This window comes from Mesorhizobium qingshengii, assembly GCF_027563465.1.
Taxonomy (GTDB): Bacteria; Pseudomonadota; Alphaproteobacteria; order Rhizobiales; family Rhizobiaceae; genus Mesorhizobium; species Mesorhizobium qingshengii_A.
The window spans coordinates 281,665-336,387 of the sequence record NZ_JAPFQA010000004.1; the positions used below are offsets into that span (position 1 = coordinate 281,665).

65 protein-coding genes, 2 tRNA genes and 1 pseudogene (2 of these 68 cut by a window edge) are annotated in these 54,723 nt (G+C 63.6%); 57 read left to right on the forward strand and 11 right to left on the reverse strand.

Translation table 11 applies throughout. The features are described 5' to 3' along the window. The 13 genes and pseudogenes from OOJ09_RS12580 to OOJ09_RS12640 all read left to right on the forward strand — a co-directional run. On the forward strand, positions 1-25 hold the 3' end of the coding sequence (locus OOJ09_RS12580; RefSeq protein WP_269905518.1) for a transglutaminase family protein. It extends 770 nt beyond the left edge of the window; the window shows 25 of its 795 coding nt (coding positions 771-795); its start codon lies off the left edge, out of view; it ends in the stop codon at positions 23-25. A gap of 30 nt (positions 26-55) precedes the next feature. Then, a complete protein-coding gene (locus OOJ09_RS12585; RefSeq protein WP_269905519.1) occupies positions 56-787 on the forward strand; it encodes a peptidase in 732 nt (243 codons plus the stop codon). Between the two features lie 97 nt (positions 788-884). Further along, positions 885-2,297, forward strand: coding sequence for a pyridoxal phosphate-dependent decarboxylase family protein (locus OOJ09_RS12590; RefSeq protein ID WP_269905520.1), 1,413 nt, complete (start codon positions 885-887; stop codon positions 2,295-2,297). A 128-nt stretch (positions 2,298-2,425) separates the two neighbouring features. Continuing rightward, positions 2,426-3,193 carry a DeoR/GlpR family DNA-binding transcription regulator gene (locus OOJ09_RS12595; protein WP_269905521.1) on the forward strand — a complete coding sequence of 256 codons (768 nt, stop codon included), beginning with the start codon at positions 2,426-2,428 and terminating at the stop codon, positions 3,191-3,193. 137 nt (positions 3,194-3,330) lie between these two features. Further along, on the forward strand, positions 3,331-4,857 hold the full coding sequence (glpD, locus tag OOJ09_RS12600) for a glycerol-3-phosphate dehydrogenase (RefSeq protein WP_269905522.1): 1,527 nt from the start codon (positions 3,331-3,333) through the stop codon (positions 4,855-4,857). A 42-nt stretch (positions 4,858-4,899) separates the two neighbouring features. Further along, complete coding sequence (locus tag OOJ09_RS12605; RefSeq protein ID WP_269905523.1) at positions 4,900-5,979, forward strand: ABC transporter ATP-binding protein; 1,080 nt, start codon at positions 4,900-4,902, stop codon at positions 5,977-5,979. A gap of 9 nt (positions 5,980-5,988) precedes the next feature. Beyond that, a complete protein-coding gene (locus OOJ09_RS12610) occupies positions 5,989-7,056 on the forward strand; it encodes an ABC transporter ATP-binding protein (protein ID WP_269905524.1) in 1,068 nt (355 codons plus the stop codon). Beyond that, positions 7,057-7,923, forward strand: a complete 867-nt coding sequence (locus OOJ09_RS12615) for a carbohydrate ABC transporter permease (RefSeq protein WP_269905525.1) — start codon at positions 7,057-7,059, stop codon at positions 7,921-7,923. A 103-nt stretch (positions 7,924-8,026) separates the two neighbouring features. Beyond that, positions 8,027-8,845, forward strand: a complete 819-nt coding sequence (locus tag OOJ09_RS12620) for a carbohydrate ABC transporter permease (protein ID WP_420107510.1) — start codon at positions 8,027-8,029, stop codon at positions 8,843-8,845. A 67-nt stretch (positions 8,846-8,912) separates the two neighbouring features. After that, the gene (locus tag OOJ09_RS12625) at positions 8,913-9,200 is read left to right on the forward strand and encodes a DUF2160 domain-containing protein (protein ID WP_420107508.1); all 288 of its coding nucleotides are present in this window, start codon (positions 8,913-8,915) and stop codon (positions 9,198-9,200) included. Positions 9,201-9,279: 79 nt separating this feature from the next. After that, positions 9,280-11,007: an ABC transporter substrate-binding protein gene (locus OOJ09_RS12630; RefSeq protein WP_269905528.1), complete on the forward strand. Its 1,728-nt coding sequence runs from the start codon at positions 9,280-9,282 to the stop codon at positions 11,005-11,007. A gap of 92 nt (positions 11,008-11,099) precedes the next feature. Continuing rightward, positions 11,100-12,593: a glycerol kinase GlpK gene (glpK, locus tag OOJ09_RS12635; RefSeq protein ID WP_269905529.1), complete on the forward strand. Its 1,494-nt coding sequence runs from the start codon at positions 11,100-11,102 to the stop codon at positions 12,591-12,593. A gap of 85 nt (positions 12,594-12,678) precedes the next feature. Then, positions 12,679-12,980 (forward strand): annotated as a pseudogene (locus OOJ09_RS12640) (DUF6882 domain-containing protein). 129 nt (positions 12,981-13,109) lie between these two features. On the opposite strand, the gene OOJ09_RS12645 reads toward OOJ09_RS12640, so the two are convergent. Continuing rightward, entirely contained in the window at positions 13,110-13,607 is a 498-nt protein-coding gene (locus tag OOJ09_RS12645) for a BA14K family protein (RefSeq protein WP_269905531.1), read from the reverse strand. 302 nt (positions 13,608-13,909) lie between these two features. Here OOJ09_RS12645 and OOJ09_RS12650 point away from each other — a divergent pair. Further along, positions 13,910-13,985, forward strand: a tRNA-Lys gene (locus OOJ09_RS12650). Positions 13,986-14,103: 118 nt separating this feature from the next. Here OOJ09_RS12650 and OOJ09_RS12655 read toward each other — a convergent pair. Further along, a complete protein-coding gene (locus OOJ09_RS12655; RefSeq protein ID WP_269905532.1) occupies positions 14,104-14,310 on the reverse strand; it encodes a hypothetical protein in 207 nt (68 codons plus the stop codon). Positions 14,311-14,538: 228 nt separating this feature from the next. On the opposite strand from OOJ09_RS12655, the gene OOJ09_RS12660 reads away from it, so the two are divergent. After that, entirely contained in the window at positions 14,539-14,745 is a 207-nt protein-coding gene (locus OOJ09_RS12660; protein ID WP_269905533.1) for a FitA-like ribbon-helix-helix domain-containing protein, read from the forward strand. Positions 14,746-14,755: 10 nt separating this feature from the next. On the opposite strand, the gene OOJ09_RS12665 is transcribed toward OOJ09_RS12660, so the two are convergent. From OOJ09_RS12665 to OOJ09_RS12690, 6 genes are all read right to left on the reverse strand, one after another. Continuing rightward, complete coding sequence (locus tag OOJ09_RS12665; protein ID WP_269905534.1) at positions 14,756-14,923, reverse strand: hypothetical protein; 168 nt, start codon at positions 14,921-14,923, stop codon at positions 14,756-14,758. Next, positions 14,920-16,308 (reverse strand): hypothetical protein, encoded by a 1,389-nt coding sequence (locus tag OOJ09_RS12670; protein WP_269905535.1) that lies wholly within the window; start codon positions 16,306-16,308, stop codon positions 14,920-14,922. Before OOJ09_RS12670 ends, OOJ09_RS12665 begins: the two co-directional genes overlap by 4 nt. Positions 16,309-16,366: 58 nt before the next feature. After that, entirely contained in the window at positions 16,367-16,633 is a 267-nt protein-coding gene (locus OOJ09_RS12675) for a hypothetical protein (protein WP_269905536.1), read from the reverse strand. 350 nt (positions 16,634-16,983) lie between these two features. Continuing rightward, a complete protein-coding gene (locus OOJ09_RS12680; protein ID WP_269905537.1) occupies positions 16,984-17,118 on the reverse strand; it encodes a hypothetical protein in 135 nt (44 codons plus the stop codon). After that, positions 17,115-17,405, reverse strand: a complete 291-nt coding sequence (locus OOJ09_RS12685; RefSeq protein ID WP_269905538.1) for a hypothetical protein — start codon at positions 17,403-17,405, stop codon at positions 17,115-17,117. Before OOJ09_RS12685 ends, OOJ09_RS12680 begins: the two co-directional genes overlap by 4 nt. Next, positions 17,402-17,683, reverse strand: coding sequence for a hypothetical protein (locus tag OOJ09_RS12690; RefSeq protein ID WP_269905539.1), 282 nt, complete (start codon positions 17,681-17,683; stop codon positions 17,402-17,404). Before OOJ09_RS12690 ends, OOJ09_RS12685 begins: the two co-directional genes overlap by 4 nt. A 95-nt stretch (positions 17,684-17,778) precedes the next feature. Between OOJ09_RS12690 and OOJ09_RS12695 the strand changes: the two genes are divergently transcribed. Continuing rightward, positions 17,779-18,096: a hypothetical protein gene (locus OOJ09_RS12695; protein ID WP_269905540.1), complete on the forward strand. Its 318-nt coding sequence runs from the start codon at positions 17,779-17,781 to the stop codon at positions 18,094-18,096. Positions 18,097-18,225: 129 nt separating this feature from the next. On the opposite strand, the gene OOJ09_RS12700 is transcribed toward OOJ09_RS12695, so the two are convergent. Further along, positions 18,226-18,843, reverse strand: coding sequence for a hypothetical protein (locus OOJ09_RS12700; RefSeq protein WP_269905541.1), 618 nt, complete (start codon positions 18,841-18,843; stop codon positions 18,226-18,228). A 114-nt stretch (positions 18,844-18,957) separates the two neighbouring features. Between OOJ09_RS12700 and OOJ09_RS12705 the strand changes: the two genes are divergently transcribed. The 33 genes from OOJ09_RS12705 to OOJ09_RS12865 all read left to right on the forward strand — a co-directional run bounded on the left by OOJ09_RS12705 (position 18,958) and on the right by OOJ09_RS12865 (position 50,036). After that, entirely contained in the window at positions 18,958-19,158 is a 201-nt protein-coding gene (locus OOJ09_RS12705; protein WP_269905542.1) for a helix-turn-helix domain-containing protein, read from the forward strand. After that, positions 19,151-19,408, forward strand: coding sequence for a hypothetical protein (locus OOJ09_RS12710; RefSeq protein WP_269905543.1), 258 nt, complete (start codon positions 19,151-19,153; stop codon positions 19,406-19,408). The genes OOJ09_RS12705 and OOJ09_RS12710 overlap by 8 nt, the downstream gene beginning before the upstream one ends. A gap of 8 nt (positions 19,409-19,416) precedes the next feature. Beyond that, positions 19,417-19,794, forward strand: a complete 378-nt coding sequence (locus OOJ09_RS12715; RefSeq protein ID WP_269905544.1) for a hypothetical protein — start codon at positions 19,417-19,419, stop codon at positions 19,792-19,794. Then, positions 19,727-20,248, forward strand: a complete 522-nt coding sequence (locus OOJ09_RS12720; protein WP_269905545.1) for a hypothetical protein — start codon at positions 19,727-19,729, stop codon at positions 20,246-20,248. Before OOJ09_RS12715 ends, OOJ09_RS12720 begins: the two co-directional genes overlap by 68 nt. After that, positions 20,245-20,406 (forward strand): hypothetical protein, encoded by a 162-nt coding sequence (locus OOJ09_RS12725; protein ID WP_269905546.1) that lies wholly within the window; start codon positions 20,245-20,247, stop codon positions 20,404-20,406. Before OOJ09_RS12720 ends, OOJ09_RS12725 begins: the two co-directional genes overlap by 4 nt. Continuing rightward, positions 20,403-20,675 carry a DUF2312 domain-containing protein gene (locus OOJ09_RS12730; RefSeq protein WP_269905547.1) on the forward strand — a complete coding sequence of 91 codons (273 nt, stop codon included), beginning with the start codon at positions 20,403-20,405 and terminating at the stop codon, positions 20,673-20,675. Before OOJ09_RS12725 ends, OOJ09_RS12730 begins: the two co-directional genes overlap by 4 nt. Beyond that, positions 20,675-20,938, forward strand: a complete 264-nt coding sequence (locus tag OOJ09_RS12735; RefSeq protein WP_269905548.1) for a hypothetical protein — start codon at positions 20,675-20,677, stop codon at positions 20,936-20,938. Before OOJ09_RS12730 ends, OOJ09_RS12735 begins: the two co-directional genes overlap by 1 nt. Beyond that, the gene (locus OOJ09_RS12740) at positions 20,938-21,123 is read left to right on the forward strand and encodes a hypothetical protein (protein ID WP_269905549.1); all 186 of its coding nucleotides are present in this window, start codon (positions 20,938-20,940) and stop codon (positions 21,121-21,123) included. Before OOJ09_RS12735 ends, OOJ09_RS12740 begins: the two co-directional genes overlap by 1 nt. Continuing rightward, on the forward strand, positions 21,120-21,959 hold the full coding sequence (locus OOJ09_RS12745) for a hypothetical protein (protein ID WP_269905550.1): 840 nt from the start codon (positions 21,120-21,122) through the stop codon (positions 21,957-21,959). The genes OOJ09_RS12740 and OOJ09_RS12745 overlap by 4 nt, the downstream gene beginning before the upstream one ends. Beyond that, a complete protein-coding gene (locus OOJ09_RS12750) occupies positions 21,956-22,618 on the forward strand; it encodes a hypothetical protein (protein ID WP_269905551.1) in 663 nt (220 codons plus the stop codon). Before OOJ09_RS12745 ends, OOJ09_RS12750 begins: the two co-directional genes overlap by 4 nt. Beyond that, a complete protein-coding gene (locus OOJ09_RS12755; protein WP_269905552.1) occupies positions 22,615-23,781 on the forward strand; it encodes a DUF7146 domain-containing protein in 1,167 nt (388 codons plus the stop codon). Before OOJ09_RS12750 ends, OOJ09_RS12755 begins: the two co-directional genes overlap by 4 nt. Continuing rightward, a complete protein-coding gene (locus OOJ09_RS12760) occupies positions 23,781-24,110 on the forward strand; it encodes a Gp49 family protein (protein WP_269905553.1) in 330 nt (109 codons plus the stop codon). The genes OOJ09_RS12755 and OOJ09_RS12760 overlap by 1 nt, the downstream gene beginning before the upstream one ends. Positions 24,111-24,237: 127 nt before the next feature. Then, positions 24,238-25,089: a hypothetical protein gene (locus tag OOJ09_RS12765; protein WP_269905554.1), complete on the forward strand. Its 852-nt coding sequence runs from the start codon at positions 24,238-24,240 to the stop codon at positions 25,087-25,089. Between the two features lie 96 nt (positions 25,090-25,185). Next, positions 25,186-27,048: a hypothetical protein gene (locus OOJ09_RS12770; RefSeq protein ID WP_269905555.1), complete on the forward strand. Its 1,863-nt coding sequence runs from the start codon at positions 25,186-25,188 to the stop codon at positions 27,046-27,048. Further along, on the forward strand, positions 27,045-27,290 hold the full coding sequence (locus tag OOJ09_RS12775) for a hypothetical protein (RefSeq protein WP_269905556.1): 246 nt from the start codon (positions 27,045-27,047) through the stop codon (positions 27,288-27,290). The genes OOJ09_RS12770 and OOJ09_RS12775 overlap by 4 nt, the downstream gene beginning before the upstream one ends. A gap of 61 nt (positions 27,291-27,351) precedes the next feature. Further along, positions 27,352-27,555, forward strand: coding sequence for a hypothetical protein (locus OOJ09_RS12780; protein ID WP_269905557.1), 204 nt, complete (start codon positions 27,352-27,354; stop codon positions 27,553-27,555). A gap of 686 nt (positions 27,556-28,241) precedes the next feature. After that, entirely contained in the window at positions 28,242-28,868 is a 627-nt protein-coding gene (locus OOJ09_RS12785) for a hypothetical protein (RefSeq protein ID WP_269905558.1), read from the forward strand. 301 nt (positions 28,869-29,169) lie between these two features. Further along, the gene (locus tag OOJ09_RS12790) at positions 29,170-30,780 is read left to right on the forward strand and encodes a hypothetical protein (protein ID WP_269905559.1); all 1,611 of its coding nucleotides are present in this window, start codon (positions 29,170-29,172) and stop codon (positions 30,778-30,780) included. Positions 30,781-30,808: 28 nt separating this feature from the next. Then, the gene (locus OOJ09_RS12795) at positions 30,809-31,249 is read left to right on the forward strand and encodes a hypothetical protein (protein WP_269905560.1); all 441 of its coding nucleotides are present in this window, start codon (positions 30,809-30,811) and stop codon (positions 31,247-31,249) included. Next, complete coding sequence (locus OOJ09_RS12800; protein WP_269905561.1) at positions 31,239-31,364, forward strand: hypothetical protein; 126 nt, start codon at positions 31,239-31,241, stop codon at positions 31,362-31,364. Before OOJ09_RS12795 ends, OOJ09_RS12800 begins: the two co-directional genes overlap by 11 nt. Continuing rightward, positions 31,364-32,971, forward strand: a complete 1,608-nt coding sequence (locus OOJ09_RS12805) for a portal protein (RefSeq protein ID WP_269905562.1) — start codon at positions 31,364-31,366, stop codon at positions 32,969-32,971. Before OOJ09_RS12800 ends, OOJ09_RS12805 begins: the two co-directional genes overlap by 1 nt. Before the next feature lie 134 nt (positions 32,972-33,105). Next, positions 33,106-33,345 carry a hypothetical protein gene (locus OOJ09_RS12810; RefSeq protein WP_269905563.1) on the forward strand — a complete coding sequence of 80 codons (240 nt, stop codon included), beginning with the start codon at positions 33,106-33,108 and terminating at the stop codon, positions 33,343-33,345. Continuing rightward, the gene (locus OOJ09_RS12815; protein WP_269905564.1) at positions 33,329-34,264 is read left to right on the forward strand and encodes a hypothetical protein; all 936 of its coding nucleotides are present in this window, start codon (positions 33,329-33,331) and stop codon (positions 34,262-34,264) included. Before OOJ09_RS12810 ends, OOJ09_RS12815 begins: the two co-directional genes overlap by 17 nt. A 156-nt stretch (positions 34,265-34,420) precedes the next feature. Beyond that, positions 34,421-35,305 carry a phage capsid protein gene (locus tag OOJ09_RS12820; protein WP_269905565.1) on the forward strand — a complete coding sequence of 295 codons (885 nt, stop codon included), beginning with the start codon at positions 34,421-34,423 and terminating at the stop codon, positions 35,303-35,305. 73 nt (positions 35,306-35,378) lie between these two features. After that, positions 35,379-35,663 carry a hypothetical protein gene (locus tag OOJ09_RS12825; protein ID WP_269905566.1) on the forward strand — a complete coding sequence of 95 codons (285 nt, stop codon included), beginning with the start codon at positions 35,379-35,381 and terminating at the stop codon, positions 35,661-35,663. 26 nt (positions 35,664-35,689) lie between these two features. Further along, positions 35,690-36,334: a hypothetical protein gene (locus tag OOJ09_RS12830; RefSeq protein ID WP_269905567.1), complete on the forward strand. Its 645-nt coding sequence runs from the start codon at positions 35,690-35,692 to the stop codon at positions 36,332-36,334. Next, positions 36,335-38,824, forward strand: a complete 2,490-nt coding sequence (locus tag OOJ09_RS12835) for a hypothetical protein (protein WP_269905568.1) — start codon at positions 36,335-36,337, stop codon at positions 38,822-38,824. Further along, positions 38,824-39,381: a hypothetical protein gene (locus tag OOJ09_RS12840; protein WP_269905569.1), complete on the forward strand. Its 558-nt coding sequence runs from the start codon at positions 38,824-38,826 to the stop codon at positions 39,379-39,381. Before OOJ09_RS12835 ends, OOJ09_RS12840 begins: the two co-directional genes overlap by 1 nt. Beyond that, a complete protein-coding gene (locus OOJ09_RS12845) occupies positions 39,381-42,506 on the forward strand; it encodes a phage tail tip lysozyme (RefSeq protein WP_269905570.1) in 3,126 nt (1,041 codons plus the stop codon). The genes OOJ09_RS12840 and OOJ09_RS12845 overlap by 1 nt, the downstream gene beginning before the upstream one ends. Positions 42,507-42,522: 16 nt before the next feature. Continuing rightward, positions 42,523-44,745 carry a hypothetical protein gene (locus tag OOJ09_RS12850; protein WP_269905571.1) on the forward strand — a complete coding sequence of 741 codons (2,223 nt, stop codon included), beginning with the start codon at positions 42,523-42,525 and terminating at the stop codon, positions 44,743-44,745. Positions 44,746-44,749: 4 nt separating this feature from the next. Then, complete coding sequence (locus OOJ09_RS12855; protein WP_269905572.1) at positions 44,750-45,031, forward strand: hypothetical protein; 282 nt, start codon at positions 44,750-44,752, stop codon at positions 45,029-45,031. Further along, positions 45,031-47,604, forward strand: coding sequence for a hypothetical protein (locus OOJ09_RS12860; RefSeq protein ID WP_269905573.1), 2,574 nt, complete (start codon positions 45,031-45,033; stop codon positions 47,602-47,604). The genes OOJ09_RS12855 and OOJ09_RS12860 overlap by 1 nt, the downstream gene beginning before the upstream one ends. 62 nt (positions 47,605-47,666) lie before the next feature. Next, the gene (locus OOJ09_RS12865) at positions 47,667-50,036 is read left to right on the forward strand and encodes a hypothetical protein (protein WP_269905574.1); all 2,370 of its coding nucleotides are present in this window, start codon (positions 47,667-47,669) and stop codon (positions 50,034-50,036) included. Here OOJ09_RS12865 and OOJ09_RS12870 read toward each other — a convergent pair. Both OOJ09_RS12870 and OOJ09_RS12875 read right to left on the reverse strand, forming a co-directional pair. Next, positions 50,033-50,227 carry a hypothetical protein gene (locus tag OOJ09_RS12870; protein WP_269905575.1) on the reverse strand — a complete coding sequence of 65 codons (195 nt, stop codon included), beginning with the start codon at positions 50,225-50,227 and terminating at the stop codon, positions 50,033-50,035. The two genes, OOJ09_RS12865 and OOJ09_RS12870, sit on opposite strands and share 4 nt — an antisense overlap. Further along, the gene (locus tag OOJ09_RS12875; RefSeq protein ID WP_269905576.1) at positions 50,224-50,916 is read right to left on the reverse strand and encodes a hypothetical protein; all 693 of its coding nucleotides are present in this window, start codon (positions 50,914-50,916) and stop codon (positions 50,224-50,226) included. Before OOJ09_RS12875 ends, OOJ09_RS12870 begins: the two co-directional genes overlap by 4 nt. A gap of 118 nt (positions 50,917-51,034) precedes the next feature. On the opposite strand from OOJ09_RS12875, the gene OOJ09_RS12880 reads away from it, so the two are divergent. From OOJ09_RS12880 to OOJ09_RS12915, 8 genes are all read left to right on the forward strand, one after another. Beyond that, on the forward strand, positions 51,035-51,808 hold the full coding sequence (locus tag OOJ09_RS12880) for a phage tail tip lysozyme (RefSeq protein WP_269905577.1): 774 nt from the start codon (positions 51,035-51,037) through the stop codon (positions 51,806-51,808). After that, complete coding sequence (locus OOJ09_RS12885) at positions 51,805-52,008, forward strand: hypothetical protein (protein WP_269905578.1); 204 nt, start codon at positions 51,805-51,807, stop codon at positions 52,006-52,008. Before OOJ09_RS12880 ends, OOJ09_RS12885 begins: the two co-directional genes overlap by 4 nt. Position 52,009: 1 nt before the next feature. Next, entirely contained in the window at positions 52,010-52,252 is a 243-nt protein-coding gene (locus OOJ09_RS12890; protein ID WP_269905579.1) for an ABC transporter permease, read from the forward strand. Then, positions 52,234-52,431 (forward strand): hypothetical protein, encoded by a 198-nt coding sequence (locus OOJ09_RS12895; protein WP_269905580.1) that lies wholly within the window; start codon positions 52,234-52,236, stop codon positions 52,429-52,431. The genes OOJ09_RS12890 and OOJ09_RS12895 overlap by 19 nt, the downstream gene beginning before the upstream one ends. Then, a complete protein-coding gene (locus tag OOJ09_RS12900; RefSeq protein WP_269905581.1) occupies positions 52,431-52,757 on the forward strand; it encodes a hypothetical protein in 327 nt (108 codons plus the stop codon). Before OOJ09_RS12895 ends, OOJ09_RS12900 begins: the two co-directional genes overlap by 1 nt. A gap of 22 nt (positions 52,758-52,779) precedes the next feature. Next, positions 52,780-52,868, forward strand: a tRNA-OTHER gene (locus OOJ09_RS12905). An 834-nt stretch (positions 52,869-53,702) separates the two neighbouring features. Further along, positions 53,703-53,921: a hypothetical protein gene (locus tag OOJ09_RS12910; protein ID WP_269905582.1), complete on the forward strand. Its 219-nt coding sequence runs from the start codon at positions 53,703-53,705 to the stop codon at positions 53,919-53,921. Between the two features lie 674 nt (positions 53,922-54,595). After that, positions 54,596-54,723 carry the beginning of an outer membrane protein gene (locus OOJ09_RS12915; protein ID WP_269905583.1) on the forward strand. The gene runs 553 nt beyond the window's last position, so only the first 128 of its 681 coding nucleotides appear in the window; its start codon is at positions 54,596-54,598; its stop codon lies off the right edge, out of view.

The window sequence follows — 54,723 nt, forward strand, 5'->3', positions numbered from 1 at the left end:
GGTCACCGTCACGGTGGAGCAGTAATCCCCCAGGATTGCAGCTAGAAGAGAATCCATGACCTATTGCGTCGGCCTGAAGATCGATCGTGGGCTCGTGTTCATGTCGGACACCCGCACCAATGCCGGCATGGATTCGATCTCCACCTTCAAGAAGATGCATGTCTGGGAAGAGCCCGGCGAGCGCGTCATCGTCTTGATGTCGGCCGGCAACCTGGCGACGACGCAGGCGGTGGTCAGCCTGCTCGACGAGCGCACCAAGGCTATCTCCGAGCGACACTCCACTTTGCTGGAAACGCCGTCCATGTACCAGACGGTGCGGATGGTCGGCGATACCGTCAAGGAGGTGATCGCCGGTTCGTCACCGGCCGGCGAAAAGGCGGATTCCTACTTCAATGCTTCCTTCATTCTCGGCGGTCAGATCAAGGGCAGCGAGCCGCGGCTTTTCATGATCTATCCCGAGGGCAATTTCATCGAATCGACCGACGACACGCCTTTCTTCCAGATTGGCGAGACCAAATACGGCAAGCCGATCATCATCCGCGCCTATGAAAAGACGATGAGCCTTGCCGAGACGGTGAAGCTGCTTCTGGTGTCGTTCGATTCGACGCTGAAGTCGAATTTGTCCGTCGGCCTGCCGCTCGACATGCTTTTCCTGGAAAAGGATGCTTTCAAGGTCGGGTTGAAGAGGCGGATCGGCCAGGACGACCAGTATTACCGCACCATCTCGGACGGCTGGTCCAACGCATTGAAGACGGCCTTTGCCAGCCTGCCGGATTTCCCTGGCTAGGGGCGCCTGGCTGGCGGTTGCTTGTATTTCAAATGTATTGATCTTGAAGAAGCCAACCGCGACGGATGGCGGCGAGGGATCATGTCGGGAGGACAAGATGAACAACGATGAATTCCGGCATTGGTCGCTGCGCGCCGCTGACTGGGGCGCCGACTACCGCAACACACTGCGCGAGCGGCCGGTGCGGCCGCTGGTCAAGCCCGGTGACATTTTCAGAAGCATCGAAGCTTCGCCGCCTGAAGACGCGGAGCCGATGGACAGGATCTTCGCGGACTTCGAGGAGAAGGTTCTGCCGGGGATGACGCATTGGCAGCATCCACGCTTTTTCGCCTATTTCCCTGCGAATGCCGCGCCGGTCTCGGTGGTGGCGGAGTATCTGGTGTCGGCGATGGCCGCCCAATGCATGTTGTGGCAGACCTCGCCGGCGGCGACCGAACTCGAAACGCGCACCGTCGACTGGATGCGCCAGGCGCTCGGCCTGCCGGAAGGCTTCTCGGGGGTGATCCAGGATTCGGCCTCGTCGGCGACACTGGCAGCGGTATTGACCATGCGCGAGCGGGCGCTCGACTGGCAAGGCAACAAAAGGGGACTGGCCGGGCAGGCGAGATTGCGCATCTATTCGTCGGACCAGGTGCACACCTCGATCGACCGGGCAATCTGGGTATCGGGCATCGGCGAGGACAATCTCGCACGAATCCCGGTCGCCGGCCGTTTTCGCGCCATGGATACCGCGGCTCTCGAAGCGGCAATCGTTGCCGACCGGCAAGCCGGAATGCAGCCCGCGGGCATCATCGCCTGCGTTGGCGGTACCAGCACAGGCGGCACCGACGACATTGCCGCGATGGCAGAGGTGGCGAAACGGCACGGGCTCTATCTTCACGTCGATGCGGCATGGGCGGGATCGGCGATGATCTGCCCGGAGTACCGGCATTTCTGGGCCGGCGTCGAAGGCGCCGATTCGATCGTCTTCAATCCACACAAATGGCTGGGCGCGCAGTTCGACTGTTCGATCCAGTTCCTGCGCGATCCCGAAAGCCATGTCAGGACGCTGGCCATCAAGCCGGACTATCTGAAGACCCACGGCCATGACGGCATCATCAACTATTCCGAATGGTCGGTACCGCTGGGCCGGCGCTTCCGCGCGCTCAAATTGTGGTTCCTGCTGCGTGCGCACGGGCTGGAAAACCTGCGGACGATGATCCGCAATCATGTGGCGTGGAGCGAGGGTGTTGCCGAGCGGCTGGCAAGGGAGGCGGACTTCGAGATCGTCAGCGAACCCATGCTGTCGTTGTTTTCGTTCCGGCACAAAGCTGCAACCAGCGCCGACGCAGACGAACACAATCTGCGATTGGTCAATGCGATCAACGATGATGGTCGCATCTATCTGACACAAACGAGGGTCGACGGAAGGGTGGCGATCCGGTTCCAGGTCGGCCAGTTCGAAGCGACCGCCGCCGACGTCGACGAGGCTTACGTCGTCATCACCGAAATCGCGCGCGGCATGACTTGATCGGGCCTGGTCGGGATTGCGTTGGCGTTTGCCTTTGCAATCATGTGATTTTCATTAGCCGGCTTATGCCTTTTCATCTATTTCGTTTTCGACTATAGACAAGAAAAACGAAAACGGGAGCTTGCCTTATGTATCTGTCGCCACGTCATGCCGAAATCATCCAGATGGCCAAGGACCACGGTCGCGTGCTGGTCGATGATCTGGCCAGCCATTTCAACGTGACGCCGCAGACCATACGCAAGGATCTCAACGACCTGTGCGACCAGCGGCTGCTTTCCCGCATCCATGGCGGCGCGTTGTTTCCATCCGGCATAGAGAACATGGAGTATGAGGCCAGGCGCAAGATCGCCGCCGAGGAGAAGGAGGCGATCGGCCGCGCGGCCGCAAGGCTGATTCCCGACAACGCCTCTCTGTTCATCAACATCGGCACGACGACGGAGGCGGTCAGCAAGGCGCTGCTGGATCACAGCGGCCTGATGGTCATCACAAATAATATCAATGTTGCCAATAGGATGCGCATATACCCTTCGATCGAGGTGGTGATCGCCGGCGGGGTAGTGCGCGGCTCCGATGGTGGCGTTGTCGGCGAAGCGGCGGTCGATTTCATCAGGCAGTTCAAGGTCGACTATGCCGTGATCGGCGCGTCGGCGATCGACCATGACGGCGCCTTGCTCGATTTCGACTTTCGCGAGGTCAAGGTGGCGCAAGCGATCATCGCCAATGCAAGGCACGTCATTCTGGTTTCCGACCAGACCAAGTTCGAGCGCACGGCGCCGGTGCGCATTGGCCATCTGTCGCAGGTCAACACTTTCATTACCGACCGTTGCGATATCCCGTCGGTGCGCAAGATCTGTCAGGAAGCGGAGGTTCAGCTCATCGAGACGTCGGTCGATTAGCGGCTTTCAGGGCGCCATCACGAGCCTCTCACGTGCTTGTGATATTTCGTTTGACATTCGTTCTCATTTCGAAATAATTCCGCCACGGTTTCGTAAAAAGCCAAAAATGGTGCAATGCGAAATCGTTGGAGGAACTTGTGGACGCATCTCCGATCCGTGACATTTTCGTCATAGGTGGCGGCATCAATGGTTGCGGCATCGCCCGCGATGCCGCCGGACGTGGCTTTTCCGTCTTTCTCGCCGAGATGAATGACCTGGCCAGCGGAACCTCCTCGGGCTCGACCAAGCTGATCCATGGCGGCCTGCGCTATCTTGAGTTCTATGAGTTTCGTTTGGTGCGTGAGGCGCTGATGGAACGCGAGGTTCTGTGGAAGAACGCTCCCCATATCATCTGGCCGATGCGTTTCGTGCTGCCCTATGCCAAGGGCCTCCGGCCCGCCTGGCTGATCAGGCTCGGTCTCTTTCTCTACGACCACATTGGCGGCCGCAAACTGCTGCCGGCGACCAGGACGCTGGATATGGCCAGGGACCCGGCCGGCAAACCGTTGAAACCGCTTTTCAAGAAGGCCTTTGAGTATTCGGATGGCTGGGTCAACGATGCGCGCCTGGTGGCGCTCAATGCCCGGGATGCCGCCGATCGTGGCGCAACGATCCGAACCCGCACGAAGGTGGTTGGAGCGCGCCGCGAAGGCGGCGTGTGGACAATCAAGATCGAGAACCTGCAGAACGGGGAGATCGAAGAGATCAAAGCACGGCTGCTGGTCAATGCCGCCGGACCATGGGTCGATCATGTGCTTTCCGGCGTCGTCGGCCTGAACGATGTGCACAATGTCCGCCTCGTGCAGGGCAGCCACATCGTCATCGCTAAGAAGTTCGACGATCCGCGCGCCTATTTCTTCCAGAACAAGGATGGCCGCATCATCTTCGCCATTCCTTACGAGGACGAATTCACGCTGATCGGCACCACCGACCAAGACTACCCCGGCGATCCGCACGACGTGAAGATCAGCGAGACCGAGATCGATTATCTGTGTGCCGCGGCGAGCGAGTATTTCGCGCAGCCGGTCAAGCGTTCGGACATCGTCTGGACCTATTCCGCCGTCCGTCCGCTTTACGACGACGGCGCCTCCAAGGCGCAGGAGGCAACGCGCGATTACGTGCTGAAGGCCGATGGCGGCGAGGGCACGGCCCCGATCGTCAACGCCTTCGGTGGCAAGATCACCACCTATCGCCGGCTGTCGGAATCGATGCTTGAGAAGATCGAGGGTTTCCTCGGCAAGCGTGGCAAGCCATGGACGGCAAATGCACCGCTGCCGGGCGGCGATTTTCCGGCGACCGGTTTTGACGCCGAAGTGGCGAAACTGAAGTCGGCCTACCCGTTCCTCGACGCGCGCTTGGCCCGCCGGCTGACCCGGCTTTACGGGACACGCGCCCGGACACTGCTCGGCCTTGCCAGGTCGAATGCCGATCTCGGCCGCTGCTTCGGCGCCGATCTCTACGAAGCCGAGGTGCGTTATCTCGTTGAAAACGAATGGGCCGTCACGGCCGAGGACGTGCTGTGGCGCAGGACCAAGCACGGCCTGCATCTGGGCCGCGAGCAGGCGGCGGCACTTGACGAATTCATGCGAGGAATAAGCCGGCGGCATGTCGCGGCCGCCGAATGAAGCGAGCTTGGAGCTGATGCATAAAGCCTGGGAGGAGGCGTCATGCTGGAACTGAGAAACGTCACCAAGACGGTCGGTGCGGCGGAGCAGATCCGCGATGTGTCGCTGACGCTTCAGCATGGCTCGCTCAACGTTCTGCTCGGACCCACGCTTTCCGGCAAGACCAGCCTGATGCGGCTGATGGCGGGTCTTGATGTGCCGACCTCCGGTTCGGTCTGGTTCGACGGCCAGAATGTCACCGGCGTGCCGGTGCAGAAGCGCAAGATCGCCATGGTCTACCAGCAGTTCATCAACTATCCGGCGATGACCGTCTACGAGAACATCGCCTCGCCGCTGAGGGTGGCTGGCGTCGAGCAGGCCAGGATCGACAGCCAGGTGCGGGAGGCTGCAGCGCTGCTCAAGCTGACGCCCTATCTCGACCGCACGCCGCTGAACCTGTCGGGTGGCCAGCAGCAGCGCACCGCGCTGGCGCGCGCCATCGTCAAGAATGCCAGCCTGGTGCTGCTCGACGAGCCGCTGGCCAATCTCGACTACAAATTGCGCGAGGAACTGCGCGCGGAGCTGCCGAGGATTTTCGCCGCCGCCGGCACCATCTTCGTCTACGCCACGACCGAGCCGCACGAGGCGCTGCTGCTCGGCGGCAACACGGCAACATTGTCCGAAGGCCGCATCACCCAGTTCGGACCGACCATCGACGTGTTCCGCAGGCCGATCGATCTGGTGACGGCCAGGACCTTCGCCGATCCGCCGCTCAACACCATCGTGCTGGCCAAGAAGAGCGCCGACTTCCTGCTGGAAGGTGGCGTCAAACTGCCGGTGCCCGCTGAGCTCGTCGGCATTGCCGATGGCAACTATACGGTCGGCTTCCAGCCGCATCATCTTTCGCTTGAACGGCCCAATGCCTCGGCGGTGCCGGTGCGGGCGAAGGTGACGATCACCGAGATCACCGGGTCGGAAAGTTTCATCCATCTCGACTTCGCCGACGTGCGCTGGGTTATGCTGACCCACGGCATTCGCGATTTCGAGACCGATGAGGTGGTCGACGTGTTCATCGATCCGCGCCACATCATGGTGTTCGACGAGCACGGTCGCGCCGTGACCGCACCCAAGCTGGCGGCATAGGAGGGCGATATGGCGCGCATCGACGTCAATCACATCCGCCATTCCTATCTGCCGAATCCGCGGAAGGATGCCGATTTCGCCTTGCGGGAAGTGCATCATACGTTCGAGGACGGCGGCGCTTATGCGCTGCTTGGGCCTTCCGGCTGCGGCAAGACCACGCTGCTCAACATCATTTCGGGCCTGCTTCATCCCTCGCACGGCCAGTTGCTGTTCAACGGCAGGGATGTGACCAGTCTGTCGACGCAGGAGCGCAACATCGCGCAGGTGTTCCAGTTCCCCGTCATCTACGACACCATGACCGTCTATGACAATCTGGCGTTCCCGCTGCGCAACCGCGGGGTTCCGGAAGCAGACGTAGACCGCAAGGTGCGCGAGACGCTGGAGATGATCGACCTGGCGTCCTGGGCGAAGAAGAAGGCGAGGGGCCTGACCGCCGACCAGAAGCAGAAGATATCGCTCGGCCGCGGTCTGGTGCGCTCCGACGTCAACGCCATCCTGTTCGACGAACCGCTGACCGTTATCGACCCGCACATGAAGTGGGTGCTGCGCTCGCAGTTGAAGCAGCTTCATCGCCGGTTCGGCTACACCATGGTCTATGTCACCCACGACCAGACCGAGGCGCTGACCTTCGCTGACCAGGTCGTGGTGATGTATGATGGCGGCATCGTCCAGATCGGCACGCCGGCGGAACTGTTCGAGCGGCCGCGCCACACCTTTGTCGGCTATTTCATCGGCTCTCCCGGCATGAACGTCATGCCGGTGGCGATCGACGGCAGGACGGCGACCCTCGGCTCGCAACGGATCGAGTTGCCGGGCGTGCCGAAAGCAGGCGGCGGTGCTGTCGAGCTTGGCATCCGTCCCGAATATGTGCGGCTCGGCCGCGAGGGCATGTCCGTATCCATCAGCAAGGTTGAGGATCTCGGCCGCCACAAGGTCGTGCGCGCCAGGCTGGAAGGCCGCGAAATCGCGGCGGTCATCGGCGAGGACGAGACGTTACCCGCCCATCCGAAGGTGCGGTTCGACCCTGCGGGCATCAACATCTATGCCGATTCCTGGCGTGTCGAGATGGGGGCATAGATGGACAAGACCTGGAACAACAAGGCTTGGTTCCTGGTGTTGCCGGTGCTGGTGCTGGTGGCATTCTCGGCCGTCATACCGCTGATGACCGTCGTCAACTATTCGGTGCAGGACACGTTCGGCAACAACGTCTTCTTCTGGGCAGGTACGGAGTGGTTCGAGGAACTGCTGTCGTCGCGCCGCTTCTGGGAGGCGATGGCCCGCAACCTGATTTTCTCATTCATCATCCTCGCCATCGAAGTGCCGCTCGGCATCTTCATCGCGCTCAACATGCCGAAGAAGGGCTGGGGCGTACCGGTCTGCCTGGTGCTTATGGCCTTGCCGCTGCTGATCCCGTGGAACGTCGTCGGCACCATCTGGCAGGTGTTCGGGCGCAACGACATCGGCCTGCTGGGCTACTACGTCAACGCGCTGGGCATCGACTTCAACTATGTGCAGGACCCGTTCGACGCCTGGGTCATCATCATCGTCATGGATGTCTGGCACTGGACCAGCCTCGTCGTGCTGCTTTGCTACGCCGGCCTGGTCTCCATCCCCGACGCCTTCTATCAGGCGGCCAAGATCGACGGTGCCTCGCGCTGGGCGGTGTTCCGCTACATCCAATTGCCCAAGATGCAGCGCGTTCTCCTGATCGCCGTGCTGCTGCGCTTCATGGACAGTTTCATGATCTACACCGAGCCTTTCGTCGTAACCGGCGGCGGTCCGGGCAATTCGACGACGTTCCTGTCGATCGACCTCGTCAAGACGGCGCTTGGCCAGTTCGACCTCGGTCCGGCCGCGGCCATGTCGCTTGTCTACTTCCTCATCATCCTCCTGTTGTCGTGGGTGTTCTACACCGTGATGACCAACTACGACGCGGAGCGCTGAGATGAGCGGCGCCAATGAACGGACCGAGCGGAATGCGATGAATGGATCCGCCGCCACGGAAGGTCTCGCCAGTTCGCTGTCGCATAGCGATCTCGACAGGCGCATGCGCCGGCGCGGCGAGGAATCGCGCTGGTGGTGGATCGTGCCAACGCTCTACATCATCCTGCTTTTGGTGCCGATCTACTGGCTCATCAACATGAGCTTCAAGACCAATGCGGAGATCGTCTCGTCGCTGACGCTCTACCCGCACGCGCCGACGATCGCCAACTACGTCACCATCTTCACCGATGCGTCCTGGTATTCGGGCTACATCAACTCGATCACCTATGTGGTGATGAACATGGTGATCTCGGTGGCCGCGGCATTGCCGGCCGCCTACGCTTTCTCGCGCTACCGCTTCCTTGGCGACAAGCATTTGTTCTTCTGGCTGCTGACCAACCGCATGGCGCCGCCGGCGGTGTTCGCGCTGCCGTTCTTCCAGCTCTACTCGGCCTTTGGCCTGATCGACACGCATATCGCTGTAGCGCTGGCGCACTGCCTGTTCAACGTGCCGCTGGCAGTGTGGATCCTCGAGGGCTTCATGTCGGGCGTGCCAAAGGAAATCGACGAGACCGCCTATATCGACGGCTATTCATTCCCGCGCTTCTTCGTCAGGATCTTCATGCCGCTGATCGCGAGCGGCATCGGCGTCGCCTGCTTCTTCTGCTTCATGTTCTCGTGGGTCGAATTGCTGATCGCGCGCACACTGACGACCACCTATGCCAAGCCGATCGCCGCCACAATGACGCGTACGGTTTCGGCCGCCGGCATGGATTGGGGCCTTCTCGCCGCCGCCGGTGTGCTGACGCTGATCCCCGGCGCGCTGGTCATCTGGTTCGTGCGCAACTACATCGCCAAGGGCTTCGCCCTGGGGAGGGTGTGATGAAACAAACGCATGAGTTCATCCGCAACACCATCGCCAAGGGCTTCGCCCTGGGGAGGGTATGATCATGAATTTCGACCTCACCTGGATGGCGTGGACGTGGCCGACGGCGGCCTTCTTCACAACCATCCTGCTGTTGCTGTGCGGCATGGCGGTGTGGGAATACGCCTCGCCGGGCGGCAATCCGCGCGTCGGCATCCTGCGCTTCGAGACGACGCGCGGCGACCGTCTTTTCCTCTCGCTGCTTGGCAGCGCCTTTATCCATCTCGCTTGGCTGGGTCTTGTCGGATCCAACCTGTGGTGGGCTCTCGCTCTCTCCGTAGTCTACGCCATTGGCGTGTTCCGCTACGTATAGAGGGGGAAACTGTTGGAGCGACAGCGTGCCGGCCGCCGCTCCAGATCGCACTTGAAACCTGAAACAGTGGAGGAAACACATGCGACGGCAATTTTTAACATCAACGACTGCCCTTGTCCTATTGCTGGGCGCGGGCAATGCCTACGCGGGGATGGACGAAGCAAAAGCCTTTCTGGACAAGGAGATAGGCCCGCTTTCGACGCTTTCGCGCGCCGACCAGGAAGCCGAAATGCAGTGGTTTATTGACGCAGCCAAGCCGTTCGCCGGCATGGACATCAAGGTCGTCTCCGAAACCATCGCCACGCATCAGTATGAATCGCAGGTGCTGGCGCCGGCCTTTACCGCCATCACCGGCATCAAGATCACGCATGACGTCATCCAGGAAGGCGACGTCGTCGAGAAGATCCAGACCCAGATGCAGACCGGCCAGAATCTCTATGACGGCTGGGTCAACGATTCCGACCTGATCGGCACCCACTGGCGCTACCAGCAGGTGCGCAATCTGACCGACTGGATGGCGGGCGACGGCAAGGATGTTACCAATCCGAACCTCGACCTGAAGGATTTTATCGGCACCTCCTTCACGACGGCTCCGGACAAGAAGCTCTACCAGCTTCCCGACCAGCAGTTCGCGAACCTCTACTGGTTCCGTTACGACTGGTTCAACGACGAGAAGAACAAGGCGGACTTCAAGGCCAAGTACGGCTACGACCTCGGCGTTCCGGTCAACTGGTCTGCCTATGAGGATATCGCCGAGTTCTTCACCGGCCGCGAGATCGACGGCAAGAAGGTCTATGGCCACATGGACTACGGCAAGAAGGACCCGTCGCTTGGCTGGCGGTTCACCGATGCCTGGCTGTCCATGGCCGGCAATGGCGACAAGGGCATCCCGAACGGCCTGCCTGTCGACGAATGGGGCATCAAGGTCGACGAGAATTCACGACCGGTCGGCTCCTGCACGGCACGCGGCGGCGACACCAATGGTCCGGCTGCCGTCTACTCGATCCAGAAATACCTCGACTGGCTGAAGGCCTACGCTCCGGCGGAAGCCCAGGGCATGACCTTCTCGGAATCGGGACCGGTCCCGGCGCAGGGCGCGGTTGCCCAGCAGATCTTCTGGTACACAGCCTTCACCGCCTCGATGGTCGACGCGGGCGCCAAGGCGGTGCTGAACGACGACGGCACGCCGAAATGGCGCATGGCACCGTCGCCGCACGGTGTCTACTGGAAGGACGGCATGAAGCTCGGCTACCAGGACGTCGGTTCCTGGACGCTGATGAAGTCGACGCCGACGGACCGCGCCAAGGCCGCCTGGCTCTACGCGCAGTTCGTAACCTCGAAGACCGTGGACGTGAAGAAGAGCCATGTCGGCCTCACCTTCATCCGCGAGAGCACGATCCACGACAAGAGCTTCACCGAACGTGCGCCCAAGCTCGGCGGTCTGATCGAGTTCTACCGCTCGCCGGCCCGTGTGCAGTGGTCGCCGACCGGCACCAACGTGCCGGACTATCCGAAGCTGGCACAGCTCTGGTGGCAGGCGATCGGCGATGCATCGTCGGGTGCCAAGACGGCGCAGGAAGCGATGGACTCGCTGTGCGGCGAGCAGGAAAAGGTCATGAGCCGTATCGAGAAGTCGGGCGTCCAGGGCGATATCGGCCCGAAGATGGCCGAAGAGCATGATCTCGCCTACTGGAACGCCGACGCGGTCAAGAAAGGCAATCTCGCGCCTCAGCTGAAGATCGAGAACGAGAAGGAAAAGCCGATCACCATCAATTATGATGAGCTGGTGAAGAGCTGGCAGAAGTAAGACTGTCCTATGCGGGCGCTCGCGCCCGTGTGAAATTGGGGAGGCGGCTTGTTGCCGTCTCCCTTCTTTGTATGAAGGCGGAGAACGTTGGAATGAGCGGTTTTGTGCTGGCAATCGACCAGGGAACGACATCGACCCGGGCGATCCTGTTCGACGACCAGATGAAAGTCGCTGGCAGTGGGCAGAAGGAATTCACCCAGCACTATCCGGCCTCCGGCTGGGTCGAGCACGATCCGGAAGAGATCTGGGCAAGCGTCGTGGCGACGGTCAAGGCTGCGCTGAAGGCCGCTGGGCGTGCGGCATCGGATGTCGCGGCCATCGGCATCACCAATCAGCGCGAGACCGTCGTCATCTGGGATAGGGCGACCGGCAAGCCGATCCACAATGCCATCGTCTGGCAGGACCGGCGCACCGCGCCGCTGTGCCAAAAGCTCAAGAAACAGGGTCTGGAAAAGACTTTCACGAAAAAGACCGGCCTGCTGCTCGATCCCTATTTCTCCGGCACCAAGATCGCGTGGATGCTGGACAAGGTGAAGGGTGCGAGAAAACGCGCCGAGAAGGGCGAACTGCTGGCCGGCACCATCGACAGCTTTTTGATCTGGCGGCTGACCGGCGGCAAGGTCCACGCCACGGACGCCACCAACGCCTCGCGCACGCTGGTCTACAACATCGCAGAGAATGCCTGGGACGACGAGCTGCTGGCCATCCTCAACATCCCCGCCAAAATGCTGCCGGAGGTCAAAGACTGTGCCGATGATTATGGAAATACGGAGAAAAATCTCTTTGGTGCCGAAATAAGAATCCTCGGTGTCGCCGGCGACCAGCATGCGGCGACCATTGGCCAGGCCTGCTTTGAGCCGGGCATGATGAAGTCCACCTATGGCACCGGCTGTTTTGCGCTGCTCAACACCGGTGCCGATCTGGTGCGTTCGAAGAACCGGCTGCTGACGACCATCGCTTACCGGCTGAACGGCAAGACGACCTATGCGCTGGAGGGCTCGATCTTCATCGCCGGTGCTGCCGTGCAGTGGTTGCGCGACGGCATCAAGGTGATCGGCAAGGCAGAGCAGAGCGGCAAGTTGGCGGCCGAGGCCGATCCGACGCAAAACGTCTATCTGGTGCCGGCCTTTGTCGGGCTCGGTGCACCGCACTGGGACGCCGAAGCCCGCGGCGCCATTTTTGGGCTGACCCGCAATTCCGGACCGGCGGAGTTTGCTCGCGCCGCCCTGGAAGCCGTGGCCTACCAGACGCGCGACCTGCTCGACGCCATGCGCAAGGACTGGAAGGAGGCCTCGGCCAAGACCGTGCTTCGGGTCGACGGCGGCATGGTGGCATCGGACTGGACCATGCAGCGACTGGCCGACATCCTCGATGCGCCGGTCGACCGCCCGACCATTCTGGAGACGACGGCGCTCGGTGCCGCCTGGCTGGCAGGGTCGAAGGCCGGGGTGTGGCCGAAGGCCCGGGAATTCGCCAAGAGCTGGGCGCTCGAGCGACGGTTCCTGCCGGACATGGATTCAGCCGTTCGATCGGCCAAGCTGGCGGGATGGCGCGACGCCGTGCGCAGGACGTTGAGCACACAGTAAGCGCCCATCAGATAGTGATTATGCGGCTAAGGGAATTAAGTTGGACTGGTATCCCGTTTGTCGCGATCTGACGGCCGGAACGCCTTTGTTCTCGCAGGACAGGGCCGTCAGGGTCGTCGCCGGGATCCAGATTGCCGGTTCCACGAGTCTCAAGGCGAGCAACTGGCTCTGGGCTTGGGCAAATTCAAATTGCCCAGCAAGCTGCTTGGCAATGCGAAGCAGGTTCGATCCTTCGGACAGATAAATGGCGCTGACGAACTGGCCCAGCCCTATGTGACGGATGCGGACAATCAGCTGGAAGTACCTGGTTGGGAACTCAGTGCGGTAATGTCTCGAATCTGCAAAGATTGGAGTGCTCCAGCAGCGAAGGTGGAGGCTTCTATCTGATGCTCAAGAGCATCAACTGGGCAAGCTGACGGCAAACAGTTCGTCTTCTGAACAGTCGATCAGAAGCCCGCGCCGTCGCCGGCGCGGGCTTCTATCAAACTCTCGTCAGCATCAATGCCTATTCCTGGATCAATAGGGGGAGCGGCATTCCCGGCGAGGGCCGTAGTTCGGCTGGAAGGTGTTGTCCGAAGAGCGGTAGCTGCGATAGTGATCGTAGCACCACTGGACATGCGCGTTGCCTTCATAGACGCGGTTGTTCTCGTTGTTGATGATCGCGCCGCTGATCAGTGCGCCAGCTGCAAAGGCAGCCAGCGGGAACCAGTAGTCGCCGTGGCGACGGTAGCCGCGATGGTATTCGCGATAGCCGCGATGGCCATTCCAGTAGGCGCCGCCATCATTGTTCCGGGTAAAGTTCCGATTGCCGCTGAAATTGCGATTGAAGTGGCGGCGCTCTCCATTACGTTTCTTCCATTGGAGATCCCCGTTTCGGGCTTCGACGTTCTGGATATTTGACGAGGCATCCGGTGCCTGCGGCAAGAACATCTGCGTCGCATTGGCCGGCATGGCTGCCGCCGCGAACGAAATTGACAGGGAGGTCGCCAGTATACCCGATACGATCTTGTTCATTGTCTTCTCCTTCGAAAGGGTGATTGACGTCCCTTGTGTCGAGACAACGGGCGATGCGGGGGAAGGTTCCTCGCCAAATGCCAAGTTGCTGATTTGTAACGTTTCTCCAGCCCGTGCGCAGCGCCGGGGAGAGGCGTACAATGACTTGGCCAGGGTCGTTTCCCTCTTGATTGAAACGGCCGGTTAGGCACGATGATAGGGCTGGGAAAGCCCGGCTTGCCAGTGCTCTTTTTCCGGTTGACCGGTCGAGGCACTCTCCCTATGTTCCGCGCAATTTCGAGGGCAGCCTTTCGCGCCCACGGGAGCGCGTAGCTCAGCCGGTAGAGCAACTGACTTTTAATCAGTAGGTCATGGGTTCGAATCCCATCGCGCTCACCAAAGTTTCACGTGGAACATCAATACGTTAGCGGTTTTGCCAAAAGAACAGAGGCGGAACCTGTGCGACTTTTGCGACCCGTGCGACTTCGAAAGTCGCACGGGCCGTTCGCGACCTGTTCTAGGCGGCTAGTCTCAGCAGCAGGCTGACATCGCGGTTGGCGGCCGCGATCTTGTCATGCGCGATATAGCAAAGGCTGGTTGCCGAGTGGCGCATCAGCTCGTGCTGGTGATCCTCTACGTTTTCGGAGATGAAGATCAGGGCATTCAGCAGATGGTCGATCTCGGCCAACTGCTGGTCTATGCGATGCAAAGGGTCTTGCTCCATGGTCGGTCGTTTTCCCGTGTGTTGCCTGTCGTGACGATCGGCCGTCTTGGGAGCGGCCTGCCTTTAATTCACGACCGCGTGATGGCAGGGTCAACGCGGCGGGCGGCTTTAGATAATATCGCTGTGGACGATGGTGGATACCGTGCAAAAGGTGGGACACGTTGTGGGATATTTTACCCATTCGCTGGGGCGATTTCCCCAGCCGGCGGACTCGGCCATAAGATCGTCATGCCGAAGACAGACCGCCTCACGTCCCACATCCGATTATCGTCCGCGCTCAAGCGCAGGCTCAAGGTTGCAGCCGCCGAAAATGGCCGTAGCCTTAACGAGGAAGTGGTGCTGCGGCTGGAAGGATCGTTCGAGATCGACGCCAGTCAGCGCGAACGGCTCAAGCTGTTGCTGGCGAACGCACAGGCCGTGCTGGACGGTGGCTAGCTGGCGATCGTCAAGAGCCCTGGCTGATGGCGAGGAAACGCGCAAGGTCGGCCTCCTTGCCGTTCAGCTTGCGGGCCTTGCCGTCCTTGACGAGGTAGACGGTGTGCCAGTTGTCGGTGGAGTAGTAGACCCGGCCGTCAACCATTTCGACTTTCTCGGCGCCGGCCGGGATCTTCATATCCCGAACTCCGTTTCGCCGCCGGCGTCGTACCAGGCGACCATCTTCCGGATGGCGGTATCGGCCATTTCCGGGTGCACCGCCAGATAGTGTTTCAGCACGCGCGTCGCGCTGGTCAAGCTGTGTCCAGTGATGGCGCAAATTTCGGGAATGGTGCAGCCGGCCAGCGCCAGCCAGGTCACCGCCGTGTCGCGCAGATCGGGCTCCTGAAAATCGGCCAGCGTCTTGCAGGGCTTGATGATCCAGTCGACGCCGTTTTCAGCGCGGATGCCCTTCACGCCGATGTCGCGCACCTTGGCAAAAACATGGCTGTAGGTCTGGCCCTCGAACGGCCGCCAGAAGCATTTGTTGAAGCGCCTGTCGAGGTGCTCGTTGAGGATGACGCGCTTGAAACGGCGCTCGATCGCCGGCCGGTCCTCGGCCTCGGCGCCGAGCAGTGCCTCAGCCTTGGCGGCGCGCCGGCGCTCGGCCGACGCCGCAAGCCGGCGTTCGAGCTCGGGCGCTTCCAGCACGGCGACGATGGCGCCGGTCTTGGCCTGGCGGAAATGGCGGCGGCCCTTGATCAGGCCAAAATCCTCAAGCGCCAGCCGGTCGCCCTGGCGCTGGCCGCTCCACACGCCCAACATAGTCATGTCGCCGCATTCGGGGACGCCGATGTGATCGGCGACCGCGATCAGCGTATCGATCTCGGTGCGGGTGCCGAAGCGGATGCGCGGCGGCGGCGTCGCCATCTGCAGATCCTGCGCCGGGTTGACGCCGAGGTTTTCGCGGAAGGTGAACTTGCCGCGCCGCTTGCCCCAGCCCAGCGCGATCGACAGCACGGCGATGGCGCCGCGCGCGGTGGAGATCCCGCGCTTGGCGACCAGCTCTTCATAGAGGCCGAACAGCACAGGCTGCGACAGCGCGTCGACCGGCGAAGCGTACAGCGTCGGATCGTGCTGCTCGATGACGCGCGCCTTCTGCTTGAAGTCGACCACGGACTTGCGCGCATAGACGTTCTTGGCCGCGACCTGCCGCTGCAGCTCGGCCTTGTCGGTGGGCAGCTGGAATTTTGTCGACTTGAACCAATCATCGAACAGCTGGCCGACCGTGTAGAATTTCGCGGTGCGCGTCGGCGCCGGCCTCGGCCCGGATTGTGCCTTGGCTTCCTTTGCCCGCTGCTTGCAGAAGGCATCGGACCAGTCCACGGCCTCGCCGCGGCTAAACCAGCGGCCGGCGTTCTTGTCGCCTGGCTGCAGCGCCGCCGGCGTCCAGCCTTGCGGCGGCTCTTCCGGCCAGCATAGGTTCGTGCCCTCGAAGCCTTCGGCGCGCAGCGTCTTGCCCGGCTGGAAGCGCGGGCGGCCGTCGCGCCATGAGACATGCTTGATCGAGGGTGGCTTGCGCATCGGGTGGCTCCGTTGCCGGTCTTTTCGCGCGCGAGGGTGAATCGCGCGCCGTGAAATGTCAAAGGCTGCGCGGCTGTTCCTCGCCGCCGGCGAAGTAGCTGGGGCGCCGCGTCAACTCGGCTTCCTCAAACATGTCGGCGAACAGCGGAACCTTTTTTTCAAGGCGTCGCCGCAAATTTCGCCGGCGCGCCTTGGCTTTCGCCTCGGGGCTCCATCGGCGAATAGGTTGCTGGGTGACCAGTTCCCAACCGATGCTGTAGCCACCGCCCGGCACCCAAAGTTCCAAGACTTCAGGTGGGCACGGTGTGCCGCGCGGCACCAGCATAGCCCTCAAGACGCGAGGCCCGGGGCAAGGCTTGGAATGGTTACGCCACGCCAGCGACCATCTTGCCATGTCAGTCGTCGTCACTGCTCTCTCTCCAAAAAAAGAAGCCGGGGTGCCATTCACGGCCACCCCGGCAGCTTCGCCCCTACCGAAGTGAATCGGGGCGGTTCGGCAGGTACGCGAGCGGGTGGGGTTGCTCATCCTGCCTGCGGGCCATCCGCACCGGGGGGAGCGGCGCGTACGGTCAATCTCCTTGCGGCTGCATCGCCTTACGGGCGGCGATCATGATCATGGCGGCGAACAGCCCGCCGCAGGTGAAGCCGGCGAGGAAGCCGAGCACGAGCGAGAATTCAGCGTTCATAGCGAACCTCGAAACCCGTGCGCTTCGGCAGCGGCCGGTAATGGGCGGCGGTGACGGCAAGGCCGAGCAGGAAGGCGATCGAGGCGCCGGCGCCGAGCATGAACAGGAAGGGCGCCAAGGTCATGCCGCCCTCTTCTGTTTTCTGGCGTCGGCAACGGCAAGCGTGTTGATGCCGGTTCCCGTCAGCTCAAGGCGGGGCTTGCCGTGGAAGTCGCGGCGGATGATCAGGCGCATGGCGCCGAGGATCTGCACCATGGCGTAGGTGACCAGCGGCGAGCCCGCCGTGCGCCAGCCCTTGGCGACGCGGTTGAGCCTGTAGAGTTTGATGGTGCGCAGGGCGGCCAGCTGGGTGCTGGTCAGGTCGCGCGGGTCGACCTGTCCCGGCGCGGGCGCATCGGAAACGAAGTTCATGGCGTTGCTCCATATCTTGCTCGAAGGGCAGCGGCGGCGGCGCTGATGGCGTCGCCGGCCTCTCCGTTCTGGTTGGCGGGCAAAGGCGCGGGCGCGAACTGCCCGGCCGAACGCAGCCACACTTCGACAGCCCGACGCGGCCAGACAAAGCCGGTGGGGATCTTGCGCGGGAAATTCAGCTCCTGGTGAAGCCGCAGCCAGTGCCGCTTCAACCACGCTGGCTTGCGGCCGATCGCCTGGGCGACCTCTTCGAGCTGTGCGATTTCGTCGGTGAGCATTGGTTGCCGTCCGCGTCATGAGTCGCGGGCAATATTCCGCAAATATGCGGATATGTAAATAGGCTTGCGGATATTGATGCGCGTTGAATGCGGAGATGAGCGCCGAAGCCTCCGCGCGATTCGCGCTGGAGTGCGCCATAAAGCGCAGGCACTATGGCCGGATGATCGTCTCGCTCATCCTCGGGCTCGCCCGCGCGCAATGGCAATGGCTGTTGCTCATCATTCCCGCCGCCGTGGCGGTCGAGTATATGCGGATATCGGCCGCCAGTGCCTGGTGCCATGAGGCCAGAGCAGCCCACTGCCTAAGCTTCGATGTTGAAACCGTTCTCTGGACGGTGGCCTTCAACGCAGCCGCGTACGGCGTCGGCAGGGTCGCGAGATTTGCCTTCGACCGCGCCCGAAAGACGGCCTGACCGCTTAGTCAATTGCCGGGAAGCAAAAAGCGTATTCGCTTTGTCAACCGGCCATACCGTCCGCTTTGTCAATTGGTGGGGAGGTAAAAGCGTATTCGCTTTGTCAACCGCGCGGACGTGGCCGCTTTGTCAACTGCCGGCGCGGGCGCGCAGCACCACGTCGACAACGCCCTTGATGATGACGGTGGCGTTGTCGACCGCGACCGGCCTTTCCACATTGGCGCGCAGGGAATGCGTCAACAGGTAAGGCGCCTCGTACAGGCGAAACACCGTCTCTGACTTCATGCCTGACCAGTCGTAGATCTGCGCACAGACAATGTCGCGCGGGCGCGGCGTCACGTTCATGTCGACAATCAGCACGTCGCCAGGCATGACGCCGGCAAGTTCGAGCGCATAGCTCTTCATCACCCAGGCATCGCGCCCGTTGCGGCCCTTGACCAGTTCGCGCACGGCCCGGTTGAGATTATCGGCGGCGTCGTTGCGATCGTCATAGGTGAAAGGGCTGGCGTCGGCTTCGGCGAGGCCGCGCATGCGGGCCGGATATTCCAAGGGCCGCAGGCCGGCGACTTCGGCCACCGCCGCCATCGACCGACCCGAGATCATACCGGGATAGGCGGGATCGTTGACCGGCCGCTGCAACGTCGATGGCGCGATCTTGGCGCGCCGCGCCAGCTCGGTGAGTGAGATACCGAGATACTCCCTGACTGCGTTGATCCAGGCGACCTGTTCGTCTTTCGAATGCTGCATGGCCACGAAAGTACGAGCAGGGGATATGCAACTCGAAAACAAATGCACACCTTGACGTTCCGCAAAATTGCGGACTGATATCCGCATCACAACCACGGAAGTGATTCGCGGTCAATGACGAGCTTCGAAGAAATCGAGAACAGCCGCGCCAAGGCCGGCATCACCCGCAAGGCGCTGTACCAGACGGCCGGCGTGAACAAGGAAACATGGCGTCGCATCGCGCAGGGCTCGAACCTGCCGAACACGCGAACCCTGCAAAAGCTCAAGGCGGCGCTCGATGCGCTGCTTGCACAGAGGGAGCGAAGCAATGGATGAAATCGTTACGGTGCAGGCCAAGGCGGCGATGAGCCGCCGCGCCGAACAGCTGGTGCGCGACCAGGTGCTGGCGGAGATCTTCCGCGACCTGCCGGCATCGCCGAGCAGCCGGCTCAAAGGCGGCTATTATCAGCTGCTGACCAGCACAAGCCCGGTCGCCTTCGCCGCCGTTTGGCGGCATGGCAAGGGGCGCATCGCCGCCGCTGACCTGGCGGCCGCCGGCCGGCATCACGTGCGGTTCGGCGAATAATGCGCTCCATGGCCGTCATGGTCGACGTGCGCGACCTCGGCTCTGCCGGGGTTTCGGCCCGTCGCGTGGTCGGCCTCATGGATGACAACGCCACGATCGGCGTCTGTGCCATCCGCGACGGCGACAGAACAGCCACCGCCGAACTCGAATTCAACCTGGGCGAGGCCGCCAGGCTGGCCGAGCTGATCCTTTCCGGCGACCAGCGGGCGAAAACCACGCCTGGGCTGGCCCGCATCCTTTCCGCCTCCGTCGCCGTGTTGTTCCGCGTCTCGCTCGCGGCGGGGGCCTTGCAGCAGCAACTTCAGACAGAGGATTTCGATGGCAGAGACGGCGGACATCTGGACGATCAACTCGAAGCGGGCGGTGATGAAGATCCCGGTGACTAGCCTGTGCGCGCAGGCCGGCGTCGGCACCACGACATGGTACGAGGCGATCGAGGGCGTGAAGGAAGCGCGGCCGGCGACGCTGGCCAAGCTTCAACTGGCGCTGCAGCGCTACAGGCTGGCCTATGCCGGCGACACCGGGCCGCTGATCGTGCGCGGCGCCTATATCGCCGCGCTGATGCTGGCGGCGCAGATGCTCAAGAGCGACGCCAAGGCGGCGCTGTTTTCCGACCCGGCGCGCAAGGCGACCGGCGATCCGGCATGGCTGGCGGCGGCGCGGGTGCGGCGGCTGGCGTTCTGGATGGCCAACGGCCTCATGGGTTTCAAGGTGTCGGAAATCGGCCGTGCCGCCGGGCTGACCAAGCAGGCGGTGTCGAAAGCCATCACCGATGTCGCCGACAGCACCGACGCCGAAATGCAGCGCGTCTGCAAAGATCTGGAAAGGATGTTTTCATGAACATTTACGTTGATGAGAAAACCGCGAAGCGCATGGCAGTCATCGCTGTCGAGCGGGGCGAAAAGCCGGAAGTTCTGGCCGAATATGCCGTTGCCGAAGCCGCATTGGAATATTTCCGGCATCGCAAGGATGATCCGGCCAAGGCGGTGCAGCCATGAAGGCGCGCAGCCAGGATGACATCACCGAAACCAGCCAAACGGTCGCCGCCGGCCAGCTGCGTGCGTTCATCGAGCGGATCGAGCGGCTGCACGAGGAAAAGCGCACGATCGAAATGGATATCGCCGAGGTGTTTTCCGAGGCCAAGGGCACCGGTTTCGACACCAAGGCCATGAAGTCGATCATCAGGCTGCGCAAAATGGACCAGGCGCAGCGGCAGGAAGCCGAAACCATCCTCGATCTCTACAAAGCCGCGCTGGGGATGGTGTGATGCGCACCAAAGTCGTGGACGCCAGCAGGCAGCATGAAGAGTTGCGCAACGGCTTTATCGCGGCCATCCGCCAGATCGCCCCCGAAATGCCGGCCGACGAAATACTGGCCGTGGTCTGCGTGTTCGTCGGCCAGCTGATCGCCCTGCAGGACCAAAGGCGGTTCTCCAGCGACGCCATCATGGAGCTGGTCAGCTTCAACATCGAGGCCGGCAACAAGGTTGTGATCGATGACCTGTTGAAGACCAAGGGAGGGAACGGCTGATGGACCCCTTCCTGCACATCGATTACGGCCCCGACACCGACGAAGAAATCCGGCTCAAGAAACAGCTGTTCGATCTGCGGTGCGAGTTTGAGGAAAAGGCCGCGCCGATCCTCAAGCGCCTTGCGGACATCCATGCGCTGAAGGCCCCGCGCTACGTGGTTGCTGTCTGCCGGGAACCGTCATGAACGCGCGGCGCGAAAGCACGGCCGTCATGGCGCGGCGGGTCGAACCCGCCGACAGTCTCGATTTCTTCCCGACGCCGCCGTGGGGCACGCGGGCGTTCTGCGCGCATGTGCTGCCGCGCTTCGAGGCCTGCGACCTGCCCAGCGGCATGGTGCCGTTCACGGCGGCCGATCCGTGCTGCGGGCAGGGCCATATGGCGCTGGTGCTGCGCGAATTCTTCCCGCTGGTGACCGCGACCGACATTTTCGACTACGGCTTTGGCGGGGTGACCGACTTCCTGCACCCCGACCACGCCCAGGCGCCGCGCGACTGGTTTTTCCTCAACCCGCCGTTCAACCTCGGGCTGGAATTCGTGCTGCATGCGCTGGAGCTGGCGACGCGCGGCGTGGCGGTGCTGGTGCGCACGGCGTTTCTGGAAGGCGAGGGGCGGCACGCCAAGCTGTTCGACCGGCGGCCGCCGAACCTGATCGCGCAATATTCGGAACGCATGCCGATGCATCGCGGCCGCTGGGTGATCGATGGCAAGAGCGCCACCGCCTATTGCTGGCTGGTCTGGCACAAGCAAAGCCCGCGCCCTTCCGATCCGGCCTTCATGTGGATCCCGAAATCGCGCCAGACACTGACCCGGCACGACGACTGGCTGCGCTTCGGCGGCTGCGTCGATCTGCCGGCGACGCATCCGGTGATGGTGGCGATCGAGGCGGTGAAAAAGCCGAAGGTCTATCGCGAACCGGTGCTGACGCTCGCCCAGGTGCGGGAAGAAAAAGCGCGGCTGGAAGGCCGGCCGTCGCCGGCGACGATCGGCGATATCGCCCGCGAGCTGGGGGCCCTGCTGTGACGCGCGTTCTGGTTGGCTGCGAGATCTCCGGCATCGTGCGGCGGGCGTTCCTAGCTCTCGGCTATGACGCATGGTCTTGTGATCTGTTGCCCAGCCAGGACGGCAGCAACCGGCACATGGTCTGCGATGTTCGCGACGTGCTGGACGATGGCTGGGATTTGCTGGCCGTCATGCATCCACCCTGCACGCGGCTCTGCCGCTCCGGCCGGCGCTGGCTGTCAGGCCCCGGCAAGATGACACCGCCGAAGAAGCTGCCCGTCGGTCGGACGTGGGAAAGCATGATCGAGGAATTCGAAAACGGCGTGGACCTGTTCACGTCATGCTGGCGCGCGCCGATAGCTTGCGTGGCGATCGAGAACCCCGAAATGCACGATCTGGCCAAAGCGCGGATGCCGGACGATCTGCCAGCGCCGCACATGGTTCAGCCGTTCTGGTTTGGTCACCCCGAATACAAGGGCACCGGCTGGTATCTGCGCGGGCTGCGGCCGCTGACCGAAACCGCCAGGCTGGCCGAGCCTGCCAAGAACAGCGCCGAGTGGAAGGCTTGGAACCGCGTCTGGCGCATGTCGCCGCGCAAGGATCGTGGCCAGCAGCGCAGCCAGTTCTTTCCCGGAATGGCCGACGCCATGGCCTTGCAGTGGGGAGCGCAGGCGGCATGAGCGGCGATCTCGACATCATCAAATCGGGGCTGATCGACCGCATCGAAAGCGTCTGCGAAAGGCTGTTGCCGGACGGCAAGCCCGAGGGCGGCCTGTGGGTGGCGTGGAATCCTGTCGAGCATGACCAGAAGCCCGGCCGCCTGCCGGCGCTGAAAGTGCGCATCCGCAACGGCGATATCGGCGCCTGGAGCTGCTGGCGCTCCGGCGCCAAGGGCGACGTGCTGAAACTGGTCGCCTATGTCGAGCGAACCGACATCAAGGGCGCGCTGGCCTGGGGCCGCGATTTCCTCGGCATCCGCTCGATGTCGCCGGCCGAGCGGCAGAATTTGCGCAAGGCGGAAGTGGTGCGCCAGCGCGAGCGTGACGACAAGGCCGAGCGGTCGCGGCTGTTCAAGCTGCAGACGGCCGACCAGCTGTTTTTCGCCAAGCCGAGCGAGAAGGAAACCGGCCCGGCTTACTGCCCGCAAGGCACCTTTGCTTATGGAAGTGGCAGCGCGGCCGAGCTGCACGCCAAGGATTATTTTCGCGGGCGCGGCCTCGACCTCGACGCGATCCCCGGCCTCAACCGCTATTCGTTCCGGTTCTCGCCGGCGACGGAATACTGGACGGCGGCGCGCTACGAAAACAGCCAGGGCCGGCGCTGGAAGGCCGAGCGCGGGCCGCTGTTCCCGGCCATCCATTCGGCGATGCGCAACCGGATGGGCATCGTCACAGCCTGCCATGTCACCTTCCTCGACCCGGTCAAGCCGGTGAAGGCGCCGGTGAAGCCGGCAAAGCTGATCTGGGGCGAGGCCAAGGGCGCCGTCATCGAGATCTCGATGGGGCCGAACGCGGTGCCGTTCTGGATGGCGGATCGCGACGGCCTGGTGCCCGATCCCCTGGTGATCGCCGAAGGCATCGAGACGGCGGCGAGCTTTTCGCAGCCGGTGCCGGAAGCGCGCGTGTGGGCCGGTGGCTCGCAGGCCGGCGTCGGCTCGGCGCCGGTCGGCCTCGACTGCGTCGAATGGGTGCTGTTCGCGCGCGACAACAACACCGGCAATGCGCAAGCGCAGAAACAATTCGATCAGGCACTGGCCGGGCTGGAAAGCCATGGCAAGCGCGTCGTCGTGGAAGCCAGCCACGTCGGCGACGATTTCAACGATCTGGCGCAAGGAGAAGAATGATGAAAACCACCGGAAGCCTGGAAGCCGGCGACGCGGCCGCTGCCGCCGTTGCCAAGACCGACAAGCGGGTGACCCTGGCCAGCATGGAAGGCAAGGTCGAAACCGCGCAATTCTTCAACCCGACATGCGCGCCGCAGCTGACCATCTGCGTCATGACGCTGACCAACGGCTTCACGCTGGTCGGCAAATCCGCGCCGGCCGACCCGGCCAACTTCAATAGTGAGCTGGGCGAGAAGTTCGCCCGCGAGGACGCCATTCGCCAGATGTGGCCGCTCGAAGGCTACCTGCTGCGCGAAGAGCTTTCCAAGCGCGTCGACGTGGGGGTTTAGGATCATGGGACGCAAGAGAGGAAGCCGTAATGTTGCAGGGAAGCCTGTTGCCGGTCAGCTCGCTGACGCCGCGCCCGTTTCTGGCGCCGGAGACGAGAATAGAGCCGCCGTATCGGATGGCGGGGTTGTGGACGCCACCGCTGCAGATCAAGCGGGTCAAGCGGCCGACACCGGAAGCGCGGAGGGTGCAGCGCTGGCTGCTGGAACCGACACTGCAAACTATGATCCGGCGTCGGCTGCTGGCGCAGCTGTCGCGGCCGCAACGGAAACGGAAGGCGCCGCACCTCTGTACCTCTGCCACAAGCAGGTGCGGGCACTGAAAATCGCAGCGGTCGAAATTCTTCCGGAGGGCCGCAGCAAGATTGCTCCCAAGGATGCAGGTTACGCACCTTTCCTTGCTCCATCTGGATGGGGCGCCCGCTTCCATGGCAGTGAGGACGATCTTGGCTATTACGTCCAATACGATGACGGCTATGCGTCGTGGTCGCCGTCCAAGGCTTTCGAGGACGGCTATAGTTTGATGCCGGCCACGGCGGCCAACGGCGATCAAGGCGACAGCGATCTGAACGATACGGCGACCGTTCTGTCGGTGGCCGAGTTGGCGCGGGCCGTCGCCGGCGGCGCGCGCGTGTTTGCAAACGGCGGCATGGCCGTCGATTTCGAGCATGTCTTTGACAGCGAGGAAGCCGCTATCATGGCCGATTTCGTGCGCGGCAATCCCGAGGCGCCGGCGGAAGCCATGTTCATCCACCTCGGCCTGAAAAAGCGTTACCCGCGCACTGAGCCGAACACCGCCGACCATTTCGTGCTGTCGCTGTTCCATGCGGCTTGTCGGGCGGCGCTCAAGTTCGAGCAGCAGGTTGCGGCCGAGAAGGCCGCTGCCGAGTTCGCGGCCGCGCCCGCCGGTGGCTGGCCTGGTGAGCGCGCGCTTGAACCACAAAAGCCGGCGTTCTCTCCCTCCGGCTTTTCCCCGCGCTAGGTCCGTTTGCCCCAAGACGCCTAGCGCCCTGGCCCGCCGGTGGGTGAATACGCCGGCGGGTCCTTTTTCGACCCCTCCTAAAGCATGGAATGAGCAGTGGCGAAGGCGCAGACACAGACCGGTTCCAAGGCGCTCCGCGCCGCCTTCCTCGATGGCAAGCGCGCCAAGGATGAAGCCGACGCGCTGGCCGCGCTCGATCCCGATCCGAACCTGCCGCGCGACGGCATCAACCCCGGCATGTGGGAAGGCGCGCCGTTCGACACCATGCCGCCGGACTGCCCGGTGAAAGTCGTCGGCCGCGATTCGGACGGCAACGTCTACTGCATTTCGACCACGGGAAACCTGCGCAAGATCGAGCGATGGGACATGCCGGCGCTGGCCGACCTGTTCGCGCCGAAGATCAACACGCTGATGTGGGCATGGCCTGGCTGGGGCAAGAAGGACGTGTGGGACCCCGAGCAGGAAAAGATGGTGACCAAAAAGATCGTCAACCGCGTCGAGCGCGACAAATGCATGATGGCGATCATCAATGAGGCGGCGCGCAAGCCGGACTTCGACCCGAACACGCAACATCGCGGCCGTGGCGGCTGGGTGGACAGCCATGGGCGGTTCGTGTGGCATTCCGGCGGCTGGCTGTGGCTGGTCGACGGCAAGCGGCTGGAACAGGCCCGGCCGGCGCAGCATGACGGGTTTCTCTACACCAAGCAGGCGCCGACGATCGAGCCCTGGGCCGAGCCGGTGACATCGGAGGAAAGCCCGGCGCGGCGCATCCTCGAAGATCTCCGCACATGGAACTGGCAGCGGCCCTATCTCGACCCGGTGCTGGTGCTGGGCTGGATCGCCACGGCGCTGATGGGCGGCGCCTTGAAGGCGCGGCCGATCATCTTTGCAACGGGCGGCGCCGGCGTGGGAAAAAGCCGCTTGCAGGAAGTGGTGAAATCGGCGCTGCACGGCGCGGTGACGGCTTCCGTCAACACCACGGCCGCCGGCATCTACCAGCGCGCCAAGACCGACAGCCTGCCGTTCATGATCGATGAGCTGGAATCAAAGCCCGGCTCGACCAGGGCGGAAAGCGTCATCGAGCTGGCCCGCGTCGCCTACACCGGCGGCGACATCAGCCGCGGCGGCCAGGACCACGAGGCGACCACGTTCACGGCGCGCAATTCGTTCTTCTTCTCGGCCATCATCCCGCCGCCCATGGGCGCGCAGGACAAGACGCGCATGGCGATGCTGAACCTGTCGCAGCTCGACCGGCCGGGCAAGAGCGGCCGCGACCTGGTGCTGAAGCCGGAGACGGACGGCCGCATGATCCTGCGGCAGATCATGGATGGCTGGAAAGAGTTCAACGAAGTGCTGATGCCCGACCTTGCCACGATCCTGGGCGAGCGCGGCCTGTCGGCGCGCGCGATCGACACCTTCGGCACGCTGCTGGCGGCCGCCAGGCTGCTTGTCGGCGACGATGTGCTGGAAGAGATCGGCCTGCCGATGGCCGACGCCACGCACCTGGGCGAGCTGATCGCCGAGGCGACCTCGGCCGACCGCACCGAAAACCTCGACCACTGGCACAAATGCATCGACACGCTGTTCCAGAGCCAGATCGACGCCTGGCGCGATGGCGTCAAGCCGACGATCGGCGGCGTGTGCGAGCTGCTGCGCACCGGCGAATGGAATGCCAAGGGCGCGCGCGAGCGGCTGGAGCTGGTCAGCCTCGGCTGTTTCGATCGCGGCAAGGTGGAGCCCAACGCCGGCGCCGTGCTGGCCGTTCCGGCGAGCGCGCCGCAGCTGCATCGGATCTTCGGCGATACCGATTTCCACAAGGGCGGCTGGTACACGGCGCTGAAACAGGCGCCCAAGGGCATCGTGCTGCCGGCGCGCAAGGTCAAGATCAACGGCAGCACCACGCATTGCATGCTGATCGACCTCGATGCGTTCGAGAAGCATGTTGGAGCGGGGCTGTGAGCAAGCCGGAAATCGTCATCTGCGGAGATTGTCTTCGTATCTTGCCTTACACCGATGAACGGCATTGCGACATCGAGCCATGCCCCTGTGGCGGCCAATTGTGCGGCTGCGAGCTTTGCACCTATACGGCGATATGGCTGCGCCAAGGCGTGCGCAATCGCGCCTTCCTCGGTCTGCAGCCTGGTCCCAATCTCGGCTTCTGGTGCGAAGAGACGGGCATCGAGGATCGTGCGAGCGATTGACCGCACCACGCGGCTCTTTCTGGCGTCTGTGAATGACGCGTTGCCCGGCCTGCGCACGCAAGTGAGCAAGTCCCATAATGCCGCTGGTCGCTCGACCTATGTTTTCATCTTCACCAGCCGCCGCAGCTTCAAGGTGCGCATTTCCGACCACGCGATCGGCATGCGCCGCGCCATGCGTGGTGAGGAAGATCTCTACATCTTTGCCGGCTCCAAGCCTGCCAGCTGGGCCGTGTGGCTCGGTGAGCTGGTGCGGCGCCTGTCCTAGGCTCCGGCGGCCATAGGCCGCCCTGGCGCGCGTCCAGCGCGCCTTGCAGTGCGATTCCCTTGCCCTTCTGGATGATGAGCGCACCCAGCGCCTTCCCGTCCATTGCCGTGCCCTGGTGCGCGGCGCTGCTGCAATGCGTCGCGTCAAGACAACTTGCAGCCCGGCAGGGCTGCGCCGCTTTCCCTAGACCAGCCCTCGCAGGGCAATTGAAGTCGATTTTTCGGCGGTATTTGAGCCGACCCCGCGCCCGTTTCGCCGGGTCAAATCGTGACATTCTGTCACCATTTCCCGCGCCCCATTTGACGCCCTTTGCCCTCGCCCGACCAGAGTTCAAGGGTGTTCCGCCGCGCCAAACCATGGCTTGCAATTGACGATAGGCGGTTTCGGCGAGGCTGATTGAGCCGCCAACGGGAGCGGGAGCGGTTACCGGGTTACCTGATGGTTACCCACGCGGTAACCGGAAAATGCCAAGGAAATCAACGACATGAGCTATTTTGTTACCGGTTCCCCGGCTAATGCGACCTCGCATCGTACGCGCGCGCGCATGCGCTGTATGAGGTAACCACGTAACCGGTAACCGTAGGGGTATATCCATTTGAATTATCTATCGAAAAGCCGGTTCCCGAAAGGTTACCCAAGGCCTCGATCGGGAACCGGAATAAAAAATGGCACATGGAGCGCTTTCCGTGGCGGATGACGCTGACCAGGGGCATCCAGACGCCCACACACCGCCGCCGGCCGAGCTCCCTGGCGCCGATCCGCTCGACCTCCTGGCCGGCTTGCCAGATGGCGAGGGCACTGACGCTCTGGCGCTGGCGGCCGAAATCGTTGCTGCGCCAGCTCGGGCGCGGGGGAGGCCGCTTGGTGCCGCCAACCGCAAGAACGGGGATCTGATCCGCTACCTGCAAGCGCGCGGCCATCGCGACCCGATGGTGACGCTGTCCATGATCCAGTCGGCCGACTTCGGCGCGCTCTGCCGCCTGGTGGGCGCTGGCGGTGCCAAGCAGAAGCTGGCGGTCCTCGGGATCATTCGCGGCGCTGCCGCCGACCTGATGCCGTACCATCACGCCAAGAAGCCGCTGCAGCTGGAACTGCCGGCCGGCGACAAGCGCCCGCTGATGGTGTTCGGCAACGTCGAGAACATGCAGGTCGTGGCCGATGGCGACGGCTTCATGAGCGCTGGCATGATGCCGACCGATCGCGCCGAAAAAGCCAATGAAATCAATGGTGATGCCGTGCGACAAGCGGTAGACCAGTCGCACGAGAATGCTAACGCGTTGAAAGGCAACGACAATCCGGGGTCAAGCGACTGATTGCAAATCAGTTGCGATATTGAAAACCGGAATCGCGAGGGCAGTTCTCGCGCACGTGCACGTGAGGCCAGCGCCGCCTGGTGTAGGGCCTCGACCCCGCCCCCCATGCCTTGCCCAGCCCGAACCGGCCGGGCCGAATTTCGAAAACCGCCAGGCCCCCCCACCGCCCACGGCCCTTCGGTCGCACACACGCGACCTATTCCGTTGGCTCGCAATGGACTCGCTGGGCGGCCGAATAAATTCTCGGCGTTGAATCGGGACGCGGGCGCGCGGGCCGGGCGAAAATCGAGGGTTGCGGGCAATGGGTACAGGGCCAGATTTCCAAGGCGATTTCGATATCACCCGCTTCGAGCCGGCCGGTCCAGTCTGCAAGGCCTTCATCGAGAGCAACGGCCCCTTCGACTTCATTCGAGGGCCATGGGGTAGCGGCAAGACCGTCTCGGCCGTGTTCAAGATCGCGCAGAAGGCCGGCACGCTGTTTCCGGTCTGCAAGGATGGCAAGATCAACGTCCGCTGCGCCGCCGTGCGCGAAACCTACCGCGAACTGGCCAAGACCGCGCTGCCGACCTGGCTGCGCTTCTTCCCGAAATACGGCCCGTACACGGCGAAGGAAAAGGATGCCTATTCCGGCGGGCAGGACAGGCCGGTCAACCACATCCTCGAATGGAACGTGCTGCGGCAATGGCCGCAGGGCTGGAAAGAAACGACCGTGCGGCTGGAAATGCAGTTCGGCGCGATCGGTTCGGAAAACCTCGAAAGCTTCTTCAAGGGCTACGAAATCTCCTATGGCTGGCTCAACGAGTGCGACACCATGCACGAGGACGTGCCGGGCCTGCTGTTCGGGCGAACCGGGCGCTATCCGCCGCGCGACACGATCATGGAGTGGGAGGGCGAACGGCTCGGCTATGAGACCGACCCCGACACCGGCCAGAAGGTCATCAAGATCCCGCGCATGGTATTCGGCGACTTCAACCCGCCCGACGAAGTAAACTGGACCTACAAGCGCGAGATCGAGGAGCCGGAAAAGTGGCCGGGCTATAACTTTTTTGCGCAGCCGTCAGGGCTGGCGGCCAATGCCGAGAACCGCAAGCGCAAGACCAGGGCGGATTACGAGGCCGAGGAACGCGGCTTTGGCGGCCCGAAGGCGGCCGACAGCATCCGCAACGTGCACGGCAAGTACGCGCCCAAGAAAGTCGGCACGATCATCTACGACACGTTCGACCTGGCCGTGCACCGCTCGCCGGAATTGCTCGAACCGATACCGGGCTTGCCGATATCGCTGGGCTTCGACGGCGGCGGCCGACCGGCGCTGGCGCTCGGCCAGTTCCTACCGGACGGCCGGCTGCGGGCGTTGCGCGAGATCGTCTCGCAGCCCGATGTGGTGACCGGCGCGACGCGCTTCGCCACCTACTGCGTCGAGCTGCTGCTCGGGGATTTCAAGGGCTATCGCATCGAGGGCGCATATGGCGACCCGTCCGACTTTGAGGGCGCCGACCGGATCCAGGGCGAGCTGTCGTTCATGATGACGGTCAGTCAGGCGATCGGCGTCATGATCATGCCGACCGAAACCAACGACATCCATTCGCGCACCGAAGCCTTGCGCTGGTACTTTGGCATGCACGATGCCAACACGCCGCGGTCGATCTGGGATCCACGCTGCAAGACCTCGATCCGGGGTTTCGTGTCGCAATATCACCTGACCAAGCAGGCCAGCAAGGGCAAGACAAACACGCTGGAAATCGACAAGAACGAATACTCCCACTCGATCAATGCCTGGGAATATCTCTGCTATGGCCGGCGCGGCCGGGCGGCGGTGATCAAGGATGCCGCGCAGGCCGGCCGGCCAAACAACGTGGTGCCGATCAAGTCGATCACGGTCAGGTCGGAATTCGATGTCTTCCAGTCCCGCTGAATGGCGCCTGGTCTCGCCGGCGCCGCGCGTGGCGGCGCTCGACCTCGCGGGCGCAGGTGCACGCGTGAGGCGCCTGGTGCTTGCCCAGGTGCGCAACGTCCAGACGGTCGGCATCTATCGCGGTGATGAGTGCATGGCCGTGGTCTATTTCGGCCGGCATGGCTGGCGCCGCACCGAAATGGCTCTGTCGATCGCGCCGGCCGCCCGCCAGCACATGGGCCGATTGGTCCGCATGGCGCAATTGACGCTTTTTGCCATGGCCGAAACTCACCTCATCGTCGCCCGCATTCGGTCCAGCAATCATGCCGGCCAGCGCATGGCGATGCTCGTTGGCTTCCACGCGCACGGCAATTTCGAGCCCGGCGTATGGATTTTGAGGAAGGGCAGGCATGGGCGCGATCCTAGATCCCGGCAAGGCGGCGCGAAAAGCAGCCGAGGAACAGAAGGCGCAACAGGCGGTGGCGAATGATCGCCAGCTGGCCGAGCTGCGCAACGCCGACGCGACCAGCGGCGCGACCAGGCGCAACCCGCGCGGCCGCCGCCTGTTCGTGTCCGATGCCGCCTCAAAATCCGATCTGAGCTGATGGTTGACCTCGCCATCGGCGGCACGCCAGTCGATAAGCAGCGCCAGCGTTCCAAACAAGTTTGGGGCGACCGGGCCGGCTGGGATTCGATGTATTGCGAGGCCTATGACTATGTGCTGCCGAACCGGCGGCCAGGCGGTGCGGGCAAGACCAAGCGCCCCACCCAGATGATTTTCGATATGACCGGGCCAAACTCGGCCATGCATTGCGCTGGCGAAATCCAGCGCCAGATGTTCCCGGCATCGACGCCGTTCATTGTCGAGACCGGCCCGCTGGTCGCCCAGCAGCTGCAGGCCTCGGAAAAGGTCGCCTGGGACAAGAAGCTGCAGGGCGTCGCCAGTTTCGTCTACCCGTTCATGAAAACCGGCGATTACGACGATGCCATGCACGAGGCCTGCACCGACCTGACGCTGGGCACCGGCGTGGTGCTGCCGCTCAAAGGTCCGTCGATCAATGAACCGGTGCGCTTCGCCTGCATCCCGCAGGACGAAGTGGCGATCGGTCAGGATGCATGGGGCCGCGTCAATTATGTCTCATGGAAGCGCTGCAACCTTGGCCGCGAAGCGATCATCGAGGCGTGGCCGAAGGGCGATTTCACGGCCGGTTTCAAGCAGGCGGCGAAGAAAAAACCCTATGAGGAAGTTGTCATCTATCAGGATTTTTACCGCCTGCCGGACATGCGCTGGCAGTTTTGCGTTTATCTCGAGACGGAAGGCGGCTTCATCGCCCAGGAGACCTATGCCACCCAGCCGGTGGCCGTCATGCGCTTCTATCGCTGGCCGGGCGAGGCCTATGGGCGCGGCCCGGTGCTGTTCGCGCTGCCGACCATCAAGACCGTCAACAAGGCGCAGGAACTGACGCTGAAGGCGGCCGCCATTCAGCTGCTCGGCATCTGGGGCTTTAGGGCCGGCGGCACGTTCAACCCCGACACGGTGCGGCTCGGGCCCGGCGAATTCTGGCCGATGCAGTCGACAGGCGGTCTGCTCGGGCCTGATGTCCAGCGCCTCGACACGGCAAGTGGCCGCATCGATGTGGCGAAAATGATCATCGGCGACGGCCAGCGCCAGATCCGCGAAGCGCTGCTCGACACCCGCCTGTTCGATGATGGCGGCACGCCGCCCTCGGCCTCGGAAGTGGCGCTGATGCAGGCGCAGAACGCGAAGGTTCACATCGGCGCCTATGGCCGCCTCAACACCGAAGGTACAGGCGTCATCGTGCCGCGTGTCATGGAAATCCTCAGCGAATGGAAGCTCCTGCCGCAGCTCATGAGCTTCAATCAGCTCTTGGTTTCCATGTACATCAATTCGCCGATGGCGGCCGCGCTGAAGGCCGACCAACTGCAGGCCTCGGTGAATTACTACCGCCTAGTCGCGGAGACGGTCGGGCCGGAGCGCGTCAACGAATATATCTCGATCGACCGCTATCTGGACCGTAGCCGCAATGGCCTGCTGGTGCCGATCGACATCGTTGCGACCGATGAAGAAAAGAAGGCGGCGCAGACCGACAACGCGCAGCGCCAGGCGGCGGCCGTCGCCGCGCAAGCTGCCGTCAAGGCGGCGCCAAACCTTGTCGACGCGGCAATGCAGCCGGAGCAGCAAGCAGCATGAGCGGAAGCCCGTTTCCTTTCTCTCGGCCAATGATGGCCATTGACCAACTGCTTGCGGGCACACCGACTTGGGATGGCCTCAGCCAGGCGATGTTTCCGGCCAAGGTCGCCGACAATTTCGACCCCGGCGAGCACATGAAGATCATGCTGTTCCATTTCTACGGCACCGGCGAGGGCCGCAGCATCATTGAATGGATGGCTGATCTGACCGTGCGGGCGCCGTTCCCGCATGTCGGCTCGATGAAGGAAAGCGCGGCCCTCGCGGCCGCCAAGCACGAGGCGCGAACCGCCGTCGGCTATGCGTTGCTGCGCGCGATCGCCGAAGGTGAACAACTCTGGACGCAGCGAAGGAGCCACCATGAAAAACCTGCTTGAGAAATACCTTCATCCATTCTGCAACGCCGATGGTGGTGGCGGCGCCGGTGGGGGCGGCGCTGCTGCAGCTGCCGGCACAGGGGATGCCGCTGGCGGTGCCGGCGGCGCGGCGGCGGCCGGTGCTGAGGGTGGCTCCAACGAGGCGGCCGCCGCCGCAGCTGCAGCCGCAGCGGCCGCAGCCGGTTCGGGCGGGCCATACCGCCCGCAAGGCCTGCCCGACACCATGTTTGGGAAGGATGACCGCGAGACCATGGATAAAATGGCGACGGCCTTGAACGGCTATCGCCAGCGCGATTCGGCCATTCCCGACAAGGTCGAGGCCTACAACGCCTTTGAGATCGACAAGGCGCCGGAAGCAATCCAGCCGCACCTGCAGGAGCTGGCAAAGGATCCTCTGTTCGGCGCCGTGGCCAAAGTGGCGATGGCCGAGAAAGTGCCGCCGGCGGTGCTGCACAAGCTGACCACGGCGCTGTACACCCAGGCGGCCGAGGCCGGCATTCTGGAGGCGCCGCTCGACCCGGCGAAAGAACGGGCAGCACTTCTGCCCGACGGGGCCAAGGCCCTGCCCAAGGCGCAGCAGGACGCCGCGATTGATGCCCGCATGCAGGCTAACGAAGATTTCGTCAAGCTGATGGTACAGCATGGCCTGCCAAAGGATGTCGGGGAACACGGCCTGCTGATGCTGATGGACACTGCCAAGGGCAATCAACTGATCGAGTTTTTCGCCTCGAAGATGACCGGCGCCGACAAGGCCGCACCGTTTGCTGGTGCTGGCGCCGGCGCCGGCGCCGCCGATCAGCGGGCCGCCTTGCGCGCCGAAATGGCGGCGCCCGAAATGGACCCGCAGCATCCCAAGTTCAACCGCGCCGCCTATGACGCGCTCGACCAGAAATATCAGAAGCTGTTCGGCTCCAAGTAGGCTCGCAATTGACGCCGCGCCGGCCGGGGCATCCTCGACCGGCGCAACCAAGGGAGCGACCCGGCGGCATCGGGCTATCCTTCACCGGACCCTGATCGACCCGGCTCTATCGGCCCCACGGCTGCTTGAAACAGCAACCTCAAAGGGGTCTTTCCCATGTCTCAGAACATTGCAGCCTGGTTTACCGAGAAAATCTCCGACAAGATCACCGTGCTTGCCCAGTCGAAGGGCGGGTACCTCGACAACACGATGATGCGCGGCGACGTGGTCGCCAACACCGTCAAGTTCCCGATCGTCGGCCGCACCAATGTCTATCGCCTGACCGGCGCCATCGAACGCGTTCCCGCCGCCGGTCCCGGCCTGACCACAGTGCAGATGAACTTCACCGACTATGAAGCCTCGGATTTCTGGCGCACCCAGGACGCCTACAAGGCCGGGCCGAACGAACAGCAGGCGCTTGCCGAGATCATCGTCAAGGCGGTGCGCCGCCAGCGCGACCAGATCAAGCTGGACGCCTTGGCCGCTTTCGGCGCCCTTGGCGGTTCCGGCGTGACCACGATCGGCGACGGCACGGCGCGAATCGACATCCTGCACACCGAACAGGCACGGGCCGAAATCGCGGCAACCGGTTCCGACGATGACGAGATCTACGCCGCGTTCCCGGCGCTGTGGATGTCGCAGCTGTGCTTCTACAAAGAGTTCGCCGATGCGCAGTGGGTCGGCCTCGCGAACGCGCCGTTCTCGCAGTCCCAGCGCATCCGCAGCAAGACGGTGCGCGGCGTCACCTACATGGAACTGCCCGACGAATGCTTCGCCTCGCCGGGCGGCACCGACTGGTACGCCTACATGTGGGCCAAGACCGCCATGGGTGCGGAAGACGCCTGGAACCAGGAGACGCCCGATATCACGCCGCAGCCGCTGCTGCAGGGCACGCCCTACCTGGTCAAGGCGGGTCTCGGCGGTGCCGCCATCGGCATCGAGGGCACGCGCGTCAAGCGCTTCAAGATGCTGAAGAACGCCACGCTGGCACGCCCGGCATAAGCAGCCTCGCAAGGCCCGCCGGCAATCCAGCCGGCGGGTTTCATCCAAAGAACGCCATCACAGGAGATCTCCAATGGCCGGTTTTGAAGCCCGCTCCCTCTGCCTGGTCAACTCGGTGCCCTACGGCACCGGTGGCAGGGCAGTCGATTTCTTCCACTACGCCACCGCCGATGCCGTCGCTACCGTGATCGCGGCCGGCTACTTCAACAACGCCCGCGACAAGCTCGCGATCAACGATGTGATCGAAGCGCTGTGTGTCGCGGACGGTACTGGCGACCGCGTCTCGCTGATCGTCACGGCGGCGCCCGCGACCGGTAACGTCACCACCGCGATAAACACCGACGCCTCCGGCGCGTAACGTCGGCAAGCCGGCAGAGGGACATCATGGCCGACGCGGAAATCGACAAGGCAATGATCGTGAATTGGGCGCTGGTCGAACTCGGGCTGGCGCCCAAATTCTCGATTGACGACGAAACGGCGCTTGGCGGCTTTGTCGACATCTTCTGGCCGCGCGCGCTGGCGCGGTCGTTCGGCCTGCATGACTGGACCTTCTGCCGGCAAACCTTCCAGCTGACCAGGCAGGAAGCCACGCCGGTGACCGGCTACCGCTATGGCTTCGACCTGCCGGGCAACCGCGTCGGGCCGGCACTGAAACTGCTTTCCGATCCGCGCCAATCAACGCCGATCCGCGATTTCACCATCGAGGGCAAGACCGTGTTCTGCGACGAACAGCAGGCCTATGCCCGCTGCAAGGTCATGGTCGACCCGGTCGACTGGGAACCGCAGTTCGCCGATGCCTTCGCCACGCTGCTGGCGTCCTATCTGGCGATCCCGCTGACGCAGGATGCCGAGCTGGCGGCCGACAAGGAAGCCAAGGCGATCGGCTCGCCGTCGACCGGAGGCACCGGCGGCATTTTCGGCCGCATGATCGCCCAGGACCGCGCCGCAGCGCCTGTCAGCGATCCGGCGGTGTCGCGGGCGCTCGATGGCGGCCGCACCGGCGGCGGCGACTGGTTCGGGCGCTGGTAGATGGTCGCGCGCCCCGCCGCACCGACGCGCTCCTGCAATGCCGGCGAATTCACGCCGGAGGCGAAAGGCCGCGTCGACATCAAGCAGTATTATTCGGCTGGCCTTGCCTTCAAGGGCGTCGAGCCGGTGCCGCAGTCGGGATACCGCCGCATGGGCGGTTCGCGCCGCGTCGGCGAATGGCGCAAGCCGCTTTCCATCCGCGCCATCACCAGCCCGACGCCGGCGGCCGGCCCGTTCACCGGCACGCAAACCATCTGGACCGGAACCGTTGCCGGCACCGTCGCGGCGGTGCTGGCCGCCGGCCTGGCGATTTCCGCCGGCACCGCCACCTTCACCATCGAAGCCTTCGTCGGCGGCGTCTGGGTCGCGGTCGGCGGCCCGTTCGCGGTCAAGACCGGAACCCCGGTCACGCGGCTTGCCGCCTTTGCGCCCGGCCAGCAGAAGGCCGCCACGTCGCTGCGCATCCGCGCCACCTTCTCGATCTCGGCCAGCGTGTCGGGCCTTGCCGTCAGCGCCTTTTTCGAAAGCGGCACGGCATTGCGGCCGCGCTATGTCGCGCTGACCACCGACCAGGGCGACGCGCTGTCGTGCTTCGTCACCGCCGGCATCGCCGATTTCTTCACCGCCGCCGGTTTTGTCGGCTCGGCACGGCTGGCGAATGTGACCGCCGACATGCTGCCGGATCTCGGTTTCTATGCCGAGGGCGATACGATCGGCATTTTCCACGGCCAGCTCCAAACCGCCCGCCTGTTCCTGGCGACAACCGGCCAGCTGCAGGACTGGCGCACGGATCTGTGGCCGTACGAAGTGGTTCCGGTCGCCGACCTTGGCGGCGTGTACCCCAAGACGAATGACGTGTGGGACCTGTTCTGGCGCTTCGGCGACAACAGCCCGATCTACATTTCGATGACCGTGAACGGCGAGACCATACCGAGTGTCCCGCTGCGCGATGCACTGACAGGCGACCCTCGCCAGCATGTCGGCGCCAGCACGGCCGAATGGAACACCTTCGGCGCCGAGGTACAGACTGCGCTGCAGGCCCTGCCAGGCCTAAGCGGCGGGGTGACCGTGGCCGTTGCCTATATTGGTGGCAGCACGCCGGTCAAATGGACCGTCACGTTTGGCGGCGACCTGTCGGGCGAGGAATACGAGCTTTCGGCCATCATTCCAAACACCGCCAGTTCATCGGTTCTGGCGACGCATAGCAGCATCGGCAAGACCGATCTGGAGAACCTGTTCTCGACGTTGCGCGGCTGGCCCGGCGGCGCCGAGCTGGTGCAGGACCGGATCGATTATTACCGCATTCCGGCGGTGAGCGGCGCCATGGCCCTCAGCCGCGTCGCTGAATATTTCGACCTGAATATCAAGGGCACCACGGACGCGGCGGCGCGCCTCGACAAGCTGCGCTCGCAGACCTCCGAAACCATCCTGCACGTCAAGGAATCGACCTATCTTTTCGCCTTCACCGATCGCGCCATGTATTTCGTGCCGAACCGGACGATCGAGCGCAACACGCCGCTGAACTTCGTGCCGGCCAGCGAGATCGGCGCGCAGCCCAATTGCAAGCCGTTCACACTCGAAGGCGAAGTCTACTATGTCGCCATCAATCCGCAGGGCCTGGCATTCGCCGCCAATGGCGGCAAGCAGCTGCTGCGCATCACCGAAGCCGTCACCTCGGCGACCACGAACTACAACGCCGACCCCGTGTCGCTGCTCGCCTCGCACCTGGCCGACAACCTCATTCGCAGCGCTGCCCAGAAGCCCGAAACCGATCTGGACGCCTCGAAAGGCTGGCTGATGCGCACCGATGGCCGGCTGATCGCCTGCCAGATGATCCGCAACCAGGACATTAACGGCTATTGCGAATGGCTGGCGGCCGCCGGCGGCCTGGTGCGCGAAATCGGCGTCGACGGCAAGAACCGGCTGTGGCTGGCGATCGAGCGCGCCGGCCGAACTTCGATCGAGATCTACGACACCACGATCTACCTGCAGGACGCGGTCAGCGCCGTGCCGGACCTCGGCGGCGTCATCACCGGCCTTGCCTATGAGGACGGCGCCGAGCTGTGGGCAAAGGCGGATGGCTATGTGCTGGGGCCGTTCGCGTGCGTCGGCGGCTCGATTTCTCTGGGCGATGCCTATGCCTCGGCGCTTGTCGGCCGCTGGATCGCGCCGCGCTGGGAGTCGATGCCGCAGGTGCTGGTGACCGGCAATGATGAAGTGATCCTGCGTCCCGGCCGCATCCACACGCTGCACGTCAACATCGCGGACACCGACAGCATCGCCGTTGGCGCCAATGGCGAGGACCCACAGGACATCATCCTGCACGAGACCAGCGACCCGGTCGACGCGCCGATGCCGCTGAAAACCAAGCTGCTGACGATCGGCGGCGAAGTGCTGATCGGCATGATGGAAGGCACCACCGCCGTCATCACGCAAAAGCGGCCCGGCGAACTCCGGGTGCGCGACATCGCAATGGGGACCAAACTCTGATGCAGCTCCTTCTTGCACCTCTGGCTGGACTATTCGGGGGCGGCGCGGCCGCGACAGGTGCTGCCGCGACCGGCGCCGCCGCCACGGGTGCGGCCGCCGCCGGCAGCGGGTTTTCGCTGGCCTCGATCCTGCAGGGCACGGCGACCGTGCTGGGCGTCGTCTCGGCGATCGGCGCCGGCAATGCCGAGGCGACGCAAAACGAGCTGGCCGCATCCGACGCGGAAGCCGAAAAGCCGCTGGAAACACTGCAGGGCATCAGCCGGCGCACCTCGATCAAGCGCCAGATGGCCGAGGCGCTGGGCGCGCAGGACGTGGCCTATGCCGGTTCCGGTGTCGACCTATCCTTCGGCACGGCCAAGGAAGCGCGCAGCGACGCCTACCGCGAGGCCGACCTTGGCCTGGCCACGGCGACGGGCACGGAAATGACGCGGATTTCGCGGCTCACCGAACGCGCCGCGGCCTATCGCGCGGCGGCAAAATCCGCGCGCCGAATGGGCTTCCTCAATGCCCTGACCGGCGGCATCGACAATGCGTTGTCGTTCGGGGAGCGCGGCTGATGGCGACCAGACCTCTTGAGCCGGTCAGCTACCGGCCGTTTCGCGTCGAGCCGGTGCTTGCCGATGGCCTGTTGCCGGTGGCGCGTGAAGGTGGCGAGCTGCTGCAGCGCGCGTCGGAAGGCCTGTTTCGCATGGCGGCGCAGGCCGGCAAGATCGCCGATCGCCAGGCGGAGCGGCAGGGCGCGGCGGCCGGCGAACAAGCCGCGCTGGCTGGACGGCCGGACGCGAGCTATTCCGGCGGCGACGCCGGCGGCGAAGTGTCGGTCGGCGAGACCGGAGCCAGCGCGCCTGGTGGTTCGCGCAGTGAGCTTGCCGCGCGCGGCAAAGCTTATCTGATGAGCAAATACAAGGTTTCGAACGAATTCGCTTCCGGACTGCTCGGCCAGTTCGCCGGCGAGAGTAATTTCAACGTCAACGCCATCAACCGCAATGACGGCGCCGATGGCTCCCACTCGATCGGCATCGGCCAGTGGAACGGCAACCGCGCTCGCGCGCTGAAGGCGTTCGCGGCCAAGCAGGGCAAGCCGGTCAATGATTTCGAGACCCAGCTCGATTTCGCCATGCACGAGCTGAACACGACCGAGATCGGCACCGGCCGCCGTCTGGCCGCTGCCCGCACCGTCGAGGAAGCAACCGCCGCCGGCGTCGGCTTTGAACGGCCGCGCGGCTGGACGCCGGAGAACCCGACCGCAGCACTTGGCTGGAAACACCGCCTGGCTGCGGCGAAGTCGATCTATGGCACGCCCGTGGCGGCCAGCGCTGGTGGCGACAACACGGCCGCCATTCCGCCAGCCGAAATCAAGGGCCTCGTGCAGCCGGGCAACATCGATTTAAACAAGCGGCCAGTCGTCAAGAACAGCGACGGCACGATCAGCACCGTGCGCTCGATGTCGTTCGAACAGGACGGGAAGGAAATACTTATCCCGACCGTGTCGGATGACGGGAAAATCTTGAGCAATGAAGACGCCATCAAAACCTACAAGAAAACCGGCAAGCATCTTGGCGTTTTCGACAATGCCGACGACGCCACGGCCTATGCGAAACAGCTGCATGAAAGCCAGGCGCAGCAGTATGGCGCAGGCGGCGACAAGCCGACCCTGAAAACCAGCGGCGGCGGTTTCCGCCCGACCGGCACCGACACCATTCGCGGCCGTGCTTTCGATGAGGCTGGCACGAAAGTCTATCTGCAGGAGGTCGACGCCGAAATGCGCTCGACCACACAGCAGATCTACGAAAAGTACCGCGACGATCCGGCCCAGCTCGAAAAGGCGCTCGGCGACCTCAAGGGCCAGCTCGGCAAGGATCACATCTTCCCGGAAATCGCGGCCGATTACAGCATCGGCTTTGACCGCCTGGCCGGCTCCTATCTGGGGCAGGCGCGCGAAAACCTCGCCAAGAAGGTGGAGCTGCAGCAGCGCGCGAATTTCATCGAGCAGACCTCGCAGCTCGAAACCGACCAGCAGAAGCTGCTTGCCGGCTTCGACCCGAAAAGTCCCGACGCCGGCGACGCCATCGCCAGCGCGCAAAGCGCCATCGACCAGCACTATGACGCGGCGGTGCGCAAGGGGATCATGGACCCCGACGATGCCGCCAAGGCCAAGATCGAAAGCCGCCGCAACACGGCGCTGGCCTATTATAGCAAGCAGGCCGATGCGCTGGACGCCGATGGCGTCAAGGCCATGCGCGAGGAAATGCAGAAAGACATGGCCGATGGCGGCATTGCCGGGCTGGATGGCGACGGCTGGTCGACGCTCGACAACGGCCTGCAGAAGGTTGAGCGGCAAAAGCGCGCCGAGGCGAAGCGCGGCGAGAATGATTATCGCGAGCGCGGCGACAAGATGGCGTTGCGGCTGCTGTCCGGCGTCGACGTCAATCCCGGCGAGCTGTCGACCTATATGCTCGATGCCGGCAGCGTGCCCGGCGGCAAGGGCGTGCTGCAGGAAACGCTGGCGAAGATCTCCGCCGGCCGCGCCATCCGCGATTTCAGCCTGCCGGACGCCGAAAAGCACGTCGCCGGCCTGCGCAAGCAGTATGGCAAGGAACCGACCGACGCCGAGCTGCGCACGCTGACCTTTGCCGAAAAAATGGTCGCCGACAAGCGCAAGGAAATCACCACGGACAGCGTCAGCTATGCCGAAAAGCAGGGCATCGTCCCGGAGACGCCGGCGCTGACCGATGCCAGCACGGCGCAGGACATGAGCACGGTCATGTCGCAGCGGGCGAAATCGGCCGAACAGGCGGCGACCGAGCTGGGCGTGCCGGTGCGCTATCTGAAGGCCGGCGAGGCGGTGGCGATCGGCAAGATGGTGCGCACCGATCCGACGGCAGGCGCCGCCATGGCCGGCGCGATCGTCGCCGGCGCCGGCCATGCCGCTCCGCAGGTGCTGGCCGAGTTCGGCAAGGATGCGCCGATGATCGCCGAAAGCGGCGCCATCGTTGCCTTCGGCGGCTCGCCGCGCGCCGCCGAAGACGTGATCCTCGGCTATGGCAAGGGCGCTGACGGCAAGCAGATGAAAGGCTTGAAGCCCGACGCGGCGCGCCAGAGCTTCGACAAGGTGACCGGCAACGCGCTGGAATTGGCCCGTGACGATTCGGCCCGCATCGAGCGCGCCGCCGCCTCGATCGCGCGCAAGCGCATTTCCGAGGAAGGCCTCGACCCGACCTCCGATGAAGCCGCCGGCGTCCACGCCCAGGCGGTGCAGGAAGCCGCCGGCGCCGTGTTCGATCGCGGCGTGCAGTTTGGCGGCTTTACCGAGGTGGGCGGCGGCTATTTCTCGGCCGGCCAGAAAGTGCTGGTGCCATCCGAGATCCGCGCCGATCGCTTCGAGGACCTGTTGCACGCGGTCACCGATGACGATCTGAAGTCCCTGCCGCACCAGCCGAAGGCCGGCATCGGCATCTATGGCGCGGCGAGGGGCGGCGACCCGCGCTTCGCCAAGAGCCCGGCCGACACCATCCGCAACGCCACGCCGGTGGCCGTCGATGGCGGCTTCGCCTTCGCCGCCGGCGACGTCAACACCGTCGATCCGCAATGGATCATGGCCGAGGACGGGCGACCGTTCATCCTCGACCTGGTGTCGTTGCGCGACAAGCTCGAACCGCGCGTGCCGGGGGCTTTCCGTTGAGAAGGATTGGCCGCTGATGTTCCTCTACGGCACGAAATTCGGCGACAACCCGACCTATGCGCCGAGCTATGCCGACACGATCGGCAAGGAGAACGACCAGCGCGCGGCCGCCGAGGCGCTGTGGACCACGACGCGCGATCTGGCGCTGTACCGCGACAATTCGAACGGTGAGCAGAACGCACGCGCCGAAGCCTATGACCGCCGCAACAGGGCGATCTTCGACGCCACCGGCGTGCAGCTCGACAATCCGATGAAGTTCGACCTGTTCAAGCTGAAGGCCGAACCGGGCGCGGCCGGCCTGCCGGAACCATCCGCGCGTGATGACATCGCGGCCAATGAACAGGCCTGGCGCGACAAGGCGGCGGCACTGGCGCGCGAAAAGCCGGAATTCGCCAGCGTCATCGCCATCGACCGGCCGGTGATCGAGGACGCCTATGCGCTGACGCGCAATGCCGAGCAGGCGGCGGCCGCGGCTGAAACGCAGGCCGACCGGGCCGGCCTTGGCCGTGGCCGCCGCGCCGGCAACATTCTGGGCGGCGGCCTTGCGGCGGCGCTTCGCGATCCGCTGCAGGTGGCGACGCTGGCCGCCGGCGGCGGCATTTCCTCGCCGGCGCGCGCGCTTGGCTGGCGGCTCATGGAAACCATGTTCAGCGAAGCGGCCGTCAATGGCGGCATCGAGGCGGCCGTGCAGGTGTCCAGCCACGACTGGAAGAAGCGCGCCGGCGTCGACGCCTCCATTTCGACATCGCTCAAACAGGTGGGCTTGGCCGCCCTGTTCGGCGGCGGCTTCGGCGGCTTGCTGGAAGGCGGCCGCGAAGTTGGCCGGCTGCTGGGCCGCGACCTGCCGGAGGAAGTCCTGACCCGCGCCGCCAGCGGCAACCCCGAGCCGGGCGATTTCACCACGATCGCCGACGCGCTTGGCGTCAAGCCCGACCCGGGCATGGTTCGCGCCGCCGATCTGGCGGCCGAGCAGCCGGCGCTGGACGCGGCCGCCTTCGGTCCGCCACCAGCAGGCCTGGACGAGGACCACGCCGCTGCCATGGCCGCGCAGGCTTTGCGGGCGGCCGATTCGCCGGATGAGGTCGCGCGCGCAGCGATCGACCGCATCGTTGCGCAGCAATCGCCGGTCGGCCCGGCGCCGTTGCGGCCGGTCAGCCTGATGCAGTTCCTGTCGAGCCGATCGGTCGGCGGCATTGCCGACCAGAACGGCGAGCTGGCGGCCATGGGCCTGTCGCGCAAGTTCGTGCCCGGCGGCGGCGCCCTGGTGCGCAAGAATGGCAAGACGCTGGACTACGCCCGCGAGGCGGCGGCCGAGGCCGGCTATTTCGACCACCTCTATGGCGATCCCCAGCGCGCCGTCGCCGAATCGACGCCCGACGATCTCCTGCGCCTGTTGCGGCAGGAAGCCGGCGGCGAGCCGGTGTTTTCGGCGCGCAACGATGGCGGCCGCCAGTTCGCCTGGCTGGACTACGAACGCCAGCGTGCCGCGCAGACCGCCTATCGCCGCCTGGTCGAGGAAGTCGACAGCGCGGCGTCGTCGCTTGGCATCGATCATCGGCTTGACGACAGCGTGCTGGTGCGCGCGGCCGAGCTTGTGGATGACAAGACCAGCCCGGTCGACGCGCTTGAGCGCGCGCTCGATGAGGACTATAGAAATTATGCCGATGCGCTTTCACAGCGCGGAGAGGTTGCGCCAGATGTCCACGACATCCCATTCTTCGAAGACAGCGGAACAGGCCCGGCAGCTGGCCGAGCGGCTGGAGAAGCACGCGGAAACGGCGAACCCGGAGGACCAGGCGGAACTGAAGCGCCAGGCGGCGGGCTATCGCGTGCTGGCGGCAATGAAGGCGAAAGCGGCCTAAGGGCACCAGGCGACACGCCGGAACCGGCGACGCCGGAAGCCGGCGAGATTGCCGAACTGGCGCTGACGGAAGCGCGGCGGCCATCCACCGAAAAGACCGCAGCCGGCGAACAGACGCTGATCGAGGGCGTGAAGCCCGTTTCCACGAAAGAAAAACTGGAAGCCAAGGGCAACAAGCCGTTGCGCGGCGGCGATGCCGCGCCACCGGAAGGCGGGCTGTTCGATCTGGAAAGCCGCAAGCAGCTGTCGATCTGGGACGCGCTGCCGGCCGCCAAGGATGCCGACGGCACCATTTTACACGCCACCCACGAAACCATGATCGCCGATGCCGACAGGACCGAATTTTTCGGCGACCTGATCGCTGCCTGCAAGGATTGAGACAATGGCACAATATCGCAAAAAGCCTGTGGTGATCGAAGCCATCACGTTCAACGAGCTTGTTGCACATGGCATCCAAGCTGGCGCTCCGCTAACGCGGGGAATGCCTTGGTCGTTTGACTACAAGGGCCAGCCGATCACGCACGAAAACGACGATTGCTATCTGGTCCCTACGCTCGAAGGCTCAATGCGCTTCGATCGGGGCGACATGCTGATTACCGGCGTGAAGGGTGAAATCTATCCCTGCAAGGCTGACATCTTCGCTGCCACTTACGAGGCGGTTTGATGGGCCTGAAAGATTGCCTGATCTCAGCCGTCGAGCAGAAGGCGATCACCCGTGAGGAAGCGTCGTTCCTCGCCGATGAATTCGACCAGCGCTTCGCCCAGCACCGGCTTTCCATGGGCGACGATCTGGCCAAGGCCAAGGCCCGCAAGGATCTCGAAATCCAGCTGAAGGCGGAAGCCGCCGAGGCGCGCCGCCGAGCCGACCTGACCGAGGCCCGCCGCCTGGGCGTCAAGGGCTATTTGCAGGACTATCGCGGCCGCGATGGCAAGCCGAATGTGTTCGAGGCGGCCATGGGGCTCTTGTCGCACTATGGGTTTCGTGGTGCGTCGAGCGTGCGCGGCAAGACCGAGGCCATCATCATCGGCGCGCAGAAGAACCTCGACAAGGTGATGTTCGCCTTCGAGCGCAAGGGCCTGCTGGGCAAGCGCGCCAACCGGGCACTGCAGGGCGACGTCATCAAGGAGCTGCACGGCGAGGCCGCCAACGACGCCACCGCCAAGTTTCTGGCGAAGTCGATCAGCCAGGTGTTCGAAGATCTCCGCCAGCGCTTCAACGCCGCCGGCGGCGCCATCGGCAAGATCGAGAATTTCGGCCTGCCGCACACGCACGATCGCTTGAAGGTCAAGGCCGCCGGCCGCGATGCGTGGAAAGCGGAAATCAAGGGCCTGCTCGACCCGAACCGCATGAAGAACCCGTTGACCGGCCAGCCGCTGGGTGCGGCCGGCCTCGACCAGGCGCTTGACCATGTCTGGGAATCGATCGTTTCGAACGGCCGCGCCCATTTGCAGCCGTCACTGGTGCGTCGCGGGCAGGGCGCCATTGCCTCGCAGCGGCAGGAGGAACGTTTCCTCACCTTCCGCGACGCCGCCAGCTGGATGGAGTACAACCAGAAATACGGCAAGGGCGACGTCATCCAGGCGATTTTCGGCCATATCAACGGCATGGCGCGCGACATCGCCGCCATGGAAGTGCTCGGGCCGAACCCCGGCGCCATGGTCGAATACATGAAACAGGCGGTGGCGCACGAGATCGGCAAGCTGGAAACCGGCAAGCCGACTCTGGCCAAGGGCGCCACCGTGTTTAGGGACAGCCAGGCGGCGGTGGCGCAATATCGCCTCGACAGCCTCTGGCAGGCCCTGCGCGGCCGGCCGGAGGTGGCGAGCGGGGCAGCGCGCACCACGTCGAACATCAAGAACGTGCTGACCGGCACCCAGCTGGGCAGCACCGTCATCCTCGCCGCCGCCACCGATCCTTTCGTGGCGCGCGCGGCGCGCAAGCTCGCCGGCCTGCCGGTGACCAGCACCATCATGGACATGGTCAAGATGATCTCGAAGGGTTCGCGAGAGGAAATCATCAGCTCGGGCGTGATGTGGGAAGAATATCTGCACGTCATGAACGATGAACTGCGCTTTGCCGGGCCGGCGGTCGGTTCCGACTGGTCGCGCTGGGTGGCCGATCGCGGCGTCACCTTCTCCGGCCTGCAGCCGCTGACGGTCGGCCGCAAATTGCTCGAGGCGCGCGCGTGGCAGAAGACGGTGGCCGACAACTCGGCCAAGACCTTCGGCCAGCTCGACCGGCGGTTTCGCACGGCGCTGGAAGGTTTTGGCGTCACCTCCGCGCATTGGGACATCTGGCGCCAGGCGAAAGACCCCGGCGGCTTCGTGACGCCGCGCCAGATCGAGCTGAACGGCGGCGCCGTGCAATATCTCGACATGCGCCAGGCCGCGCCGCACGACATCGCCGCCGAGGCCAGGGCGCTGGCGCATCGCGACGCCTCGGAAAAGCTGGCCGAAGTGATCAACAGCTGGTCGGAACGTTCGGTGCCCTCGGGAACGCCGAACGCCCGCTCGCTGGTCTCCGGCAAGATCGAGCGCGGCACGGTCGGCGGCGAGCTGCTGGACTTCCTGCTGCAATACAAGAGTTTTGGCCTGTCGTTCACCGCCCTGCAGCTGGAAGCGGTCGGCGAAATGGCGGCGACGCGCGGTGGCGGCACCGGCTGGCGCCGCTCCGGCATGGCCTATTTCGCGCCGATGGCGATCATGCTGACGCTGGGGGGCGCTGCCTATCTGCAGATCAAGAGCCTGCTCGATTTCAAGCACCCCGAGGATATCAACCCGCTGACCAATCCCGGCTTCTGGTTTCGCGCCGGCATCCAGGGCGGCGGCTTCGGCCTGTTCGGCGATTTCGTCAAATCAACGGAAAACCGCTTCGGCCAGTCGATGCTGGAAAGCCTCGCCGGCCCCGGCGTCGCGGCGATCGGCGACACGCTGGGCCTGACCGCCGGCACGCTGCTGGCCGCGACGCGGCATGAAACCTCGCACGGCAAGGAAAAAACCTTCATGGAAAAGGCCAATCCGGGCCGCAAGCTGACGCAATATCTGCGCCGCTACACGCCGGTGATCGCCTCGCACTGGCTGACGCGCGGCGTCTACAACCGCCTCGTGCTCGACAATCTGCAATGGATGCTCGACCCGCAGGCCGACAAGAGCTTCAAGGCGCAGATCGGCCTGGCGAAGAAGAACGGCACGCCCTACATGGTCGCGCCCGGCCAGCTGACGCCGCTCGGGCGGTAGCCTCGTACATTTGACGCGCTCCCACGCGGATCATCCTGCAGCCTCAACCATGAGGCCAGCACATGACCGCGACCCCTTATCTTCTGCCGCGCGAAACCCGAGAATCCGCAGTCGCCGCCGGCAACGGCACGGTCGGCCCCTACGGCCCGTCGAACTACAAGATCTTCGACACAGAGGACGTGCGAGTTTTCGCCAAGGCGGTGGGCGATATCGTTTTCGCCGATGTCACTGATGCCTGCACCATCGCCAAGGTCACGCCCAGCGCCGCCTACGACTATTTCACCGTCACCTTCGATGCATTGGTGCCGTTGACCACGAGCTGGTATCACCAGGCGCGCCGCGTCGCCGAACGCTCCGTGGCGGTGACGCGTGGCGGCACGCTGGATTCGAACCAGCTCGAAAAGGAGCTGTCGAAACAGGCGACCGTCGAAAGCGAGGTTCGCCGGGATCTCGATCGCGCCTATTCCGCCCAGCTCGGAAGCGATCCTGGCGTGATCGTGCCCGGCGCGCCCGGTGAGCTGATGATGGCCGACGCGGCCGGCAACATCGTCGGCTCGGGCGAGAATGTCGCGACGATCGAGGGCTCGACCGCTGAAGCCGTGGCGGCCGCGGCCGCCGCCGCCGCGCAGGCCGGCGTCGCGACCACGAAGGCCGGTGAAGCGGCGGCTTCCGCCGCTGCGGCTGCGGCATCAGCCTCGGCGGTAAACTTGCCCGCGCCGGCCGCCAAGACCTTCCTGAAGCGCAATGCCGGCAACACGGCCTATGACGCCATCACCGCCATCGCCTCATCCGACATCAACTATGTTCCGCTGCACGCGCCATCCGTAAGCCGCGACCTGCAGGAAAAGCTCGGGCGCGCGCCCGATGTTTATGACTTCATGACCGTTGCCCGCGATGGCGCAAAGGCCAATTGGGGCACCGACCAGGCCGATTGCAAGGGCGCGCTGCAGGACTACATGGACTGGATCGCTTCGCCGGTCATCAACACCAACGCCGTCAAGACCATGAACCTTGGCGACGGAGTATTCCGCTACACGGCCACCCCGGTTTTCAACCAAGTTTCAGGCCATCACGGCATCAACATCCGGGGCAATGGCCCGCACAGCACTGTGCTTGTCGCTGACGGCGCTATTCCCGGCCTGCAGATCGGACTGCCGACGCAGCTTTGGTGGTTCCGTGTTGCGGGTTTGAATTTTGGCATGTTCTCCGCAACAGGTCTTTCCCTGCTGTCCGCGAACGCAGTGCCTGGGAACCTCAAGAACGGCTTCAACCTCACGGGTGGGCAGCTCGAAGGCCGCACGCGCACCGTTCCCTTCATGCGGGACATCTTCATCGGCCCGTACCAGGCTGCGGCCTCACAGTTCCAGCGCGGCATCTATGCCGTCGATTGCGGCGGCATGGTCTTCGACAACATCCAGAGCGTGTTCCAGAACGCCGCCACCATCGGCACCCACGTCGAGCTGGCATCGACGGACAACACAACCGATCCGACCGCGTTCAAGTTCACCAACGTCGATTTTGCCTATGGCGATATCGCCATCAAGGCGGGCAACGACTGCGAAGGGTTGCATATCTCCAACATGGTGGCGGTGGCGCAGAACAAGGGCGTGGAATGGTTGCCCTCGATCGGCGGTGAGCCTCAGTTCACGCTGTCGAACAGCCACATCAATTCCTATGTCACCTGCATCGACCTCTACAACATCATTTCCAACCAGATCCACGGTAACAATATCTACTCCCTCGACACCGATGCGACGCTGATCAAGGCGTACGGCATGTCGCGGTCTTCGATCGTCGGCAACTCCTTCAAGGGCGGGGCCTCCAGCGTCATGGTCGATCTTGACGGCGCGGTCAGCGGCCAGGGCTGGAGCCGGATCGATGACAACACGTTCGAAACCGGCAACATAGGCATCCGCGTCGGTGCTGCCTCTGAGTATGTCGCGATTGGCAGGAACAGCTACCGGAGCGTGACGACGCCGCGCAGCATCAATGCCGCCGCGACCCACATCAAGGTGCCCGGCTATGGGGCCAAGGCCACGCGTTCAACAGACGTTGCGGTGGCCACGGGCGCCGGCACCATCCCCAACTTCAATCTTGAAGCCCGCGACGATGGCAATGACTGGCACGATGCTTCCGGCGCGCCGGGCAAGGTCACCGTCCCGGCCGATGTTTATCGTGTGCAGGTGCGCGGGGCCGTCGAATTTGCCGCCAACGCGACCGGTGACCGCGATGTGTACGTTCGCAAAAACGGTACGACGGTCATAGCCAGGCAGACCACCATGGCGGCGCCGACCCTGACATCGAAGCTCAACGTTTCAGCGGTCGATGATTGCATCCCCGGCGATTATTACGAACTGGTGGTGCAGCAAAATTCGGGCGGCAACCTTAACCTGATCGGCACGGGAAGCTGGCTGGAGATCGCCGAAGTCTAGCCGTTCGTATTTTGCCAATTCTGATATGCCTCTTCGTGCACCCTGGCGCGTCGCACCAGTTCGGCTTTGGCAAATTTGTCCCCGGAGGAGGCTCGGGCCGCCAGGTCACTGTTGGACGAAAGCCCGAGATTGCGGCTGGCAGGCCTTGGCGAATATTCCAACGGGTTATACCAGGCTTGGGCTTCGGTCATTGCAGTATCCTTTTCTGTTGAGGTGGCGCGTAGCCGTGGCGGCGGAATAGATCAACGATCGCCCCGGTGTAAAGTTCGGCGTCCGTCTCATTGTGACGCCTGATCGTTTCCGCCTGATCAGGTGTAAATCGGATATCGTCATCGCCAACGTTGTGCTGCTCATTGGGCGCCTCGATGCCGATTGCTTTGAGACGCTCAAGGAACGGCCCCAGATTTTCCGTGACCCCCAGGTATTCGGCGGCGGCCACGGTCGATAGCGCCTCGGACAGGCGCGGGGTGTCTGAATGGCTCAACATATAGGTCATCAGGTTGGCGGGGACGATGTCGGGGAGCCGCCCGGCGTCCAGCGCAGCAAAGGCTTCGGCCTGCGAGATCTGACCGTTCCGAACCACATGCCGGATATGCGACTTGGTGCGCGCAATGGGCTCGCGCAGCAAGATGACGACGATGGGATTGCGGAGCGCCCTGCTGGCCGGGAAGGCATAGTGCCCTCGGAAAAGGCGTACCTTCTCGACTTCCTGGCGCACCATTGCCATTGCATCTTGCGTCTCGGGATATTGCCCCTGGTTCTCGGTGATGGCTTTCTCGGTCGGGAATACGGTATCCGGGGCAAAAGAGCGGTCGAAGGCCAATCGCAGAACAGTGCCGGCCGTCTTTGGGATATGACAGAAGAAAATTGGTCTTTGCATCTATTTCCCCTCCAGTCCAACGTTCTCATCTAAGCCTAACCAGCAAGCCTTACAATGCACTGCAGTTGACGATTCACAGTCGGCCTTACCCTGCCTGCAACCATAGGAGGTTTCAGGCATGGCGAAGGGCAAGGCACAGGATCTGTTTCGTTCGAAGGCGCCGTGGATCATGGCGCTGTTGATGCGGGATTTTCCGCTGCAGGTGGATGACGCGGCGGCGATCCTCGGCAATCTCGGGCACGAGAGCGGCGGCCTGGCGACGCTGCAGGAAGAAAGCCCGACCGTGCCCAGCTCGCGCGGCGGCTATGGCTGGGCGCAGTGGACCGGCCCGCGCCGGCGCTCCTTCGAAGCCTATTGTAAGCGGGTCAATCTCAACCCGGCCCTCGACCAGGCCAACTACGGCTTCCTGTTTTCGGAGCTGAAAGGCCCTTACCGGAAGGCGCTCGACAAGCTTGCCGCCGCCAGGACGCTGCAGGCCAAGGTCAAGGCGTTCGAGCTGGTCTACGAGGCCGCCGGCGTCAAGCACTATGACAGCCGCAACCGGTGGGCGGCCATCGCGCTGGAAGCATACCACGCCAGCACCCCGACGCTGCCCACATGGGCGCTGCCCGCAGGGAAGCCCGCCAGCGCGCAAGAGCAGGCTCCGACGACTTCGGACACCGCCCCAGCCGCGAAACCCGCTCCCAGCGCCCCGCCCGTGGCGAACAGCACGCAAGCGAGGCCGGCCGCACCGGCGAAAAAGAAATGGTTCGCCGGAATCGTCGCCGCGCTCGGCATCGGCGGCGGCGCCGGCGCGGCTGGCTGGCACACCGGCGCATGGCTCCTGTTCGCCGTCCTCGCCCTAGCGCTGGTCGTCGCCGTCGCTGTCTGGCTGCACGGGAGGAAGGCATGACCGGGCTCATCATCCGCATCGGCCTGCGCTACGGCGCCGGCTTCCTCGTGGCGCGCGGCCTGCTTGGCGCCGACGATGCCGCCGGCTTCTCGACCGACCCGGACATCGCAGCGGCGATCGAGGCCGGCGCCGGCGTGGCAGTCGGCGCTGTGGTCGAAGGCTGGCACTATCTCGCCCGCCGCTTCGGCTGGGAGCACTGACATGCAGCTGGTGCCGATCATAGCGCCGCTGATCGAGAAAGCCGTGCCCTACCTGCTGCTCGGCTTGGCCGGGCTGTTGGGCCTGTGGCGGCTCTATCGCAAGGGCAAGACCGACCAGAAGGCGGCGCAAGCGGCCGAGGAGGCCAAGGCCCGCGCCGTCGCCGACAAGGTTGACATCGAGGTCGGCGCGCTGCCGGCCGACAAGGTACGCCAGGAGCTGAAGACGTGGGACCCAAAGCAGTAGCGCTGGTGCTGCTGCTGGCGCTCGCCGGTTGCCCGGCGACTTCCGGCAGCTTCTGCGACGTGGCGAGGCCGGCGCGCCTGTCGGCCGCCGCCGTCGATGCCCTGACCGACGCCCAGGCGAGCACGCTCCTGGCGTATAACCGCAAGGGCGAAAAGCTCTGCGGCTGGAAAGCCCACTGATGGACGGCGGGTTGATCCTCGCCTTGCTCGGAGCTGCCGGCACCATCGTCGCGATCGTGTCGGCAATCGTAGCGTCTCATCGCACCACGTCCGACAAGATCCAGAAGGGCGACGACGCCCTGCACGATCGCATCAACCGCGTGCGTGACGAATATGTGCGCCGCATCGACCTCGACAGCCACATGTCGCGCATCGAAACCAACGTCAAGGAACTGCGCGAGGAAGGCCGCGAGGGCAACCGCGAAATCAACCGGCGCCTCGACCAGGTACTGACGACATTGCAGCCGCAAATCGTGCCGCCACCGCCGCCGCGCCGCCGATCGTGAGGCGACAGGACCGTGCGATTTTCGCGCGGCCGATTTTGTAACGTGTTGATTTCTTTGAATTATTGACGAACTTTTAATCAGTAGGTCATGGGTTCGAATCCCATCGCGCTCACCAATAAAATCAATAAGTTAGCGTTAGATCTGGCGTTATCTCATGCGCCGTGAAGGTTTATCGGAATTACCAGTGCTTCCAGGGTTTTCCCGAGGATTTCCAGCTGTTGGCGGGGATTCGGTGGCGCATGAATGGCGCTGGGCGGCAGGGGCTCGTTAGCTCGATGCGCCAGATAGGAATCTGCGTCTACCATCTTTCATGATGCTCGCCGCTTCTTTCAAACAATCCATAAATTGCCGATATTTATATTAGCAATCGCGCAACTAAGTGGGGTGACGATACGAGTGCCGTGCTAACCCGTGGTGTTGCCATGCAAAGCGATTTCGCTGTAGCGCGAGAGCTTTTGGAGTGCGCACAAAACCGCCTATGCGGCCAAGACGAAACGAGCCGGAGCGTCTGTGCGAGGCTTGACGTGATGATTGAAGAAATAGCGGCCGCAGAATTCCAGAAGGCTCCGTTGTTGACGATCGTGCCGTTTCCGCGAACGCGGCTGCCGCATAGTCGGTAGGCCTCCTATCAAGGCCTAGCCGGAGCCACCAACGCTCCGATGATGCAAAACCAACAAGCTCGCGCCATGCTCGACATCATGAAGGGGCGCATGGCGGGCAAGGATGCGTTCTAACCCACATTCGCAAGCCGAGGCCGTGTAGCCAGGTTTCAAGAAACAGCATCCGGCGTAGCATTCGCACTGGCGGTAGAAATGGGCCAACGTGCTTTCGCCGGTATTTGCGCTGTCCACGCTGCCCTTCCAGTATTCCTCGCGGATTATATTAGGCGCATCTGATGGGATTATTTAACCTGTTGCAGCTTACCATACTGTGATGGTTGGCAACGTGGCGAACGAAGCATTGAGCGACGAATTCCAATACGGTAGGGAACGCAGGCGCCCACAAAGGGTTCGGCGACACCCGCTCAACTTTGTCTTCGACCCGTTCTATCCGATGATTATTGCCATCGTCTCTATCACAGCGGCCGTCTGGTATTTTGATATCCCGATCGCACGAATGATCGACTTGGATGCGGGCCATCTTTTGCGAAAATGGATTCACTGAAGGCAGAGGCCAGGCCGCTGGCCAGACCTATATTCCTGAACCTCTGTATCGGGTGGCTTCCTTCCACAATACGAGCGTAGGTCCCGGAGTGCGTCCTTTCACCTCAAAGTCGCGGCCTTTATAACTCCCCTCCGCAATCCACACCGTTTTTGAACGTTGATAGATCCTAATGCCCCGTGCGCTCGCCCGCGCACACAGTTCTGCGTCGTCTCGATGCATGGTTTCGGCTCCGTTGCCCACCCACGTGTAGCTGACGCAAAGAACATGCCGGACCAGTGTTGCAGCACGGTGTCGTGAGCCCTGACGTAAGGTAACATCGGATGCTCTCAATTGCGGGGAGGGTCTTTTGAGGCATGACAACCTCTGCCGAGCCGTCGCCACAACGGAGGATTATATTCCTCAAATTGATAGCGGGAGCAATCCAATGCTCCACATGACGTAACGTAAAGACTCAGATATGGCTGATGGCGTGGCGGATCCGAAACAGGACCGTCTGGCCGGCGCCAATTCAGGCAACCTCCCACTGAGTGGCGCCGGCCATTCTCAATATGTGTAAGTTGCATCGCTGCAACACTTTTGGGAAATACGGGACCTGAACCCTTCAGCTAGCTTCCGTAAGGGAATTCTTCTGATATATTCTAGTATAGATTTTGCGCATGGCGCGGGGACAGGCAATGAAATACATTCTTGCCGCAGCGATTCTGGGCACCACTTTTACGTCGGCTATGGCAGCCGATGTTGTAAATCAGCTTCCGGTTGCTTCCACGTATGATTGGACAGGTGCCTATATCGGCGGCCAGAT

Excerpts from the sequence above, each read along its gene's own strand:
- OOJ09_RS12730 (WP_269905547.1), top strand. The coding sequence starts at position 20,403 with ATGAAGGCGCGCAGCCAGGATGACATCACCGAAACCAGCCAAACGGTC.
- OOJ09_RS12760 (WP_269905553.1), top strand. The coding sequence starts at position 23,781 with ATGAAAACCACCGGAAGCCTGGAAGCCGGCGACGCGGCCGCTGCCGCC.
- OOJ09_RS12655 (WP_269905532.1), bottom strand. The coding sequence starts at position 14,310 with ATGGAGCAAGACCCTTTGCATCGCATAGACCAGCAGTTGGCCGAGATC.
- OOJ09_RS12850 (WP_269905571.1), top strand. The coding sequence starts at position 42,523 with ATGTTCCTCTACGGCACGAAATTCGGCGACAACCCGACCTATGCGCCG.
- OOJ09_RS12685 (WP_269905538.1), bottom strand. The coding sequence starts at position 17,405 with ATGAACTTCGTTTCCGATGCGCCCGCGCCGGGACAGGTCGACCCGCGC.
- OOJ09_RS12740 (WP_269905549.1), top strand. The coding sequence starts at position 20,938 with ATGGACCCCTTCCTGCACATCGATTACGGCCCCGACACCGACGAAGAA.
- OOJ09_RS12810 (WP_269905563.1), top strand. The coding sequence starts at position 33,106 with ATGAAGATCATGCTGTTCCATTTCTACGGCACCGGCGAGGGCCGCAGC.
- OOJ09_RS12615 (WP_269905525.1), top strand. The coding sequence starts at position 7,057 with ATGGACAAGACCTGGAACAACAAGGCTTGGTTCCTGGTGTTGCCGGTG.
- OOJ09_RS12610 (WP_269905524.1), top strand. The coding sequence starts at position 5,989 with ATGGCGCGCATCGACGTCAATCACATCCGCCATTCCTATCTGCCGAAT.
- OOJ09_RS12885 (WP_269905578.1), top strand. The coding sequence starts at position 51,805 with ATGACCGGGCTCATCATCCGCATCGGCCTGCGCTACGGCGCCGGCTTC.
- OOJ09_RS12860 (WP_269905573.1), top strand. The coding sequence starts at position 45,031 with ATGGGCCTGAAAGATTGCCTGATCTCAGCCGTCGAGCAGAAGGCGATC.
- OOJ09_RS12645 (WP_269905531.1), bottom strand. The coding sequence starts at position 13,607 with ATGAACAAGATCGTATCGGGTATACTGGCGACCTCCCTGTCAATTTCG.
- OOJ09_RS12870 (WP_269905575.1), bottom strand. The coding sequence starts at position 50,227 with ATGACCGAAGCCCAAGCCTGGTATAACCCGTTGGAATATTCGCCAAGG.
- OOJ09_RS12900 (WP_269905581.1), top strand. The coding sequence starts at position 52,431 with ATGGACGGCGGGTTGATCCTCGCCTTGCTCGGAGCTGCCGGCACCATC.
- OOJ09_RS12620 (WP_420107510.1), top strand. The coding sequence starts at position 8,027 with ATGCGCCGGCGCGGCGAGGAATCGCGCTGGTGGTGGATCGTGCCAACG.
- OOJ09_RS12790 (WP_269905559.1), top strand. The coding sequence starts at position 29,170 with ATGGGTACAGGGCCAGATTTCCAAGGCGATTTCGATATCACCCGCTTC.
- OOJ09_RS12755 (WP_269905552.1), top strand. The coding sequence starts at position 22,615 with ATGAGCGGCGATCTCGACATCATCAAATCGGGGCTGATCGACCGCATC.
- OOJ09_RS12595 (WP_269905521.1), top strand. The coding sequence starts at position 2,426 with ATGTATCTGTCGCCACGTCATGCCGAAATCATCCAGATGGCCAAGGAC.
- OOJ09_RS12715 (WP_269905544.1), top strand. The coding sequence starts at position 19,417 with ATGGCCGTCATGGTCGACGTGCGCGACCTCGGCTCTGCCGGGGTTTCG.
- OOJ09_RS12820 (WP_269905565.1), top strand. The coding sequence starts at position 34,421 with ATGTCTCAGAACATTGCAGCCTGGTTTACCGAGAAAATCTCCGACAAG.
- OOJ09_RS12680 (WP_269905537.1), bottom strand. The coding sequence starts at position 17,118 with ATGACCTTGGCGCCCTTCCTGTTCATGCTCGGCGCCGGCGCCTCGATC.
- OOJ09_RS12890 (WP_269905579.1), top strand. The coding sequence starts at position 52,010 with ATGCAGCTGGTGCCGATCATAGCGCCGCTGATCGAGAAAGCCGTGCCC.
- OOJ09_RS12660 (WP_269905533.1), top strand. The coding sequence starts at position 14,539 with ATGCCGAAGACAGACCGCCTCACGTCCCACATCCGATTATCGTCCGCG.
- OOJ09_RS12625 (WP_420107508.1), top strand. The coding sequence starts at position 8,913 with ATGAATTTCGACCTCACCTGGATGGCGTGGACGTGGCCGACGGCGGCC.
- OOJ09_RS12745 (WP_269905550.1), top strand. The coding sequence starts at position 21,120 with ATGAACGCGCGGCGCGAAAGCACGGCCGTCATGGCGCGGCGGGTCGAA.
- OOJ09_RS12675 (WP_269905536.1), bottom strand. The coding sequence starts at position 16,633 with ATGCTGGTGCCGCGCGGCACACCGTGCCCACCTGAAGTCTTGGAACTT.
- OOJ09_RS12845 (WP_269905570.1), top strand. The coding sequence starts at position 39,381 with ATGGCGACCAGACCTCTTGAGCCGGTCAGCTACCGGCCGTTTCGCGTC.
- OOJ09_RS12825 (WP_269905566.1), top strand. The coding sequence starts at position 35,379 with ATGGCCGGTTTTGAAGCCCGCTCCCTCTGCCTGGTCAACTCGGTGCCC.
- OOJ09_RS12695 (WP_269905540.1), top strand. The coding sequence starts at position 17,779 with ATGAGCGCCGAAGCCTCCGCGCGATTCGCGCTGGAGTGCGCCATAAAG.
- OOJ09_RS12835 (WP_269905568.1), top strand. The coding sequence starts at position 36,335 with ATGGTCGCGCGCCCCGCCGCACCGACGCGCTCCTGCAATGCCGGCGAA.
- OOJ09_RS12880 (WP_269905577.1), top strand. The coding sequence starts at position 51,035 with ATGGCGAAGGGCAAGGCACAGGATCTGTTTCGTTCGAAGGCGCCGTGG.
- OOJ09_RS12690 (WP_269905539.1), bottom strand. The coding sequence starts at position 17,683 with ATGCTCACCGACGAAATCGCACAGCTCGAAGAGGTCGCCCAGGCGATC.
- OOJ09_RS12805 (WP_269905562.1), top strand. The coding sequence starts at position 31,364 with ATGGTTGACCTCGCCATCGGCGGCACGCCAGTCGATAAGCAGCGCCAG.
- OOJ09_RS12630 (WP_269905528.1), top strand. The coding sequence starts at position 9,280 with ATGCGACGGCAATTTTTAACATCAACGACTGCCCTTGTCCTATTGCTG.
- OOJ09_RS12670 (WP_269905535.1), bottom strand. The coding sequence starts at position 16,308 with ATGCGCAAGCCACCCTCGATCAAGCATGTCTCATGGCGCGACGGCCGC.
- OOJ09_RS12710 (WP_269905543.1), top strand. The coding sequence starts at position 19,151 with ATGGATGAAATCGTTACGGTGCAGGCCAAGGCGGCGATGAGCCGCCGC.
- OOJ09_RS12590 (WP_269905520.1), top strand. The coding sequence starts at position 885 with ATGAACAACGATGAATTCCGGCATTGGTCGCTGCGCGCCGCTGACTGG.
- OOJ09_RS12830 (WP_269905567.1), top strand. The coding sequence starts at position 35,690 with ATGGCCGACGCGGAAATCGACAAGGCAATGATCGTGAATTGGGCGCTG.
- OOJ09_RS12605 (WP_269905523.1), top strand. The coding sequence starts at position 4,900 with ATGCTGGAACTGAGAAACGTCACCAAGACGGTCGGTGCGGCGGAGCAG.
- OOJ09_RS12735 (WP_269905548.1), top strand. The coding sequence starts at position 20,675 with ATGCGCACCAAAGTCGTGGACGCCAGCAGGCAGCATGAAGAGTTGCGC.
- OOJ09_RS12700 (WP_269905541.1), bottom strand. The coding sequence starts at position 18,843 with ATGCAGCATTCGAAAGACGAACAGGTCGCCTGGATCAACGCAGTCAGG.
- OOJ09_RS12865 (WP_269905574.1), top strand. The coding sequence starts at position 47,667 with ATGACCGCGACCCCTTATCTTCTGCCGCGCGAAACCCGAGAATCCGCA.
- OOJ09_RS12855 (WP_269905572.1), top strand. The coding sequence starts at position 44,750 with ATGGCACAATATCGCAAAAAGCCTGTGGTGATCGAAGCCATCACGTTC.
- OOJ09_RS12705 (WP_269905542.1), top strand. The coding sequence starts at position 18,958 with ATGACGAGCTTCGAAGAAATCGAGAACAGCCGCGCCAAGGCCGGCATC.
- OOJ09_RS12875 (WP_269905576.1), bottom strand. The coding sequence starts at position 50,916 with ATGCAAAGACCAATTTTCTTCTGTCATATCCCAAAGACGGCCGGCACT.
- OOJ09_RS12840 (WP_269905569.1), top strand. The coding sequence starts at position 38,824 with ATGCAGCTCCTTCTTGCACCTCTGGCTGGACTATTCGGGGGCGGCGCG.
- glpK (WP_269905529.1), top strand. The coding sequence starts at position 11,100 with ATGAGCGGTTTTGTGCTGGCAATCGACCAGGGAACGACATCGACCCGG.
- OOJ09_RS12815 (WP_269905564.1), top strand. The coding sequence starts at position 33,329 with ATGAAAAACCTGCTTGAGAAATACCTTCATCCATTCTGCAACGCCGAT.
- OOJ09_RS12725 (WP_269905546.1), top strand. The coding sequence starts at position 20,245 with ATGAACATTTACGTTGATGAGAAAACCGCGAAGCGCATGGCAGTCATC.
- OOJ09_RS12585 (WP_269905519.1), top strand. The coding sequence starts at position 56 with ATGACCTATTGCGTCGGCCTGAAGATCGATCGTGGGCTCGTGTTCATG.
- OOJ09_RS12720 (WP_269905545.1), top strand. The coding sequence starts at position 19,727 with ATGGCAGAGACGGCGGACATCTGGACGATCAACTCGAAGCGGGCGGTG.
- OOJ09_RS12665 (WP_269905534.1), bottom strand. The coding sequence starts at position 14,923 with ATGAAGATCCCGGCCGGCGCCGAGAAAGTCGAAATGGTTGACGGCCGG.